This window comes from Paenibacillus sp. NPDC101420, from assembly GCF_050277435.1.
Classification (GTDB): Bacteria; Bacillota; Bacilli; order Paenibacillales; family Paenibacillaceae; genus Paenibacillus_AQ.
The window spans coordinates 115,343-173,013 of the sequence record NZ_JBNNSE010000008.1; the positions used below are offsets into that span (position 1 = coordinate 115,343).

Genomic DNA, 57,671 nt, shown 5'->3' on the forward strand with positions numbered 1-57,671 from the left:
CATCCAGAGAACAATTATTAAATACGATACGCTGCGCTCTGAGGAATGAGGCTGTCATACCGGTTTCTTTACTCAAACAGCTTCGAAGAAATGATATTAAAATATCGGGCAATCGTGATAATCAGTTAATTGAAGAAGTGTCCATTAATCAAAGGGAACAGGAAATACTCCAGGAAGTAGCCAGTGGAAAAAGCAATAAGGACATAGCCAGCAAGCTCTTAATGTCACAAAGAACTGTGGAGTATAACCTGACGAGAATCTTTGAGAAGCTGAGTGTACATTCCAGATCCGAAGCAATTGTAGAGGGAAAGCGGCTCGGACTTGTTAGATCGGAGCAATTTTGATTTTCGTGTGTCATTACCTGTAATCAAAGCTTCAGAGCCATTCAGATAAGCCTATTTACATTTCCAAAACATGAAGGAGAGCACTCATTATGATAGACATGGACAAAATATATTTGATCACAGATATCCCCGGTTATTCGCCGCAAATTAGTCGCCTTTTATCCATGATGAATTATGCAAGACATACCACATTAGCGGCAGTTAAAGACTTAAGTGTAGAGCAGCTTGACTATTTATTGGATTCGGAGAGCAACTCTATAGGAGCATTATTATTACATTACGCTGCTGTAGAGTATGCGTATCAAGTTGCGACATTTGAGGGAAGAGACTTATCCGAAGAAGAGTTAGCGACATGGGGGCCGGCACTGAACTTAGGGGATGAAGGCAGGGCGATGATTAAAGGACATGATCTTAGCTATTATTTAGACCGTTTAAATGAAGTAAGGGAAAAAACATATGAATGGTTCGCAACCGTCGATGATGACTGGTTATATACAGAAGAGGAATTCTGGCATAACAAACAGGCGAATTATTACTTCATGTGGTTTCATGTATTCGAAGATGAAATTAATCACAGAGGCCAAATTAGATTGATACGAAAAAGAGCGCTAGCTTAAAGAAAGAAGGAGCATGATTGCTGTTCATGCAGAATCATATTACGCGGGACAAGACAACCTCAGTTATTGAAGGTTGTTTTTTTATATGCAAATCATGAAAGTTTTCAGTTCATTATCAGTTCACATAAATTTGTTAGGATAGGAAACATCAAAGGAAGAGATAAAGATCGTGACCCAGGAGAGGAAGAGATCGGAATGAACATATTAGAGGTTAAGAATGTTAAAAAATCGTATACTTTGTATGGTAAGGAAAAGGTTCCAGTACTCCATGATGTGAATTTAAGCTTTGAGACAGGTGAATTTGTCTCCATACTCGGTGAGTCTGGTTGCGGTAAGTCCACACTAATGAATATCATTGGTGGAATGGACGCTGATTATGAGGGCGATGTCCTTGTTCGCGGGAAGAATCTAAGCAAGATGACCGAAAAGGAAATGGATGATTATCGCAAGAACAACATCGGCTTCGTATTTCAAAACTTCAATCTGATTCCACACTTATCAGTCTTGGAAAATGTTACGGTTGCGATGCAGATGACGAATACAAGCGAGAAGGAACGTAATAAGCGTGCTATAGAGATTTTGACGGAGGTAGGATTAAAGGATCATCTGAAAAAACGTCCGAATCAACTGTCCGGTGGACAGAAGCAACGGGTATCCATCGCACGCGCATTGTCGAACAATCCAGATATTATACTGGCAGATGAACCTACGGGTGCGCTGGATAAAGATACAGGTGATCAAATCTTAGTTTTGTTGGACAGCATAGCGAAAAGAGGAATCTTGGTCATTACCGTGACCCACTCGCAGAAAGTAGCTGATTACGGTAGCCGTATCGTTAAGCTTGAAGAGGGATTGGTGAAAGACGATATTCATTTGAAGGAACGTTCCATGGCTACCTACGATGGGGGAGATGGTTCGGCCAGAAACCTCAGCTTAATGGCTTCTTTCAAAATGGCCCTTCAAAATATGAAGCTTAATGCCAAACGTAATGTATTGGTAGCTTTGGGTGGATCGATAGGTATTTTAAGTGTACTCTTGATGCTTTCCTTAGGAAATGGGATCACTAGCTATATTAATAATGAAATTAATTCAAGTATGGACCCTTTGCTGGTAGATATCACTAAGCCAAATCCAGAAGCCAAAGACATGAAGGGCCCAGAAGCGATGATGTTACCCGGCGTTACGTTTACAAAGGCCGATGTTGAGACGATTCGTAACCTTCCAAATGTAGATCATGTAGAGACCATAACAACCATTACAGGCAAATCTACCACGGTTTTTGGGGATCAAACGGGTAGTCTCACACAATTAACCACCTTAAACGATACATTTGATAAAGCGACGATTAAAGCAGGGGCTTTACCGAAAGAAAATGAAGTGTTATTACCAACGAAAATAGCGAGTCAATTAAGCGGAAATGAGCAACCGAATGCTATGGTAGGGAAGTCTATTCATCTGTATATTAATGAAATGGATGCTCAACATAAACCGATAACGTTGGAAAAAGAAATCACGGTCTCTGGTGTTTATGAAGCCACTGATCCAAGAGCGCAAATGTCACCAACAGGATATATTCCAACACAGACACTGGAGCAAATGTATACTGATAAAGGGATTACCATTGGCCCGATTCAGGTTAATGCTTTTGCAACGGATATGAAATATGTGAATGATATTAATAAAGCGGCTGTTGATGCGGGCTTCTCGGGCTCCCAAACGGCAAAAATCATGGAGCGTATCACGACTTATGTGGATATGGCTACGATCGTTCTATCTGGTATTGCAGGGATTTCGCTCATCGTATCAGGGATTATGATATTGGTTGTACTTTACATTAGTGTAGTGGAACGGACGAAAGAAATTGGGATCCTTCGTGCGATTGGAGCAAGAAAGAAAGATATCAAGCGAATATTCTTTTCCGAATCCGCATTATTGGGTATATTTAGTGGTGTCTTCGCAATAATCTTTGCAGCTATCATTAGCTTTGGTTTAAATATACTTTTGGAAAATGCTTTTGGCGTAAAGCTTATTAACTTATCTGGATCTTATATCGTATTCGGATTAGTTGTAAGTACAGGGATTAGTATTGTTGCTGGTTTGATGCCTTCATCGAAGGCTGCCAAGCTCGATCCAATGGAATCTCTGCGATACGAATAAATACAATGATGGAAAGGAAATTGATGTATGAGCACAATTCTAGTGGTTGATGATGATTCCCATATCCGCAAATTAATACGATTATATCTTGAAAAAGATCAGTTTTCCGTAGTGGAAGCGGAAGATGGTCAAATAGCATTAGACATTCTAGCTCATACAAAAATAGATTTAGCTATTGTGGATGTGATGATGCCTCATATCGATGGTATTGAACTGACAGAAGATATTCGATCTTATATTGATATGCCGATCCTAATGGTTACAGCCAAAGGAGAGTCTAAGGATAAAGTCAGAGGATTTAATGCGGGGTCAGACGATTATTTAGTAAAGCCGTTTGATCCCATTGAATTGGTACTGCGTGTGAAATCTTTATTAAAGAGATATCATGTAACCCCTTCGAATGTTATTCAATTAGGGGGAGTAACGATTGATCTAGGGAATTTAACAGTCGCTAATGCCGATCAAATGGTTGAATTGAAAAAGAAGGAATGTGAATTGCTATTTGCTTTGGCGGGTTCGCCAAGGCAAATATTCACCCGCACTCAGCTAATAGAGAATATATGGGGAATGGATTATGAAGGCGATGAGCGGACGGTTGATGTGCATATCAAACGCTTGAGAGAACGTCTTGAACCCATCCCTCAGTTCATCATTTCTACAGTAAGAGGACTTGGTTATCGTCTGGAGCTAGCCTAGATGGTGAGAAAAAGCCTGCGTCTTCGAATCGTCGTTACGTTCATTGGTATTGTTTTAGTCAGTTTAATTATTTCCTTTTTTCTTTTTATGCAGTTTTCAGAAAAAAATAATACCCCAAACCATATGTTTATTAATATTGCTAAAGATATAGCAAAGGTGACAAATCTAATAGATGATCCGGAAAAAGTAAACGCATTTGCAGATCTGCTTAATCGATTTGGTATAGATATAGCGGTTGTTAATGAGCCAAGTGAATCTGTTTTTTCTGTAGACAAGGAGAAAGTTGCTATCTTATTCAATTCCAACACAACCGATGCGGTCTTTCTATCGGGTAGGGGTGGACTTGCTATCGTAGGGGTTCCTAAGATAGATGATGGAAAAGGTGCTTTCATTATTAAGATTGATTTTTCATCGACTGTAAGAGGCTTGAGAATTACGCTTCTGTTTACACTATTAGCTGTACTAATCATCGGAAGCTTGCTTATCTTGTTCATGTCCAGGTATATTGTGAAGCCTATTAAGAAGCTAACTGTTGCAGCGAAGGAAATGGCGTCAGGCAATTTATCTGTCCGATTGACTTATCGTAATAAAGATGAATTTGGTGAACTGATGGAGAGCTTTAATCGTATGGCAAGTGAGCTGCAGAAAATGGACTCAGTTCGTGATGATTTTGTAAGCAATGTTTCTCATGAAATGCAGTCACCACTTACATCGATTAGAGGATTTACAAGAGCGCTGCAAGACGGTGTCATTCCATTAGAAGAGCAAAAAGAGCATCTGGATATTATCTATGAGGAAACCTTACGCCTATCTAGGCTTAGTGATAATCTGCTCCGATTAGCCTCACTCGATTCGGAGCACCATCCGGTTAATCCCACCACATTCCAATTAGACGAACAATTAAGAAGAACGATCGTATTAGCGGAACCACAGTGGGCACGGAAAGATATTATGATTGAATTGGATTTATTGCCTTGCGAGATCACGGTGGATAAAGATTTATTTGATCAGGTCTGGCAGAACTTAATAAATAATGCTATAAAATATACGGGGCAAGACGGTACCATTCATGTTGAAATTGAGATGAACGCGCAATTTGTGAAGGTATATATCAAAGATTCTGGTAAAGGCATTCCTGAGGAAGCACTTCCGCTTATCTTTGATCGATTTTATATGGTGGAGAAAGCGCGTAGCAGCGCTCTTAAAGGGAATGGACTTGGACTTTCCATTGTGATGAAGATTCTGAAAATACATGATTGTAATATTGATGTGGAGAGTAAAGTTGGAGAAGGAACCCAGTTTGTTGTAACGATTCCTAGAACCTGAACCGCATACTAAACAAGTCCATAGAAATAGATAAGGCTGATAGTTCTCGCGAGAGAGCTGTCGGTCTTTTTTTATAAATATGATCTGACAGATTTAAACGTAATATTAAGTCATATGAATAGTTAACGGACTGAATCAAAATATAAACTCTGAGAACAATTAAGAGAAGCGAGTACATAAAAGTCTTGCTTCTAAATGTCTAGTTCATTACAATATAAGTATTCGCTTATATAAGTGTTGGAAGGAGGAGAAGTAGGGATGCAGTCACTGACGGATATTGCAGATGATTTGAAGCTCTTAGGAGATAAGACGCGACTGGCCATGCTTTCACTTTTGAAAGAACGGGAATGGTGCGTGTGTGAATTCCTTGATATTTTTGATATATCCCAGCCGGCGATTAGTCAGCATTTACGGAAATTGAAGAATCGAGGGATCGTGAAAGAAAGCAAACGAGGGCAGTGGGTGCATTATTCATTAAATGTCGAGGATAAACCACATCTTAAGGCTGTTCTTCAACAAATGCCTAGCTCAGCCGCGATATTGGCTAGTTTGAATAAAGAAGCTAAAGCACCGTGCTGCGACTAAAATATAGTTGTAGTTTTTTAGATTGTATATAACTATATAGTTATATGGTGATATAGGATTTATTAGGATTTATTCGTAGATTATAGGAGTGTTGAGAAAGTGGTCATTCTAGCCATACTTATTTTTATGGTAACTTTAATTTTTGTAATCTGGCAGCCTCGAAATTTATCGATTGGATGGTCAGCCTGCGGCGGAGCGATCATTGCTTTACTAGCTGGGGTAGTTAGCTTTAATGATGTTCTGGATGTAACACAAATGGTGTGGAATGCGACGTTGGCGTTTGTTGCAATCATCTTAATTTCCTTAATTTTAGACAGTATTGGATTTTTTGAATGGGCTGCGTTACATATGGCGCGAGCAGCACGGGGGAACGGAACACGAATGTTTGTCTATGTCATTGTTCTTGGTGCGTTGGTTTCTGCCTTTTTTGCAAATGATGGAGCGGCGCTAATACTTACCCCTATTGTACTTGCTATGGTTAGAGCGCTGAATTTTGATGAGAAAAAAGTATTTCCATTCATTATTGCTAGCGGCTTTATTGCGGACACCACCTCATTACCGCTTGTGGTTAGCAATCTTGTGAATATCGTATCGGCTGACTTTTTTGGAATTACCTTTATGGAGTATGCGGGAAAAATGATTGTACCTACGCTATTCTCATTGATAGCGAGTATCGTGGTGCTTTATTTCTTTTTTCGCAAAAGTATTCCGAAGCGATTTAATGATTCCGAACTAAAAGATCCGCAAGAGGCTATTAAAGATAAGAAGATGTTCCGTCTATCATGGATTGTACTGGCTATTCTTTTAATAGGGTATTTCGTTAGTGGATTCTTGAAGATTCCGGTATCAGTGGTTGTGGGAATCATTGCAATTTTGTTCATGCTCCTCGCGAGAAGAAGCCCTTCCGTCAAGGTGAAAGAAGTGCTTACTGGAGCACCTTGGGCGATTGTGTTCTTCTCCATTGGAATGTATGTCGTAGTATATGGACTTCGGAATGCGGGTCTAACTGATCTACTCGCTAAGGCGATAGGAATGATTGCTGATCAGGGTCTATTCGCTGCAACTATGGGTATGGGGTTCATTGCTGCATTGATCTCATCATTGATGAATAATCTGCCTACTGTAATGATTGACGCACTCGCAATTGATGCAACGCATACAACCGGAGTTATTAAAGAGGCATTAATATATGCGAATGTTATAGGTTCAGACTTAGGCCCTAAAATTACCCCAATTGGCTCACTAGCAACGCTGCTGTGGCTCCATGTGCTTTCGGCCAAAGGTGTGAAGATATCCTGGGGAACGTATTTTAAGACGGGGATTATATTAACTATCCCAACGTTGTTTATTACACTTTTAGGTCTCTATCTGTGGTTGTTGATTATTTAATTTGAAAAGGGGAAGATCAGGATGAACAAGAAAACGATTTATTTTTTATGTACAGGAAACTCTTGCCGGAGTCAGATGGCTGAGGGCTGGGCGAAGCAATATTTAGGGGGAGAATGGAACGTGTACAGCGCTGGAATTGAAGCCCATGGTCTAAATCCAAAAGCTGTACAAGCTATGAACGAAGTAGGCATAGATATCACTGGACAAACCTCGGATATGATTGATTCTAATCTGCTGAATAATGCGGATCTAGTCGTTACGTTATGTGGGGACGCTGCGGATAAATGTCCAATGACGCCTCCGAAGGTCAAACGGGAACACTGGGGCTTCGATGATCCGGCAAAGGCGCAAGGGACCGATGAAGAGAAGTGGGCAGTGTTCCAGCGTGTGCGTGACCAGATTGAGGTAAGAATCAAACGATTTGCGGAGACCGGCGAATAGTTACCAGGTGAAGCATCCTATTCTTTTAAAAATATAAGAAGGTATAAGTTTCACACTACACCATATCCTTATATTTCTCGCAAAACGCTTACCGTCCTTTAGCCTTTAGGGACGCCGGAGGCGTTTTTGCTTGTCTTAGGATATTTCACAACGGGCCATTTCACTTTCCTTAAGGCGTTCATTACCTCTGGTCCAACGTTCAGGTTACTTTGAACCAATTCATGGGGAGTGAGAGCCATCCATTGATTCAGAGAAACGTCGGCAAAACGATCGCTTTTGAACATTTCAAGGAACCATAAGGAGTCGTCGCCTGTATTCTGAATATAATGTCCAAACGCAAAAGGAACATATCCTACATCGCCTGCTCTGTAGTTGAAGGTACGTGCTACACCATTTCCAGCGAATACGGTCATGCGTCCTTTTCCGGTAAGATAATACTGCCATTCATCGTTATTTGGATGCCAGTGCAGCTCTCTCATCCCTCCGGGTTCAATTTCTACCAATGCGGCAGCTACGGTTTTGGAGATGGGAAAGTTACTGGAATCGACAATTCTGACACTCCCGCCGGGAGTCCTCAGCGGAGGTTGAGCCAATAAGGAATGTTTAAAGGTTTGTGGGATCTCTCCGTATGGAGATTCTACCCTTTGACTTTGCAATGAACCCGGAACCTGATCCTGATAAATATAGACCTGTTCGGTGGGAATGGAGTCAAATGCAGCGGCAGGCACCCCAAAGTTAGCCGAAAGCACTTCTTTCGGAGTATGAGCAAACCAATCGGAAATGGACAAGGTGTTTAGATCAGAGAAACTTCCATCGTCGAATACAAGCAGAAACTCACAGCCTTCTTCAAGACCTTGTATAGAGTGGGGAATACCTGGCGGAAAATACCATAGATCACCTGGCCCCACATCTGCTATGAAGTTTCGACCATTTTGATCTACGGCAGTAATTCGAGCTCGGCCTAGCAGCATATAAGACCATTCCGCTTGCTGATGCCAATGGAGTTCACGTACTCCACCGGGGGTTAGGCTCATGTTGACGCCAGCTAGTGTAGTGGCGATGGGGAGGTCTCTGACTGTCACCTCTCTCGACCAGCCACCATGATTAAGCTGCATATGTGCATCGGAGAAAGAAAATTTTAAATTGGGGACGAGACCGGCATCGGTCACGGGAGGGACAAACATGTCGGGATTCTCCAAATCCCGCATTATATCACGTGGTCCTTTATCTAATCCCCCTGCGCCATCGCTTCGAATGGGCTGTGGGATATTTGTCTTTCTTGGCGAATCCTGTCCATCTGCAGTCATCCATCGCACTCCTTTCATGATTCTAAATAACTCAATGAAAATATATGCGGAATCCTGTCTTTTATGATGAATAACAAAAGTGGAACAAGTTGACATGCGCAAGGGGATCATTGATTATTACTAATAGAGGCTTTGTTCTAGACGGAGTAGAGAGGGAGAGGGGTTTGAGATGAATCACATTAAGGAGTCCTTACAACGATTAGGGAGAATAAGAGCTTATGTCATAGGTCTGTTGGTAATTATGTTCGCCGCGGGTTCCGCGGTTACACCTACATCGGTGTCGGCGGCTGTTCAGTTAGGGACTCAGGTAATGCCACTGTCATATGGGGGGTATTACGTCCTTTTTCCAGGTAAACTCGCTCCTTATTTTAAATCAGGTAAATTAATGGTGCCGATTCGGGCTTTCTCGAGTGCGATTGGTGCGGATTTGCTCTATGACGCATTAACGAACAGCGTTACGGTTTCACTACTGGATCGCTCTGTAGGGAAGATTAAAGCAGGGCAGCTAGAGGCAGAATTTAATGGGGAGAATGAAGATTCATTAGGGATCGCTCCAGAGATCAAGGATGGAATCCTGTTTGTTCCAGCATCCCCTATTCTAGAGGGGTTAAAGACATTTCGCTGGGAAACTCAGTTCAATAACGTGAATAAATTAACCCTTGGCATTGGCGCCAGAAAAGGGGAGGAATGGGCAAAGCCTGAGGCGGATCGAGCGCTTACCCCTTACCCAGTGGAAACAACAGCACATCCATATCCGTTATATCCGTTTAAGCTAACACAGACTCAATCTGGGAAAGAATACAGACTAACCTTAGGCGTGCAAAATACCTCTGGTTTTGTCATCCCTAAAGGGAATGCGGAACTGGAGCTGGTGAGTGTGGACAGTAAAGGGAACTCTTACTACCAAACGTTAAAAGGACCTGACTCTTTAACCTCCAAGGCGGCATTATTATCATTTTCCGTTTCCATTCCTACAGAGGCTGAATACGTCATTTTCAGATCACGTACATTGAGAGCGGAATAAGTATCATAGGTGTTCTAACAAGATATACAGAGAGCAGGTTAAGAAATAGATGACAGGTAACGAAGGGCAGCACTATCGCTTCAGTGAAGCACCCATTTGGGAGTTGCAGCGGGCTTATTATGAAGAACAGGGATTAAAGGCTTGGAATAATGATCAGGTTCCGCAGTATATTACGAGTAATCCTATGATTGCGACAGCATATGCGGAAATGATCTTCGGATTCCTGCAAGATCGGGCTGGACAAGGACATCTCTCTGAAACAGTCACTATACTGGAATTGGGAGCTGGGGCGGGTCGGTTAGCGTTCCATATCCTTAAGAAGCTATGCGAAATCATAGATTATGCGGGGACCCCACTTCCTCCTTTTCGTTATGTGATGAGTGATTTACCCGTTAAAAATATAACCAGCTGGCAGCAGCACCCTAGCTTACTTCCATTCGTAGAGCAGGGTATACTGGATTTCGCACGATTTGATGCTGTACAGGATACTGAACTGTATTTAGTGCGCGCTAAGCTCAGCATCAAACCTGGTGATTTACAGCAGCCGCTGCTGCTTGTGGCAAATTATTTTTTTGACAGTATCCCGCAGGAATTAATTTATGTGGATGAAGGTAAAATATTTGAATGTGAGGTGTCGATTCAGTATTCAGAGGCTGCAGGATCGGACAACCCCTCTGATGTACTCGGTACAATCATCCCACAATATCATTATGTTCGAGCGGCTAATTACGAAGTGGAAACCTACCCCTATCACGATGTTATAAAGCTCTACCAGCAGAAGCTGGAGGATTCCCATATTCTGTTTCCTGTTGTGGGGCTTACTTGTTTGGAGCGGCTAGCTAAGTTGTCTATAGAAGGGTTCGTACTCCTTACAGCGGATAAGGGAGATCACCGAATAGAGAATTGGGAATTTGCGGAACCCCCTTTGCTGATTCATCACGGTAGCTTCTCCTTAACAGCGAATTATCATGCAATTCAGTATATGTTGGAGCAAAAAGGAGCACACTCCTTATTTACCACTCATCATTACAAAAACTTGAATATCGGATGCATTCTTATGCTGGACGCGCCTATGAGCTATACGAACACTCGGTTAGGTTACAAGCGGTTTATAGAGCGTTTTGGCCCGGATGATTTCTTCAGTATGAAGGAATGGATGGATCAGCAATTAGATACAATGGGTCTCCAGCAGATTTTGGCTTTTTGGCGCTTAGGTGGGTATGATGCAGAATGGTTTATCCATAGTGCAGAACAGATTTCAGAGCTGCTGCCGGATGCCAGTGATGAAGAAATACTGGATCTTCAGCAGGGAATACGATTAATGTGGACAGGTTACTATCCGATGGAACAGAGCTATGACCTATCACTGGATGCTGGGTTACTGCTGTATGAAATGGATAAGTTCGAGGAGGCGTTAGCCTACTTAGCACGGTCTATGCATGCCAATTCGGAAGAACCATTAGCCTCGGTGCTTTATAGTATGGCGATTTGTAATTATGAGCTTGGAGCTGAAGGGGCTGCACTGGATTACGCGCGTAGAGCTTTGGCTGTAGAGCCTGATAATGAAGTAGTGTTGGAACTGATAACGGCTCTGAGCGAGGATTAAATTGTAAGAAGACAGAAGTACAGCACCATTTACACAGGACCCTCAATTTGGTATCCTATACAAAATAATTAAACGCGATGACGAGAAGAGTAAATAAAATCATTCCTTCACAGAGAGCCCTGAATGATGAGAACAGGGTAAGGGAGATTTTATCGAAACAAGCCTCTGAGCGGCATATCGGAACCGATCGACGGGGATGGTATGACGGGAGCTCCTGTTATAGAGCTAGAGTATAACCAATGCGTAAGATGCATTGCCGTACTTGATGAGATTAATATGGCGACATATTAATGAACCTGGGGTGGTACCGCGAGAATTTCGTCCCCAAGACCATAAGTCTTGGAGGTGAGGTTCTTTTTTATTTAAATATAAGAAAGTATAAGTTTCACACTATACTTTATCCTTATATTTCTCGCTTAAACACTTACCGTCCTTATAGGACGCCGAAGGCGTTTATGCTTGTGCAGAATAATCAGGCGGATATCACTTATAAACAGGAGGTAATACCAATGAACAAGGAACCGGAAGTATTAGCAGAGAGTTACATCGACAGATTGATTCAAGAAGAGCTGGAAGCTGGAACTTACAGTAGAGATATTTGCACGAGATTCCCACCGGAGCCTAATGGGTATTTGCATATTGGCAGTGCGTATGCGATTCACACGAACTATACGACTGCGAAAAAGTATGGCGGGAAGTTCCATTTGCGGTTCGATGACACCAATCCTTTAAAAGAGGATCTGGAGTATGTAAATGCTATTTGCGAAGATATGTTTTGGATGGGCTACCCGCCAGACCATACTTTCTACGGATCAGACTATTCGGAAAAAATATATAATAGCGCGGTAAAGTTAATCCAAAAAGGAAAAGCCTACGTCTGCGATTTATCACCTGAAGAGGTGTCAGCTTATAGAGGAACGCTTACTGAGCCGGGAAAGAACAGCCCTTATCGGGAGCGTTCTGTGGAAGAGAATTTGAAGTTATTCACGGAGATGAGGAATGGAGCCTATCCGACGGGAGCCAGAGTATTACGGGCCAAAATAGATATGAGCTCACCTAATATCAACTTGCGTGATCCAGTGATTTACAGAATCATTCATGCGGAGCATTATAGAACCGGCAACGATTGGTGCATCTATCCGATGTATGATTTTGCCCATCCTATACAAGATGCAATCGAAGGGATTACGCATTCCCTATGTTCCATTGAGTTTAAGGATCATCGACCACTGTATGAGTGGGTGCTGAATGAACTGGATACCCCTGAGGCTCCAAAGCAAAGGGAATTCGGACGCGTAAATATCACCGGCGTCGTTACTAGCAAACGGTATATTAGACAACTGGTTACAGGACATTATGTGGATGGCTGGGATGATCCAAGACTTCCAACGCTTCGCGGACTGCGGAGAAGAGGTTTTACGCCGGAGAGTATTCGGAATTTTGTGAAGGAAATTGGATTTGTTAGGAATAGCACCATTGTAGATATTGCCATGTTAGAGCATTCGCTTAGACAAGATTTGAAGGCGAAGGCAACTAGCGTGATGGCTGTTCTAAAGCCTCTAAAGGTGGTTATTACTAACTACCCTGAGAATCAAAGCGAATGGCTGAAGATTGAGAATAACAGTGAGGATAAGACGCTTGGGGAAAGGGAAGTTCCTTTTTCACGGACGCTTTATATTGAACAAGAGGATTTCATGGAGGAGCCACCCAAAGGTTATCACAGGCTGACTATAGGGAATGAGGTTAGGTTAAAGGGCGCCTATTTCATTAAGTGCAATGAGGTGCTCAAGGACGAAGCAACTGGAGAAGTTATAGAGCTTCGCTGCACCTATGATCCGAGAACGAAGAGTGGAAGTGGATTTAATGAACGGAAGGTTAAAGCGACCATCCACTGGGTATCGGCAGAGCACGCGATCAAGGCGGAAGTTCATCTATATGAGCGGTTGCTAAAAGATAACGACGGTCCTAAAGAAGAGGATGAGCGCTGGGACGCGTATCTTAATCCAGATTCCCTAACCATTCTGAAGGATTGTTTGTTGGAGCCTTCCATGGCGAGTGCACTTCCAGAAGATAAATTTCAATTCATCCGGCATGGATTCTTCTGTGTAGATAAGAAATATACCACAGCAGATAAGCTGGTACTGAACCGAATTGTGCCGCTTAAGGATACATGGAAGAAAAATTCGTAATTCACAGCACATCCTTTCTCCACAACTTTTCTTTATGATATAGAGGTCATAATGAAATTGTAGGAGGTAATGCTATGAATTGGTCTTGGTTAATCACATTGATCTGTCCTTTGATGATGTTATTTATGATGTTCGGACTGGGTGGGAAACATGGACACGGGCACGGGCATGGGTCGAGAAAGCACGCGTCGCCTGATTATCAGGAGCTTCAGAAAGAATTGAATGAGCTGAAAATGCAGAATGAACAAATGAGAAGAGATATTCAAAGTCTCACACCATAAGCATTTCGGATTAATTGGCTTAAGCTGGGCGAAGATCGGGTAATTTCTGATCATCGTCCAGCTTTTTTTGGTCTTGGTCGTAGGTGGACAAGCATATGAAAATTTCTAATGAAACATATTTACATTTTTCAGAAATGAGCATATACTTTAAATATAAGTTGCATAGAGGAAACTTTCGTGTATATAGACAACTTTTTTTAGCAAGAGGAGGAATGGACATGTTGGAACAAACTTTAATAGAAAAACCACATATAGAACAACCGCATATGAGACAACATAAAAACTCCATTTCGGCGCAAGCCGTACTTAATGGGGAGACAAAAGGAATTAAAAGATTACTTCCTTTCTTAGGTCCAGCGTTTATCGCTGCGGTTGCTTATCTGGATCCGGGTAATTTTGCCACCAACATTACGGCAGGTTCAAAATACGGCTATCTTTTATTATGGGTGATTGTAGCCTCGAATTTAATGGCCGTTCTTATTCAGGCGTTATCCGCCAAGCTTGGTATTGCTACAGGAAAGAATCTGCCGGAGATCGCTCATGATCGTTTTCCGAAGAGTGTATCGATCTTCTTATGGATTCAAAGTGAACTGGTGATTATAGCTACGGATCTGGCGGAGTTTATCGGGGCGGCATTGGGGCTTTATCTATTATTTGATATTCCCATGCTGCCGGCAGCACTCATTACTGCGGTCGGTTCATTTGCTATCCTAGAGCTTCAGCGCCGGGGTTACCGTTCCCTTGAGGCCGGAATTGCTGCAATGATTCTTATAGTTGTATTAGCTTTTGCTTTTCAAGTTATTGTAGCTAAACCGGATATGGGTGCTGTTGCTGTAGGCATGTTCACACCTAAGTTTGAAGGGGTGGATAGCATTCTTTTGGCCGCAGGAATTCTAGGCGCAACCGTGATGCCACATGCCATTTATCTACATTCATCACTTACACAGAACCGTATTGTCGGAGTAAATGAAGCGGAGAAGAAACAAATCTTTAAACTGGAATTCATAGATATTATTATTGCGATGATTATTGCAGGGGCAGTGAATCTGGCGATGGTTATTGTCTCAGCCGCATTATTTTTTAAAAATGGTATCGTGGTTGAGGATTTGGATGTTGCGTTTCAGCAATTTAGTCACTTAGCTGGACCCGTAACGGCCATCTCCTTTGGCTTAGGACTACTCATCGCAGGACTATCGAGCTCTTCTGTAGGAACTATGGCTGGCGATGTGGTAATGCAAGGCTTCATCAACAAAAGAATTAACCTGTACTTACGCCGTGCGATTACGATTATTCCACCTTTGGCTATCATTGGTTTTGGTGTAAATCCAACGAAAGCACTCGTTATCAGCCAGGTGATCTTGTCCTTTGGGATTGCCTTTGCTCTGGTACCACTGGTTATGTTTACAAGCAATCGTCAGATTATGGGCGGGTTAGTGAATCGTAAGATGACAGCTGCTCTCGGCTGGCTTATCTCTGGTCTGGTTGTATCGTTAAATCTATTTTTGGTATATCAAATATTTGGATAAGGCAGGACATCTTTATTTGGTGAGTGAAAAAAGGTATACTTGAGCATGTTTATAATTCACGCCAGAGTAAGGAGATCGACAATGTCCATGCAAGAAATATCCGGTTATAAGTCTATAGCCCTTGATATTGCACAAAGAATTGTAAGCGGGGAATTTCCCGTACAGAGTAAGCTATCCGGGCGTTCTCTATTGGCAGGGCAATATCATGTTTCTCCAGAAACGATTCGTAAGGCTATGGGATTATTGAAGGATGAGAATATAGTGTTTGTTTCGCAGGGAAAAGAGATTATTGTCATCTCTGATCAAAAGGCGTATGAGTATATTACCAGGAATAACTATCTGAAATCAGCTTATTCGTTGAAACAGGATCTAGAGCAATTGTTGCTTGAAAAGAAGAAGCTCGACGGCAAGTTCGAGAGGGTACTAACTGGAATTATCGAGGCATCAGACCGGATGAAGAATTTAAAGCCGTACCACCCGGAAGAAATTACAATCCATGAACAATCACATGTGGTTGGCAAAACCATTGGAGCATTACAATTTTGGCAGAATACAGGTGCTACGATTATAGCGCTTCGCCGGGGTGCGAACGTAACAATCTCCCCAGGTCCACATGTCATACTCAGAGAAAATGATGTACTTGTAGCAGTTGGTGATGAGAAAATGTACCAAAGAACAGAGCAATTTATTAATAAAAATGCAGAGAATCATTTATAATAATAGATCAAAAAAAGGCTATCCAGCGGGGTTTATCACTGGATAGCTTTTTTTATAATTACAATATTACATTTATTTACAAACAACTTATTATAATAATGTAGGTTGTCAGTTGTAGAGTTGTTTGTTATAGTTTAACTTACAGAGTCGCCCGGTGAGATGATCTGACGATAGAAATAAGAAGGAGAGACCCTATGCTGAAATTTGAAAAAGTAGGTAAGAAATACCCGAATGGTTATGAAGCAGTTAAGAATATTAGCTTTGAAATTGAAGCTGGAGAAATACTAGTATTGATCGGTCCGAGCGGTTGCGGAAAGACAACAACGATGAAAATGATAAATCGTCTTGTTCCGCATACTTCAGGCCATATTTATATCCACGGCAAAGATATCACCAAGGAGAACCCCGTAACCCTCCGCAAGAACATCGGTTATGTTATTCAACAAGCTGGTTTGTTCCCGCACTACACCATAGAAGATAATGTAGGCTTGATTCCCGACCTAAAGGGCTGGGATGTGAAGAAGAAAAAAGAACGGGTGCTCGAAATGCTCCGCCTAGTCGGACTTGATCCGGCCATATTTGCCAAGCGTTATCCGAAACAATTATCAGGTGGGCAGCAGCAGCGTGTAGGTGTAGCCCGTGCATTGGCTGCTGATCCCGAGATTATATTGATGGATGAACCGTTTGGTGCTTTGGACCCTATTACCCGTGAGCAGCTGCAGGATGAACTGCTGCGCATGCAACAAGAAGTGAAGAAGACAATAGTATTTGTAACACATGATATGGATGAAGCACTGAAGCTTGGAGATAAAATCGCTATTCTAAAAGATGGTGAAATCGTTCAACTAGATACACCTTATGAGCTGCTCAGCCGGCCTGCTAATGATTTCGTAGAATCATTTATCGGCAAAAACCGTATTTACCAAAACCCTGAGTATATCCCCGTAACAGAAGTTATGCGCGACAATCCATCTACATCTCTTCCCGGGCGCACGCTGGGTAAAGCTCTTACCTTTATGCGTCAACGCAAAATGGATACATTACTGGTTGGAAACGAGAAAGGTAAGCTGCTTGGCATAGTCTCCGCTTATGATGTTACCGCCAAAATGGAACAAAGCCTTACTATCGAGGAAATTATGACACCACCTCAAGTGGTGCTGCAGGATACAGCAACAGCAAGAGACGCATTATCATTGATTACGGAAGCTCCATACGGCATTATTCCGATTGTAACCGCTGAGGGGAACATTGCCGGGATTGTTACAAGAGGTAGTCTTCTGACGGCGTTTGCAGCACAATGGGGAGGCACGAAAGAGGAGGAAGTGTCTGTATGAGAGATCAATCGTTATGGCAACAACTCATATATCAATTAGATTTACGTAGGGATGATTTGATTCATTCTATGGGAGTGCATATGCAACTTGTGCTCTTGTCCATGTTATTTGCAATTATTGTTGGCATTGCGCTTGGAATCATGATTACACGGGTTAAACCACTGAAAGGGATTACGCTTGGTGCTGCGGGGATTCTTCAGACAATACCTAGTCTGGCGATGCTCGGATTTATGATTCCTCTATTTGGCATAGGGATGAAGACGGCAGTTGTAGCTTTGTTTCTGTATTCACTGCTGCCAATCATCCGCAACACCTACACGGGAATTACTGATGTGGATCCGTCTATAGTGGAAGCGGCCCGGGGAATGGGAATGAAGAGCTGGCAGATTCTATTCAGGGTTCAACTCCCTTTAGCTTTAAGTGTAATTATGGCGGGGATCCGTACTGCTGCAGTTATTAATGTCGGGACAGCAACACTGGCAGCCTTTATCGGTGCTGGCGGATTGGGTGAATTTATTTTCTTAGGTATTCAACGGAACATCGAAGCTCTAACCTTACTTGGCGCTATTCCGGCCGCGATTCTTGCACTCGTGCTGGATTATCTACTCGGATTGCTTGAAAGATTAACGACTCCAAAGGGATTGAAAGTATAACTAAAACTCTAGTCTTGAAAGAATATAAAAGGGGAGATTATATATGAAAATTCCAAAATTGATGACAGGCGTTCTAACTACAGTATTAATGGGGACGTTACTTGCTGGGTGTGGTGGCGGGAATAATAACGCTGCTGCGGGTAACAGTGGAGAAATCACGATTGGCTCCAAAAACTTCACGGAGAATGTTCTACTCGCTCATATGATGGCAGATCTGATAGAAGATAAAACAGATATTAAAGTGAAGCGTCAGATGAACTTGGGAGGCTCTAATGTAGCTTGGAGTGCGCTTGAGAATAATAATATCCAGCTATATCCGGATTACACCGGAACCATTGTAGCCAATTACTATCAAGAGGAGACGGGAAACTCTGAGGAATCGTTGGCAAAAACCAGAGAACTGCTTGAAAAAGATGGAATGGCCTTTCTGGATCCATTCGGCATAAATAATACCTATACTTTAGCTGTTAGTCGTGAAACGGCTGAGAAGTACAATCTAAAGACTTTCAGCGATTTGGCCAAAGTATCTGGAAATATGGTTCTTGGCGTAGAGTTCGAGTTCTTGGATCGTGAGGACGGATACCCCGGTATCCAAAAACTCTACGGAATGGATTTCAAGCAGAGCAAAGGAATGGACCATGGTATCATGTACCGTTCGATTGACGATGGGGAAACAGATGTAACCAATGCATACGCGACGGATGCACAAATTAAAGTACATGATCTGGTGATTCTGCAGGATGATAAGGAATTCTTCCCACCTTATGATGCAGGACCGATTATTCGTCAGGAAACGTTAGATAAATACCCTGAATTGAAAGGCGTCTTAAATCAATTGAACGGACAAATCAGTGACGAAGAAATGCAGCAATTGAACGCAGAAGTTGATGTGGATGCGCTCAAGGAAGAGGATGTAGCTCGTAATTTCCTGATCAAAAAGGGATTAATAGAAAGCTAAATATGAAATATAAACTAAAGCAGGCTAGGGAATTTCCTAGCCTGCTTCTTTGCTGATTATTTATAGGTCTGTCTAGTTTCTGAAGTAGTCTGCCAATCCTTCGGCGATAGCCTTGGCTGCTTTTTTCTGATAGGAGGATTTACGGACAATTGACTCATCTGTAGGGTTGGTAAGAAATCCGAGTTCAACTAAGGTAGCTGGAATTCGATTCTCCCTTAGGATGTGATAATCACCAAAGGATAACCCATTGCTCTTTAGACCGATGCCTTGTCCCAGCCGGGTTTCAATCGCCCGTGCCAGCTTTAGATCATCGGACTCGGAGTAAAAGAAGGTTAGTGTCCCAGATACTTTTTTCGGAGAGGAATTATAATGAATGCTTACAAATGCATTTGCACGCAGGTCCTCACTCATCTGAACACGCCGTGCGAGCGTAGGCTTCTGATCCTCCCGGGTACGTGTCATCTCAACCCGTGCACCTTTAGCTAAAAGGGCATCGCGGAGATAAAGTGCGGTTTGCAGATTCAAATCCTTCTCCATGGTGTTATATGTAGTGCCGAGCATTCCCGGATCACTGCCGCCATGACCGGGATCTACGACGATTAATTTTCCTCGTAAATTTCCTGTGTGCGAAATGCTGCTTGTAGTGCTTGTGCTTCTTGGCGTGGTTCCAGATCGGATGTATTCTGCTGCGACCCAACCGATGTCACCGCTAGCTGTTCGAATTCGTGCCCAATCGTCCTGACGAAGGAGGAGGATAACTGTATCCTTAGCTTTTAAAGAACCGAGTACCTTATATTGTGTGCCTGGACCGCTTCGAACGCGTAGTGAATCTGCCGTAACTGTAACCTTTGTGGTACTACTCAAGGTGCTGGTTGAGGTGGAAGAAGTAGTGCTGGGTTTGGAGGCTACCGATGATCCAGAAGCGCCAGATTGCTTGGAGCTATTGTTCACCTTTTTAAGGTAATAGCCGGCTACCCAGCCAGAGGTGTTCCCCGTCTTAACCTTCAACCACCCGTGTTGTTCATCGGTCACAGTTACTTTTGCTCCGTTCTTAATAGATCCTACAACAGTTGCATTCTTTGCCGGCTCACTGCGTACATTTAAAGAGTTCGCGTATACCTGAGCGGTATAACTAACTGCTGCCGTTTTAGCTTCAGCAGGGTGTGACGCTGTTATACCCATAAGGCTTGCTGCAAGCAATGTGACACCTATCATTTTTTTCATAGTATCCTCGCTTTTTCAAAGTAGTCGTAATTTTTTACCCACTTTACGAGGTTTAGAATAATATTTTTTGAGATATTTATGAGAACTTGGCCTCTTTTCCGGTGGTCTAAAGACTTGTATAATTATTACATATTGGGAAGGATGAAGGAGCACTGCCGTGACTAAACCAAAGCTATTCATTGGATCTTCCAGGGAATCCATACGTTATGCAAGAGCAATTCATGAGCAGCTGAAGAGGGATGCTGAAGTACATCCTTGGTATGCCAATGCCTTTCGAGCGAATGAATACACGATGGAGGCACTGGAGAGAAATTTGGATGAGAGCGATTTTGCCGTATTTGTGTTCTCGCCAGATGATGTCGCCAAAATTCGCGGTAAATTTTATTATGTGACTCGTGATAATACGGGGTTTGAAATGGGATTGTTTTGGGCCAGATTACGGCGTAATCGCGTTTTTTGCTTAGTGCCGGATCAGGTGACTGCCCGCGACGATTTAATCCCTGGACAGAATGTTGAAGAATATCATCTGTTGTCCGATTTGTCTGGAATTACAGCTTTAGAGTATGAGATGCACCATGATAATCCTACGGCTGCTGTGGATGTGAGCTGTGGTAAGATTATTGATAGTGTCCAGGGGTTTGGAAAATTCCGTGACCCGGTGAAAGATTTAGAGCAGCTAAAGATGGAATTAAGGCGCAAAGAAAGTATCCTTCATTTTTTTTGGCAATATAATAGTAATGTGACCATCTATGAGGATGGAGAGAAGTATCACGCACTCAGTGAGGCGATCCGCAATTCTTTCTTACCTCCGAAGCATTGTCGTGTGATCGGTGCTGCGATCTGGCAGGCTCAAGAGAAAGAACAGCTTGTTCAGGTGGGAGGAAATGTCGGACGTGGGCACTCCTATTCCTTGACTGTTACGAAAGGGAATGAGAAGCAGCCTAGTGTGGTAGATGCATTTTTATCGAGCAAATGGACTTTTTTTCAACGCACGGAAGTTGCGGAGGTATATATCCTATGCTATCCTCTAGGTAAGAAGTATGTTCTTTCCGTACACTTTTCAGGGAGTGATGGATTATCTGCGGATGATCTTAAGGCGGTAGTTGCGAATAATCAGGATTTATTCCGTACCATCAATCATTTAGTAGGGGAGGATTCAGCATGAAGCGAATAAAGGGTATTAACAACTTATCGGGTGCTGTTCTCCGCTCTGCAAGTGGTGGAAGCAGGAGTGCAGAAGATAATAAGAATACCACAAGCAAAACAGGGTCGAGCCATTCCGCTCAGCAACCAGCTTCAGCTCAAATTTATACTGCGCCTTCTTTAGATGGTGGAGACGATGAATATAAGAAGCTTATTAGCGGGAAGGTAGACAACAATAAACCATCCTTTGCGTGATGAGCATAAGTGCTGTCTCAAAAGTAGTGAATCTACTTAGGGGGCAGCTTCTTTTTTTTGAGAGTAATTAGGGAAAAACTCCCTGAAAATAGCTGATAATTACTCTAAATGAGTGAAATCAGGGAATTCCTCCCTAAAAATCGGGGGAATATCTATATTTACCGCCGAATCAGGTTAATTATAGGGAGATATTCCCTAATTCTTGAGCAGAGCATCCGGTTCACTTCTTACAGCAAGACACAATGTTGCAACAGCACAAAAAGCACTTCTCCACGAGCGGGAGAAGTGCTTTTTTATTAACTGGTACAGCCCCTCAGTTCTATCGGCTATTCTTCTTGGCAATCTCACGTCGTACGACAGGGGCGACCTCAGTTGCCAATAGTTCAATAGCTTTGGCTACCTTGGCGTAAGGAAGGCCGCCGATGTCGAGCTGAGTCATAAAGCGGCTATGGCCGAACAGCTCATGCTGATAGAGGATTTTTTCAATAATTTGCTGCGGGCTACCTACAGCCATCGTGTTATCAGCAGATACATATTGCCCAAAGTCGTCACGAGATACATTGTATTCTTGACCAGGTTTTGGGCTGATGGAATTACGATAACTATAGTAGTATGGGTAATATTCATCGAGCGCTTGCTGTGAAGTTTCGGCAATGTAGCCGTGGCTAGTAATCGCAATCTTTAAAGATTCAGGGGCATGACCCGCCTGAATTCCAGCGCGTCGATAAGTTGCAGCAAGCTCTTGGAAAGGTTCTGGACTACCGCTAAGAATGGCGATGGCCATTCCAGTCCCGAGTACCCCAGCTTTTTCCGCGCTTTCAGGAGAACCACCTACACCTATCCATACAGGAAGGCTTTGCTGAAGAGGGCGTGGTGCAATCTCAGAATCCTTCAAGGATGAGCGGAAGGAACCCTCCCAGTTCATAATTTCATGCTTATTAAGCTCGAGAAGCAGATTAATATTCTCGGCGAATAGTCGATGATAGTCTTCAAGTTCGTACCCAAAGAGCGGAAAAGATTCCACAAAAGCACCACGTCCAGCAATAATCTCTGCACGGCCATCTGATAGTAAATCAAGTGTGGCGAAATCCTCGAATACGCGCACGGGATCAATGGTGCTTAATACAGTAGTGGCGCTCGTCAACTTGATTCTGCGGGTAACCTGGGAGATGGCTGCCAGCACGACTGGAACCGAAGAAATCGCAAAATCAAGACGATGATGCTCACCTACACCGAATACATCAAGCCCCGCCTCATCCGCCAGCTTGGCCGCAGCTACAACTTCGTCGAGTCGTTGTTTCGGGCTGATCTTATTCCCGGTATGACAATCAGCTACAATGTCTCCTAAGGTGTAGATACCGAATTCAAAATCGGATGCTGGTGCTGTGGTTACCTCGTTACTCATGATTACAAACCCCTTGTTATTCATATATTTGATAAAGCTTGTTCGTTTATAGAAGAATGTGATTATTATAACACAATAACTTACAAATTGTAAGTTTATGAGTAAATGTTTTGATTTCTGCTCTTTAGGATGTCAAAATGAGGAATAATAATCCATGTTCTTACATCCTGCTCGTCATTAGTATTATATTTTATTTTGAGAATCTATCCAATTGAAGCATTTATATGAGGAGGCGTGTGGTGGTGAGAGGAACATTATTGAAGTCATATCTTCGTACTGTGATTATTGGTTTAGGGGTATTGCTTATGGTAAACCCGGTACAAGCTGCTGCGGTTGATTCGCACACTTCCTTTATAGGCTCGAATTTAGATGATTATTATGTAAATTTGTCTGCTGCGAAGGTTGAGTGGTCCACTACGATGGATTTGCCAACGCTAGGAGATATAGCGACGGACTACATTATGGGCAAGGGCGTAGTTGCAGTCGGTGCGGGCAAAGCTTTTATCCTACAAAAGGGTCAGCTTTTAGCCATTAACGCTCAGACGGGAAAAGTAATGTGGAAATATGGCTCCAAATTAAAGACACCGTTACTTTACCAAGATGGAGTGGCCTATGTGACTTCAGAAGCAGGCACAATCTATGCAGTTAACGCGGCTACCGGAAAAAATAAATGGAGTTCATCGGCAAACAGCAAAGGCATCAGCCAATTAGTTATTGATAAAGATCAGCTTTTTGCTGCCAATGGTGATATTCAAGCCTACAATCTGAAGGATGGGAAACTGCAGTGGCGTGATAATTTCGGTGAAAAGCTGTATGAACCGTTCATGGTTGAGGGAAACCTGATATTAGCTCAAAACTCAGAATCCGGAGCGTATACGTATGACATTCTACATGCCTTTGATCGAACAACGGGTAAGGAGCTTTGGAATAACAAGGATCATTATTTTCCGATTACTGAGATTAATGGAACGCTTATAACACAACGTAAGGCTACCTTATTCGACGCTCTTCCTCTTACTACACTCGACAGTTTGGATGTTAAGACAGGTAAAGTAGTGAAGACGGTAGTTTATAACCCTGCTAATATTGACCCAAATGATCCCGAAGCACCAAAGGGGGGCATTGCTTGGAGTGACGGTGACAGAATTTTTATAACAGGACAAAAAGGTGTCTACAGCTATCCAGTCAATGCTGATCCTGCTACCGTAACACGCGATAATTATTCTTACGAATCCATCGGAGCTAAGTTATCCTACGCCGCTGGTCCTTATGATGGAAGAATTCTTTTTAGTAACGAACAGAGCATTTATGGTGTTAAAATGGCGAATAAATCAGCGGTTCAGTACAGTGGAATCAGCAATCCGATTGCCCGCTTCGATCTGCTCGGACATGGCATGTATGTAGCCCAGACTGACGGCAAATTAATCGCGATAGATTTGATTTCCGCAAAACCGGTTGTGCAGCTCAAAACATCAGGTAGAGTGTTCGGCCCAACCTTGCTGGAAAGCGGTATGATTATTGTGCAGAGCAAAGGTATTTTGACCGCTTTTAAGGAGCCTCAGGTTTTGAAAATGAAATAATCGGCTCCATAAAAAAACGGCTCTCCGATAAATACTCGGCAGAGTCGTTTTTTATGGAGTAATCCACAATTCCAGTGCGAAAAATACAAATCTATTTTATGATAAATAGGTTATATAATGAGTAGGTTGTACCATTAATGAAATTAGATAGAAGGACCGGGGGATATCATGGAACAGCAAGCGATTTGGGCAATAGGTATTTTTCTACTGATTTATGGACTGATTATTTCTGAGAAAATTCACCGTACGATCTTAGCGATGTTAGGCGCTATTGTTATGGTAGCGATGGGCATTGTGGATCAGGAGACGGCACTACATCACATTGATTTTAATACCATCGGATTACTTGTAGGCATGATGATGATTGTAGGGATTACTGCTGAGACAGGACTTTTTAAATATGCGGCAGTGAAATCAGCAAAGCTGGCGAAAGGGAAGCCGAGAAGAATCCTGATTGCTTTGTTTGTTGTTACTGCTGTGGCATCTGCTTTCTTGGATAATGTTACAACAGTGCTACTTATGGTGCCTGTTACCTTCAGTATTACAAGGCAACTGCGTATAAATCCGCTGCCTTTTTTGATGTCACAAATTATTGCATCAAATGTCGGTGGGACGGCAACATTGATCGGAGATCCACCGAATATTATGATCGGCAGCGCTGTGAAAGAGCTGACGTTTATGTCCTTTATCAGCAATCTAACACCTGTGATTGTCATCATTATGTTAGCGTATATCCCGCTTTTACTACTGATGTTTAGTAAGCAAATTAAATCCACTCCGGAATTGCAGCAAAGTATCATGAACATGGACGAGAAGGCAATGATTACGGATCATAAGCTGCTGCGAAAATGCCTTACCGTACTTGGATTTACGATTATAGGCTTCTTTTTACATCAGGCGCTACATTTGGAGTCCGCTACGGTTGCCTTAGCGGGGGCTTTTTTACTGCTCTTATTAACTGGAGGAGAACACATGCTGGAAAAAGCTTTTCACAGCGTGGAATGGATTACGATCTTCTTTTTTATCGGACTGTTTGTTTTGGTATCAGGACTCGTCGAGACAGGTGTCATCGCGGAGCTGGCTGCCAAAGCGATTGATTTAACGGGTGGGGATGTGCTCATGAGCTCGATGATGATCTTATGGGTCAGTGCAATTGCTTCTGCGTTTCTTGATAATATTCCTTTTGTAGCAACGATGATTCCTTTGATACAGGAGATGGGGCAGATGGGGATTACCAATCTGGAGCCCCTCTGGTGGAGTCTAGCCTTGGGTGCCTGCTTGGGTGGCAATGGTACATTGATCGGTGCCAGTGCTAATCTGATTGTTGCTGGTCTAGCTGGAAAAGAGGGTTATCCGATTACATTCATGAAGTATTTGAAGGTGGGTTTCCCTTTAATGCTGCTGTCCATTGTGATCTCAAGCATATATTTATATTTAAGATATTTGATGTAAACAAGTGTGTCTGAAAAAAGTTTTATTGTTGACAGCTTTTCAAATGGATGATATTTTAAATATTATAATTCCAATTGATTTACTTTGAATAAAAATTACCGACTGTTCCTACAGAGGTATTGCGAATGTAAAAGCGCAATACCTCTGTTTTTTTGTATACAGAATTTAAGGAGGGGTCACGATGGGAGAAGCGTTGCTGTCGATTTCAAATCTAAATAAACGTTTTGAGACTACCGGAGGGCATGTTCAGGCACTGTATAATGTTGATCTCCATGTGCAAGAGGGTGAATTCATTACGGTCATCGGGCCCAGTGGCTGTGGCAAAAGCACGCTGCTGCGCATCGTGGCCGGTTTGGACAGTGGATATACGGGGAGTGTTACCTTAGGAGGGACGGAGATTGGGGGTCCCGGAATCGATAAGGGATTTATTTTTCAAGAGCATCGTCTCTTTCCTTGGCTCACCGTAGAGAAGAATATTGCTTCTGATTTGCCGCTAGGCAACAAAGAAATTAGACGCAAGGTCGATGAGTTGATTGATCTCGTCAAGTTAAATGGGTTTGAGAAATCCTATCCCCGGGAGTTATCGGGAGGGATGGCCCAGAGGGTGGCGATAGCCCGTGCGCTACTGCGAAATCCCAAAATCCTGCTGCTGGATGAACCGTTTGGTGCACTGGATGCGTTCACTAGAGCGCATATGCAGACGGTGTTACTGGACATTTGGCGGGCCAACAAAACAACCATGATTTTTGTAACGCATGATATTGATGAGGCTGTATTTCTAGGTAATCGGGTAGTGATTTTAGAACCTCGCCCCGGGAAAATACGTAAGATTGTCCCGGTTGATTTGCCGTATCCACGTAAAAAAACAACGTCTTCCTTTCAAGAGCTACGCCTGAAGGTGCTGAATTATTTTGAAAAAGTCGATGAGCTTGAGCTTATTGACGGGGCAGGAATATAAATATGTCGACCATACCAATGGAGACCTCCGAAAGTGTTCAATATTCGAGGGTCTCTTTTTGTTATTTAAAGAGATTGTAAAGCTAAAAAAGGTGGGTGCAGAGCATGACAAACCGGGCTATAGCCGTAAGAACTTCCGGACGCCCCGGAAAGGTAACAACATTTGGACTGGGCCTTCTGCTGCCGGGCACTGTGCTAATTCTGTGGCAGACCCTTGGACACTATGGAATGATCTCAGAGATGCTGTTCCCGACGCCGTATACCATTGCAGAATCATTTGTAACTTTGGCTGCTTCAGGGGATTTATGGCCGAACTTTAGGATCAGCTTGGTCAGAGCCCTTGCCGGATTCCTGCTCGGTGGTGGACTTGGTCTGCTATTAGGCATTCTCGTAGGTCTGTTCCGCAGATCAGAGAAATTGCTAGATCCATCCCTGCAAATGATTCGCATGATACCAAGCTTGGCGGTAGTGCCGCTATTCATTTTATGGTTCGGGATCGGTGAGGAGTCTAAAGTGCTGTTGATTGCTAAAGGAGCATTTTTTCCGCTTTATATTAATACGTTCATGGGCATTCGCGGCGTGGATAACAAGCTGTTCGAGGTATCTCGAGTGCTTGGATTCAGCCGGTTAAAACAGGTTGTAAGACTAGTACTTCCAGCGGCATTGCCGAATATTATTCTCGGAGTGCGCCTTTCCTTGGGGCTCTCTTGGTTAGGTCTGGTAGTCGCAGAGCTGATTGCTTCCACTTCAGGCATCGGGTATATGATGTCGGACGCGCGTCAATTCGCGGATACACCTGTGGTGTTCGTGGGAATTATTATTTTTGCCATTGCAGGACTGGTGAGTGATTCTGTTGTTCGCTACATTGAACGCCGGCTGCTGAGATGGCAGGACAGCTATCGCGGATAAACAGAAAACGCGCAAGAAACGAAAGGGGGATGCGCCATGAGCGATGGAGCAGAAGCTATTTTGAATAACACTACAAGAGCAAGAGAATCGCTAGATAGCAGTGATATTGCTCCTTTATCGACTAAGAAATTGGAGAAATCCGCGGTACCTATAGTATGGAAATCTCTACTGTCAGATTGGGGAACGGGCGCTATCATTCCGGTGGTGACAATAGTACTTTGGCAGCTGGCAGGAAGCACCGGATTGATCTCCGCGCAGTTTCTGCCGACTCCATTGTCGATCGCCAGAGCTTTTACAGGCCTATTGGTGACTGGAGAGTTAACTCATCACCTAGGTGTCAGTATGGGGAGGGCGGGAGTTGGATTTCTTATCGGAGGCGTTCTAGGCCTTCTATTCGGAGTACTGACTGGCTTGTTTCGCAGTGTGGAATATGTGCTCGATCCTAGTGTACAGGTTCTTAGGCTTGTTCCTCATCTAGCTATAGCACCGCTAATTATTTTGTGGTTCGGCTTTGGGGAGATGTCCAAAGTAGTGATCATTCTGACAGGGTCATTCTTTCCGCTCTATATTAATACGTTTATGGGCATCCGCAATGTGGACAATAAGCTGTTTGAGGTGTCCCGGGTGTTAGGATTTAGCCCTTATCAGAGGCTGCGCAGGCTGATATTACCGGCAGCATTACCCGGGATTTTGTTAGGATTGCGGCTGTCATTGGCTGTAGCATGGATCGGTCTTGTTGTAGCTGAACTCATTGGATCACAATCCGGCATTGGATTCCTGATCAATGAGGCGAAGCAGAACTCTAATACAGAGGTTGTGTTTGTAGGCATTATTATCTTTGCTATTGTCGGCAAGCTAATCGATTCTTTGTTCCGAATCATTGAACGCAAGTGCCTGTTCTGGCGCGATAGTTACGAAGGGTAAATCATTTGAGGAGGTCTTGAGCTATGAGTGGATCGATACAAAAAGGGTTGTTGAATTTGGTGGCGGATGTGCTTGTTATAGGCGGAGGCCCTGCAGGAACATGGGCAGCCCTTACGGCCTCAGCGAAGGGGGCGAAAGTTGTCCTTGCAGATAAAGGCTACTGCGGTTCGAGCGGTGCAACGGCCCCCTCAGGAACAGGAGTCTGGTATGTGAAGCCGGATGAGAAGCTCCGGGAGGAGGCCAAAGCAAGTCGTTATACATTGGGCGGTCAGTTGGCTGAATCCCGCTGGATGGACCGAGTGCTAGACCGTACCTATGCCAATATGAACAAACTTGGCGTTTCAGGATATCCATTCCCTGTAGATGAGCAGGGTAACCAGTATCGTAAGAGTCTTCAGGGACCGGAATATATGAAATTAATGCGTAAGCTTGTGAAAAAAGCGGGCGTTAAAATTCTAGATCATAGTCCAGCCATGGAGCTCCTAGCGGATGAGCATGGCGTAGCTGGAGCGGCTGGAGTCCATACGCAGAGTGGTGACACCTGGACTGTTCAGGCAGGAGCGGTTGTCATTGCAACTGGTGGGTGTGCTTTTCTAAGTAAGGCTCTCGGCTGTAACGTGTTGACCGGAGATGGCTATCTATTTGCAGCTGAAGCTGGGGCGAACTTGTCCGGCATGGAATTCTCCAATGCCTATGCTATCTGCCCTACGTTCTCCTCTGTAACCAAGACAGCATATTACAACTATGCCAGCTTTTATTATGAGGATGGAAGCATTGTGGAAGGGGCGGGTTCCAAGAAAGGGCGTTCAGTTATCGCTCGGAATCTGCTAGCAGGCAATCAGGTGTATGCCAAGCTGGATGGAGCGCCCGAGGATTTAAGACCGCTGCTGCGGGTGGCGCAGACGAATTTTTTCTTGCCCTTTGATCGACAAGGGATCGATCCTTTCAAGGATGCTTTTCCGGTTACGCTTCGTCTCGAAGGAACGGTTCGTGGGACGGGTGGTATTCATATCACGGACGAAAGCTGTGGCACAGGTGTTCCCGGACTTTATGCGGCAGGAGATGCAGCTACCCGTGAGCTAATTTGCGGGGGATTTACTGGTGGTGGCAGCCATAATGCGGCTTGGGCTATGTCATCCGGCAGTTTTGCAGGAGAAGGTGCAGCTGTCTATGCGCAGAGCCTTGGCTCGAATGCAGCGTACCGTAATCCAGTCGGCTTATCATCTTCTCCACTGGTTCATCAAGAAGTGAAGCCTGGAGTATCAGCTCATACGTCAGAGGTTGTGTCTGCTGTGCAGGCTGAAGTGAAGCCGTATGACATTAATTTATTCCGTACGGATAAAGGGCTGACCTCTTCATTAGGTCGTCTGGATGAATTGTGGAAAGATCAGCGTAGCCGTGAGATTCAGCGAACACCTGAAGGGGTTAAAGCGCGTGAAGCTGAAGCCATGACTGCAACCGCCCGCTGGATGTACAATTCCGCGCTTGCCCGTACGGAGACGAGGGGCATGCATAAGCGTGAAGATTTTAAGGGAACGGATCAAGAACAGCATCATCGCTTGATTAGCGGTGGATTGGATCAGGTATGGGTGAAGACAGAAGCCGTGGCCAAGGAGGGTGTTCTATCATGATTGAGGTGATCAGCGCTGCCAGATGTGTAGAGTGCAACCAATGTGTATCGGTCTGCCCGACCAATGTCTTCGAACGGGTAGAGGATGGCATTCCTGTTATTGCCCGGCAGAGCGATTGCCAGACTTGCTTTATGTGTGAGCTGTATTGTCCTGTGGATGCTCTCTACGTTGCGCCAGATTCAGAGAAAGTGATTGGGGTGACAGAGGCAGGGCTAGAGAAGCAGGGATTACTTGGTGGTTATCGTGAAAAGGTAGGCTGGGGCAAAGGCAGACAACCGGTAGCAAGTCATGACTTTATGTACAAATTGGCGTCGAGGGCAGGGTTCTGACCTTGATTAAGATTAAGATAAATAACATAAATCTAGGGGGAGAAAGAAATGAAACCAGCGTACAGAGAGATTCAAGGGAAACGTTCTAAAAGGATACGATTTGCACTTTTAACTACGATTATGATGGTTATGCTGGTTCTTCAGGCTTGCGGAAATAACGCTGGAGGAAATGGAGCATCTGCATCCGGCGGCTCTAGTACAGAGAAATCTGGAGGCAAAGCCGAAAGTAACGTTCCAGCGGTACTGAACTTTGGTTTTATAGGCTCTAATAAGCTGAATGTGCCAGGTGGCGCGGAGGGCTGGGGCTTTTATAAAGGGATCATTCAAGAAGAGTTGAAGAAATATGGCATTACTGAAGTGAAGCTTACGGGCTTTCCAAACGGTCCTGATCAGACAGAATCCTTAATTAGTGGTCGATTAGATATCGGCAGCCTTGGGGATACACCTGCTATTATTGCTTATGCTTCTGGGGCCAAGACACGTCTGATTTCACAATCCTCAGCCAACACTATCGGTTATCTAATCGGTAAGAAGGATGGACCAAAGACGGTGAAGGAACTGCAAGGGAAGACTATAGCCATTCAAAAAGGCTCTTTCATGCACCGCTATGTGGTTGGGTTACTTCAGGAGGAAGGCGTAACTGACTATAAACTCGTGCATATGCTCATTCCGGATGCTACCGCAGCTTTGGCCCGTGGAGATGTAGATGCTACGACTAATTTGGGTGTACCTGCGCTGAAGTTAATTGACCAAGGTTACACTCACTTAGACGATGCCTCGAAGCATCCGAACTTGCTCGGCACTAGTGCAACTGTCGTGTCCGAGGATTATCTGGCGAAATTCCCTGACTTTCCGAAGGCGTGGAACGAAGCCCGTGAGAAAGCCTTGGCGGATTTGAAACAACACGAGGATGAATATTATCAATTTTTGGCTGAAATCGGAGATACAACGCCAGAGCTGGCGAAGCAAGTAAATCCAATTAGTGATATCAAAGATACCGCGTTCACTGACGAAGGAACCAAGCTACTGGAGGGTACCAAGAACTTCCTTGTCGAAGAAAAATTAGCGAAAAAAGACTTCAATATTAGCGATTGGCAGCTGAAATAACAATTGCTTGGAAAGCGCAAATGCTTGGGAGGAAAAGATATGTCGCAGCTTAAGAAGGAAATGACAGTGGATGTGCTCGTGCTTGGCGGAGGTCCCGCAGGAGCTTGGGCGGCATGGAGTGCAGCGTCGCAAGGTGCAAAGGTAGTCTTGGCCGATAAGGGCTACTTGGGCACAAGCGGCGCCACTGCTCCGGGCGGTACAACGCTGCTCGTTATCCCTCCAATTGCCGAGCTGCGTGAGCAGGCGGTTCAATCCAGACTAAAATCTGGTGGATATCTGTCGGAGAACGCTTGGATTCACCGCGTGCTGGATCAGGTAGAGCAGAATCTGGCTCTAGTTGAGAAGTGGGGGTATCCTTTTCCGAAGGATGAAGAAGGTAACTCGCTGCGTATACATCTGCATGGACCAGAGTACATGAGGATTATGCGAAGAGTTGTCCGCAAAGCGGGAGTCACGATCCTCGATCAGTCGCCAGCGCTAGAGCTTCTTCATGATGAACATGGGGTTGGCGGGGCGCGTGGGATCAACCGTCTGACAGGGGAGTCTTGGGAAGTAAAGGCCAATGCCGTTGTGATGGCAACCGGAGGCTGTGCTTTTCTCAGCAAAGGTCTTGGCTGCAACGTATTGACAGGCGAAGGGCTGTTGATGTCCGCTGAGGTGGGAGCTGATTTGTCAGGCATGGAATTCAGCCGTCAGTACGCTCCGAGCTTTGCAGATGGAACGGTAACACGTGGCCGTATGCTAGCGTGGGCTACGCTTTATGATGCGGACGGTCATCCGTTGCATAAAGGGGATCGAACTTTTGGCAGCATCCCTGAAATGATGCTCAAGGGGCCGGTTTATGCTTCGCTCGATCTGGCAGATACAGCGGAGAAACAGGATTTTCTGCGAAAAGCGCATCCGATTTTCTTTATGCCGCTGGAGCGGGCGGGAATTGATGCGTTTAAGCAGAAATTCCCGCTCACCCTGCGCTATGAGGGCACGATGCGCGGCACTGGGGGTCTGCGCCTTACGGGCACGGACTGCCGGACGACCGTGCCCGGACTCTATGCGGCCGGAGATGCCGCATCTCGCGAGAAAGTGACCGGCGCCATCTCCGGCGGCGGGGCTTATAACGCTTCCTGGGCCATATGCAGCGGAAGCTGGGCAGGTCAGGGAGCCGCGCAGCATGCGCGGTCCTGCCGAGGGCAGGCGAACAGCCGCAACCTGACCGCAGCGGGACGCTACGGTTTGGCGGCTGGCACCGACACCTCGGAAACGCTGGAGGTGAAGCCGCTAGTCGCGGCGATCCAGCGTGAAATCTTACCGCTGCAGATTAATTATTTCCGCAGCGAGCCGGGCATTTCTTCAGCCTTGAAGCGGCTGAATGCCTTGATGCCCTTGTTGAACGGGCGCGTTCCCGCCACCGTACAGGGCATCGTGCAAGCACGCGAAGCCGCGGCTATGCTCGCGGTCGGCAGATGGATGTACACCGCCGCGCTGGCCCGGAAGGAGACGCGCGGCCTGCAAAAGCTCGCGGAATATCCGGAGCTTGATCCGCGTCAAACCCACCGGCTGATTGTATCCGGTATAGAGCAAATAAGCATCAGTACCGAGGCTGTGCCCCATGCTCATGAACTGAATCAACTAAAGGAGGGGCAGGCGATATGATCGAACTAATCAGCGTGGAACGCTGCGTGGGTTGTAAACTGTGTACGAAAGTATGTCCGACAAACGTATTCGAAATGCAGGGGAAGATTCCGGTTATTGCGCGTCAGGAAGATTGCCAGACTTGTTTTATGTGTGAAGCTTATTGCCCTGTAGATGCACTTTATGTAGCGCCACAGGCAGATCAGCTGATCGGTGTAAATGAGGAGGCGCTAATCCAGACAGGGTTGCTAGGGAGCTGGCGGGCTGAGATCGGCTGGGGACCGGGCGCTAATGGCTCAATGGCTGAAAGGGATACCACCCCTTATTTTGAAGTGTTTACCGAGCAGTACCGTACGTGAAAAAGCCGCCCAGAGTTGGAGTCTGGGCGGCTTATTGTTGTATAGAAATTCAATCTATGTAGGCCTTTGTCCCGGGATTTCCACCGCGAAGAGCGGTTTCAATCAAGAAATCTGGGGACAACAGCGGCCGGAAGTCCAATTATTCACCGCAGTGACTACTATGCTTTAAGTTGATATCATTAGTTCGGTATATATCTAAAAAAACTATAGCAGTGCTTCGATCGCTGGCTCAATATCCAGCGGATCCACAGTAGATTCGAATCTTGTAATTACATTGCCTTCGCGATCAATTAGAAATTTAGTAAAGTTCCATTTGATTTCGTCATTGTTCAGTGCTTCCGGATCTTTGCTCTCAAGCATGCTTTGAAGCAGCTTTCCTGAAGAATGGTTCATGTCGAAGCCTTCAAATCCAGCCTGCTCAGTAAGGTGAGTGAAGAGGGGATGTTTATTTTCGCCCTTTACTTCAACCTTCTCAAAGAGAGGGAACGTAACGCCGTAATTGATTTGGCAAAATACATTCACTTCTTCATTGCTGCCAGGCTCCTGTTCCCCAAACTGATTGGAAGGGAAACCGAGAATTTGGAAGCCGCGATCTTCGTATCGCTCATAGAGCTTTTGCAGGTCGGAGTATTGGTGGGTAAACCCACACTTACTTGCTGTATTCACAATCAAAAGTACTTTACCTTTGTATTCCTCTAGTTCGATCTCTTTTCCTCGAATACTGCGTGCTGTATATGGATAAATGCTCATGCTGCTACATCCCTTCAGTTATGTATTGTCAACGCTAAAGCTGCCAGTGAATAAGAACAGGAAATATTTTCAATGATTTAATTGTAAACAATCAAAATATCGCTGTCAACTTCATACATAGAAAGGGATTGGAACCTTTTAATCAGTGGCAGAATAGTATGGGTATGGGTTATTTCATACTTCAAAGCCTATTCTAGTGAGTTGTTATAAGAATAATTGTATCTCATGTGATTTTATTGCGTTAAAGCTACTCAGCGTTCCATTATTATCTTGCATCGGAAACATTTTTTGATTAAGATAGCAGAAACCAGCGCAAAGACACGCTGACATAAATAAGACTATGACGAAGAGAGTAAGCATTATAGCGGATCTTAACAGGGAAGGCGTGCCGGAGACTGAGAGCACCCTCATGAGACGATTAATGCCGAAGTTCACTTCCGAGTCGGCCCCTGAAGTAGTTTGTCACAGGTCGTGACAGGTATGAGTAGGGAGGCCCGCGCCCCGCGTTACCGGGTTTAAGATAGAGTTAATCTTTAGTCGAGGGAATCCGATTTTCTATTCCTTTGTGCTAGTTTAAGGGTTAATTCTAAATAAGGGTGGTACCACGGCTCCTCGTCCCTTGCGACGGGGGGCCTTTTTGCGTTTCAAATTATAAATAAGAAGAGGGAGTGGAAGGGTAATGAGTAACGTGGAATTGGATGTTCTTAGAGGTCGTCTGGATGAAATTAATGGGCAATTGCTGGAGCTGATCTCCGAGCGGGCTAAAATTGTACAGGAGATTGGAGTAGTTAAAGAAAAGCAAGGTGTGCCTAAATTCGATCCAGAACGTGAAAAGAAAATGCTGGATCAGCTCGTAGCGAGCAACAAAGGACCTTTCACTAACGGAACCATCCGCAGCCTCTTCAAACAAATTTTTTCAGCATCTCTGGACTTACAATCCGATGAACATAAAAAAACTTTACTAGTAGCGCGTAAGAGTCACAAAGAAGACACTGTGATTGTTCTGCCGGGAGATGTTACTGTTGGCGGTCCTTCTTCACTGATGGTAGCTGGACCTTGCTCTGTGGAAAGTGAACTACAGACCCGCACCGTAGCTGCAGCACTGCAAAAAGCTGGTGTACGTGTTATGCGTGGAGGTGCCTTCAAGCCGCGGACTTCTCCTTATGATTTCCAAGGTCTAGGTATGGACGGCCTAAGAATATTACGTGAAGCAGCAAATGATTATGGTCTGCTGACCATCAGTGAAATTGTAGATCCAAGACATATTGAAGAGTCCTTAGATTATGTAGATATTATCCAGATCGGTGCACGGAACATGCATAATTTTGAGCTGCTTAAAGCGGTCGGAGAAGTCAATAAGCCTGTGCTGCTGAAACGCGGATTGGCTGCTACGCTCGATGAATTCATACATGCAGCGGAATACATCATGTCTCGTGGTAATACACAAATCATGTTGATTGAACGCGGAATTCGTACGTATGAAAAAGCGACCCGCAACACGCTCGATATCTCAGCAGTGCCTATTCTTAAGCAGGAATGCCATCTGCCAGTATTGGTCGATGTTACTCACTCCACAGGACGCAAAGATATTCTTATCCCTTGTGCAAAAGCCGCACTCGCAGCCGGAGCCGATGGTATTATGGTCGAGGTTCATCCTGATCCTGCAACTGCGTTGTCCGATGCTGCGCAGCAGCTGAATATTGATGAGTTCAACAACTTCTTTAATGAAGTGAAAGCTTCCGGACTATACCGGTAATCTAGAAATATAGAATTTGAATGATATTTCAAGGATTGGCTAGAAAATGAGGTGAATAAGCGCTTACAAGTCTATCTAATCTTTTTGTGAAGGTGAAGGCGGGTCGAGTACAATAAGGAACATTAGCGTTGCACCGGCCCCGGGTCTTTTTGAAAAGGCCTATATACCTTATTAGTCACAGGAGGAAATTAGATTTTGGAGCAGCTTACCTTAAATAATGGGTGGTTTTCTAACACTCGAACCGATATTTTATCGGGGATGACCGTAGCCGTTGCACTGATTCCTGAAGCGATCGCTTTTTCGATCTTGGCGGGAGTAAGTCCGATGGTTGGTTTATATGCCTCTTTTTGTATTGCAATTGTAACCGCACTTGCCGGAGGCAGACCCGGAATGATCTCGGCGGCTACAGGGGCTATGGCCCTATTAGTCGGAAGTCTCGTACTAGAGCATGGAATAGAGTATCTGTTCGCGGCAACTGTACTGGCTGGTGTGTTTCAGATATTGATGGGGATGCTAAAGCTGGGCCGATTCATCACTTTTTTGCCACAGCCGGTCATGACGGGGTTTGTCAACGCGCTGGCGATACTGATTTTCATGGCGCAGCTTACCCATTTTAAGGGACAAGGCTGGGTGATGTATGGACTGGTAGCTCTGACATTGCTTATTATCTATACGGTTCCTCGGTTTACCAAAGCCGTACCCTCAGCGCTTGTAGCGATTGTTATCGTTTCTATTCTTAGCATCGCTCTTCATCTGGACGTAAGAACCGTAGGGGATATGGGGAATATTACAGCAACTTTGCCACTATTCCATTTACCGCAGATCCCGTTCACGCTGGATACGCTGCTTATTATTTTGCCATATTCACTCTCGCTGGCCGTAGTTGGGTTATTGGAATCACTGATGACTGCCACCTTAATAGACGATATTACGGGCACAGGTAGTGATAAGAACAGAGAGGCGAAGGGACAGGGGCTGGCGAATGTAGTCACTGGTTTTTTCGGAGGGATGGCAGGCTGTGCGATGATTGGCCAGTCAATGGTTAACATGAAGTCAGGAGGACGCACGCGTCTGTCCACGTTTGTATCAGGGATCTTTTTATTGTTCCTAATTATCGTACTTGGCGATGTGGTTAAGCAGATTCCGATGGGCGCGCTCGTTGGCGTAATGATAATGGTCTGTATCAGCACCTTTGAATGGGGCTCGCTTAAATCTCTAACCCGTGTTCCGCTTAGCGATGCGTTGGTTATGATTGTGACGGTGGTCACCGTGGTGGCTACAGACAATCTTTCTATTGGCGTTTTGTTTGGGGTTCTGCTAAGTGCTTTAACGTTTGCTTGGAAAATAGCTTCGATCCGCCTAACAGTTCAGGAAGCTGCCTCTTCCAAAACATATGCGGTTACCGGCCAGCTGTTCTTCGGTACGACAAGCCACTTCATTCATGAATTCGCCTACGATAGCGATCCCGATCATATTATTATCGATTTTTCACATTCCCATGTGTGGGACCAATCCGCAGTTCATGCCATAGCGAAGACGATGAGCAAATACGCCGAGCGTGGCAAAAAAGTCACCATTACCGGACTTAATGATCAGAGCTCACAGCTGGTTCAGCGGGTGGGACTATCCATATAAAAAAAGATTGCGCTATATGCGCGATCTTTTTTTTATAGCAGATATTAACTGTAAGAGAAGACGGGCAGGGTTTTACTTTTGGTGCAAACTGATATAAAGTATAAAGTGGATAATGTTTATCCGCTTTATACGCGGTGGTATAGTCTACAGTTTATATTAAGCAATTTATGTAGATCGAGGTGCTGTACATGCATATGAAAACAGGGGTGGAACAGTCAGTGTATGCACTGGTTCTGCTTAACATGCTGCCGGACAAAGCGGTGTTGTCTGGAGAAGCGATTAGCCAGCAGCTCGGAGCATCGGCGACCTATTTTCAGAAACTGTTAAGAAAGCTGGTAACCGCAGACATCATCACGTCTGTTCCCGGCATTAAAGGTGGCTTTAAATTAAAGAAGAGACCTGAGGATATTCGTGTATATGACGTTTACCTTGCGGTGGAAGGCCAGCAGTCGCTGTATTCATCCAATGGTATTCTGGTAGACATGTTGGATTTAGAGAAAGAAGATAGCTGCTGCCTGTTAACCAATCTGATGGAAGAAGCTGAATCCTCTTGGAAAGCTGTATTAAAGCGGGAGACTATTGCTTCGTTGTCGGAGGAAATGTGTGGTGAACGCTTTAAAGATAAGATTGCAGCCTTAGAGGAATGGATCAGCAATAAGATGGTCATCTAACCAAAGAAGGGATGTATTCGCATGAGATTAAGCATATTGGATCAGGCACCCGTGACAAGTGGTAACACAGCGGAAGGTGCTCTGAATAAAGCAGAAGAACTAGCTATTTTAGCAGATGAGTTGGGATATAGCAGAATGTGGATGGCAGAGCACCATGGCGGAAATACATTTGCTAGCTCAGCTCCAGAAGTAACGGCAGCCCGTTTAGCCGCTAAGACCAACCGTATTCGAATCGGCACCGGCGGTGTTATGATGATGCATTATTCTCCGCTTAAGCTGGCGGAAGTATTTAAAACGTTAAGTGCTTTTACCCCGGGGAGAATAGATTTCGGTGTGGGACGAGCTCCTGGTGGCGATACAAGTGCTATGTACGCTCTGTCTGAAGGCCGCGAGTTAATGCTGCATAACATGTATGATAAGCTTGGCATTACTATGCAGCTGCTTAGTGATCAGATTCCGGAAAGCGAGTTGTATACCAAAAATCTTGCCGCTCCAATGAAGGTGGCGCTCCCCGAGGTGTGGTTGTTAGGCTCGAGCGGCAACAGTGCGCGAAAAGCAGCACAGATGGGAGTCGGATACTCCTTTGCGCAATTTTTTAATGGTGCCATGAGTAATGAGATCTTGGATCAATATCGGAATAACTACCAGCCTTCTATCTTCATGGACAAACCTGAGATTAGTGTATCCTATATGGTGACCACCGCAGAAACGAAGGAAGAAGCTGAGTATGAGGCATTACCGCAGGATATTTTTCGGTTGATGATGAGCAAGGGCAGAATTACTCAGGTGCTGACACCAGAAGAAGCTCAGAACATATCGTTATCGGAAATAGACCGGATGTCAATCAAGGAAAGCCGTAAGATTCATTTGGTTGGTGCGGTCAAAGACATCGCCGTACGCTTGCAAGAAGAACAAGCTCAATATGGTTTCCAGGAAGCGATGATATGCAGCATTCCGCATTCGCAGGAGAAACGTCTAGAGGTTTACCGACTACTGGCGCGTGAACTGCTAGGTTCTTGATTCTTTCTTCTCAAACCCGCATTTGATGCGGGTTTTTTGTATGCCCAATTTAGCTTTTTGATCGATGCATACCCTCAAAAGACAATAAATTAACCCTCCCGCCCCCTAAAAGTAACATTTGAAATTCTAACTTCATCTATGATTACTGAAAGATTTAATTTTAAAAAGAGGATAGGAAGTGAATAAGAGATGTTTCCTTTACATAAATCCGTTACGCTGACAGCTTTGCTTCTAATGAATCTGCTGGCAGGTTGCCAACATCAGGTTGACCCACCCCCCCTTCAATCGGCTAACGACTACCACACATCAAGACCGAAGCCAACAGACACCTCTGCTAACCTCATTAAGCTGGAGTGGATGCTGGTGGATACAATCCCCGTAGTCTCTCAACTAAGTGCTCCACCTACAGGCGCTACTTTGATTACAGAGAAGAAGCTGAATAATTTCGGAGGAGTCAAAGTGAAAGTGTATACGATGGTTAGTGACGAAGACTACGTGTATGCCAAAATTTCTACTTCCAAAGGACAATACAGTCTAGGGGCGATAGGAACTTATAATTATCGTCAGCCGGAGGATATCAAGGTAGAAGTGGTGGGGATTTTTAGCGAAAAGGTGCTGAAAATCACCGGTGGACTAGGAGCAAATAATTCGCTCACTAACTATTATTTAATCGACGAGAGTGGTAACCCCTCGGGATTGCTGCAAATAGATACCGGACATTCCAATGAGCTGGATGTTGATGGGGATGGATCTATTGAGGGTGTAGCCGCGCATGGAAATCCGATGAGTGCCTACATTTACCGCTGGAATGTTGATCACGCCGAGGTAACTTACGTTAATGATGCTTTGAAGGCGGACTCCGTGGTGCTAACGGATGAAGGAATATATGAAGCTTTTAATATCGGGGACAAGCAGAGCAAAAGATTCCGATTGACCCTAGAAGGACTGATCCCAGAGCGGTAATGCCATGACTACTGCTGCTGAAATATTTCCTGCGACCAATTCCCTCGAACCTCCGTATAGACGATTAAGCTTAAATGATTATCCATAATCTAGGAGGGGTATTGGATGAATATGCAAATGAATCCGAAATTGAAACAGCTGCGACCGGGGAAAATAGTTAGCGGTGTTGCAGCGGTGCTCATTGTATTGTTGATTGGCGCGAACTCTTTTGTATCTGTGGAATATGGGCATGTAGGTTTGTACAAAACCTTTGGTAAATTAAATGACAATACGTTGTTACCTGGCATTCATTTTAAAGTTCCGTTTATTCAGACGGTGATTCAAGTCAATACGCAGGTAACGAAAGCGGAGACCGATACTTCAGCCTCTTCAAAAGATCTTCAGCCCGTATCCACACATGTGGCGGTGAACTATTCCGTAAATAAGGCTTCCGCCTTTAATCTGATGAACAATATCGGAGGTAATTTTGATAATGTAATTATCAATCCGGCCATTCAAGAAATCGTTAAAGAAGTGACAGCCAAATATCCAGCAGAGGATTTGATTACACGCCGAGATGTAGTGTCGAGTGAGATCAGTGAGCATTTAACCGCTAGGCTGGCAAAATATGATCTGATCGTCAACGACATTAACATTGTTAACTTTAAATTCTCGGAGGCGTTCAATCAGTCGATTGAAGCGAAGCAGGTCGCGCAGCAGCAGGCGCTGAAGGCTGAAAATGATCTCCGGCGGATTGAGATTGAAGCGAAGCAAAAGATCGCACAAGCTCAAGCCGAAGCCGAATCTTTAAGACTTAAGAAGCAAGAGGTTACACCTGAGCTGGTGCAGCTGAAGCAAATAGAGGTTCAGGAGAAAGCGCTGGAAAAATGGAACGGCGTACTGCCATCTGTAACAGGGGGAGCCACTCCATTTGTGGATGTTCAATCCCTGACTAAATAATTCATTATTAGATTTCTGATTTATTTCACAAATTGCTAACATCTGCTCCTCTGATGGGAAAGCCCTACTTCTATAGAAGTAGGGCTTTTTATGCTATTAATATTGATAAAGCATTGTAGGAATTTGCCAACCAGCACCAACCGACCAGAAGAAGACATAATCGCCACGTTTGATTCGTCCGTCTTCGACTCCGCGTTGAAAGGCGATAAAAGGACTGCTTGTAGCCGTATACCCGAACTCGTCGCCTACATAGATGAATTTCTCATCAGTAAGTCCAAGACCCTCTTGGATGAGTTCGATATTTTTGAGAGAGAATTGTGAAAGGCAGAAGGCAGATATATCATCTGTAGTCAGGCCGTTTCTTGAGAGAAGCTCTTTCATGTCTGCAACCGCCGCATTTACACAAACAGTACCGTCAAAGGGTGTCCAGCGTATCCGAATTTGCTCAGGTGTAATGTCCTCGTGATAAATATTCGATAAACCGCAAGCAGGGAACATAATATTCTCAGATCCCTCAGAATCAGTGTAATAAAGGGAGTCAATGAAGCCTGATTGCTCGCTACTTCGTTCCAGAATGACAGCTGCTGCGGCATCCCCGAAGTTAGGGTAAGTAATTTCATCATCCGTATTGCAGTGCACTGAGCTATAGTCGCTTCCCACGACGAGTGCGTACCGGATACTAGGATTAGCTTGCATATAACGACTTGTCTGCTCTACAGCAGACACCATTCCTGCACAGTTGGCATTGGAATCTTGCGTAATGGTCCGATGTTTACCTTGTAGCATGCGGTGCAGCAGGAGTGCGTTGGTAGGATAGGTATATTCCGGTGTCTGTGAAGCGAACATGATCATATCCATATCTTCACCTTGTAAATTGGCTTCTTGTAGCGCTTTTTGGGCGGCCTTGAGTCCCATCGTTAGGGCATTTTCATCCTTATCGTTTACGATGTATCTCCGGTCACGACCCATGACTTCTAGGAATCGCTTAATGTCCTTGCCCATACTCTGGAAATGCTCCAGATAATAATCATTAGATACGACATGTTGCGGATGGTAATAAGCGGCTTGGCGGATGGTTATATGTCCCAAATGAAACCTCCTATGCTTCAATAATTTCGTAATTTTCTAATTTTGTTGCCCGGGCTACTCGGCTTAGCTGCATTTTTAGGACAGGGCTTTTGGCAATAATGAAGGTTACTTTTTTAAATCCTGATTCTTTATACAGTATGTAGCATTGCTCAAGCATAGGAAGAGTGTCGGGCGAGGATACGTTTAATGTCTTGCAATCTAAAATGATCTCATATTGTGCTGGGTCAAATGTACTTACGATTTGGTTGTACTCCTGAATGAAGCGCCCGGCGTCCTCCGGTGACATAGAACCTTCTACTTGTACATTCAGTTTTTGGGCTGCAGCGTTTGAGGTGAAATTAAAGTTTCCCATTTTAAATCGATCTCCTCCTAAATATGATGAAAGAAAAATTTAAATAAATAGGCTAAAAAACCCATTTATATAGATATTATCGTATTTTTTAATGGGAAAGTTTAGGGGGATTATCCTTTATATTTTAAAAAATACAAGAAGGTATAAAATTAACTTGAAAAGATAATTTAGTAAATAATGACCTTCTCTAAGTATATTTATATGAGTTAATCGAGGTTAGGGTGGGTCTGATCGTCCAGTCGACTTTGCAAAGCAGAGTTCTATTGGTATGATTACAGAGATGAAAAAAATTCACTATCCAAATCATGGAGGAATGACAAAAATGAGCGAAATTACACTATCGCGGATCATTGATCATACACTGCTTAAAGCTGATGCACGGAAAGAAGATATCGTTAAATTGGCAGAGGAAGCAAAAGCATATAAGTTTGCTTCAGTCTGCGTAAACCCTGCTTGGGTAGCTACTGCCCATGAAGTGTTGAAGGATACGCCTGAAGTTAAAGTCTGCACAGTTATCGGCTTCCCGCTCGGATCCTCGACAACAGAGACCAAAGCATTTGAGACTACCAATGCTATCGCTAATGGTGCAGGTGAAGTGGATATGGTCATCAACATCGGAGCGCTGAAAGATGGTAACAATGAGTTGGTTAAACGTGATATTGCAGCAGTTGTAGACGCAGCTCGCGGCAAAGCACTGACTAAGGTCATTATCGAGACCTGTTTATTAACGGAAGAAGAAAAGGTTCGTGCCTGCAAGCTTTCTGTTGAAGCTGGAGCAGACTTCGTAAAAACATCCACAGGATTCTCTACAGGTGGGGCAACGAAGGAAGATATCGCACTGATGCGTGCAACGGTTGGACCTAATGTGGGTGTGAAGGCTTCCGGTGGTGTTCGTAGTGCAGAAGATGCACATGTAATGGTACAAGCTGGTGCAAGCCGTATTGGTACCAGCGGCGGTGTAGCTATTGCTAAGGGTGAAACAAGCCAAAGCAATTACTAAAAGAAGATAAGTAAAATGGTAGCGGTGAGATGAGGTGGATAAGCTTTATCCGCCGCTATTCTATTTTTTATTGCGTAGATGTTCTGTGTCAGGTACATATTGTTATACATGTTTCTTCGGCTTAAAAATTTTTATTGAAAGCGTTATCTGATGTTCATCGGACATGCTTTCCTTCGAATAAATCAAAATATAATAATTCGCACCGGAATAATAAGATTTTTTTCTTTTCAAATGATGTCGTTTATGAGAGAATGGGTACAATTATTATTTGTTAAAGATTTCTATTCTTATTTATAAAGGGAGGAAATACCTATGTCAGAAGACCGTAAGCTGTCATTTGAAACTTTGACTGTTCATGCAGGCCAGGAAATTGATCCAACTACTTTCGCACGTGCTGTACCGCTTTATCAGACCACGTCTTATGGATTCCGTGATGCTGATCATGCAGCGGATCTGTTTGCGCTCAAAGAATTCGGTAATATTTACACTCGGCTGATGAATCCGACTACAGATGTATTTGAACAGCGTTTGGCAGCACTAGAAGGTGGAGCAGGTGCACTTGCTACAGCTTCCGGGGCAGCGGCTATTTCTTTCTCCATTCTAAATATTGCGGGCGCTGGGGATGAAATTGTATCTGCGGCAAGCCTATACGGTGGAACTTATAATCTTTTTTCTACAACGCTGCCTAAGCTTGGCATTAAGGTGCATTTTGTGGATTCGGATAATCCAGAGAACTTCCGTGCTGCGATTAATGATAAAACCAAAGCTTTGTATGCAGAAACTATTGGTAACCCACAGGGGAATGTACTAGATATTGAAGCCGTTGCAGCGATCGCACACGAACATGGAATTCCTCTTATTGTGGATAATACGTTCCCAAGCCCATATTTACTGCGTCCGATTGAGCATGGAGCTGACATCGTTGTTCATTCGGCAACTAAATTCATCGGCGGGCATGGTACATCTATCGGTGGAATTATTGTAGACGGTGGTAAGTTCGATTGGAAGGCAAGCGGTAAGTTCCCAGGACTTACAGAGCCTGATCCAAGTTATCATGGCGTTGTTTATACGGAAGCTGTTGGACCGATTGCTTATATTATCAAAGCCCGCGTTCAATTACTTCGCGATTTAGGTGCTTCTATTTCACCATTTAACTCTTGGATGCTGTTGCAAGGGCTCGAGACACTCCATTTGCGGATGGAACGTCACAGCCAGAATGCACTAAAGGTTGCGCAATATTTGGAGGCACACGCAGATGTAGAATGGGTAAGTTATTCTGGACTTCCTACTCATCCATCTCATGAATTAGCGCAAAAGTATTTACCTAAAGGTCAAGGCGCGATCCTTACCTTCGGTATTAAAGGTGGAAGTGCTGCGGGACGCAAGCTGATTGAAAATGTGAAGCTGTTCTCGCATTTGGCGAATGTCGGTGACTCCAAGTCATTGATTATCCACCCTGCAAGCACAACACATGCACAGCTGTCGGATGAAGAGCAAACCACAGCGGGAGTAACTCCGGAATTGCTCCGCTTATCGATTGGTACGGAATCTATTGATGATATTATTTATGATCTGGAACAGGCCATTGCCGCCAGTCAACAATAGAACAATGAAGTTCAAGGAAGGCATCTGCTGCTATGTGGCGATGCCTTTTTTGTGATTTAATAAGGCAAATTATTCATATGATTTGGCAACGCTTGCATATTTCATGGGAGGTTCCCGTATTTATAAGTGTGGTAATAAGATGTCGGTGGCATGATGTTTATTTACTAGGCGTACCGGCAGCAATCCAAAGATAAAGGGTGGGTGCGAAGATGAAGGGTGAACGTCAGCAGGATGGTTTTCGGAGTAGTGAAGAGCGCCCGTTCAAGTTCATGTATAAGGCCGGTGATCGGGCTGTTGGGATGGAAATGAGCCAAGCCGGATCCGTTGCCTCCGCTGCCGCAGAATTTATCACCGGAGTAGAGCAGAAGGATGTCGTAGAACCTTTGAACCGTTCTTATTTTAAGCGCCCTGGAGAACAGTCGGCTTTCTTAGTGCTGCGTGAAGGACGAGAAGAACGTGAAGAGCGCCCTACTACAAGAGAAGGAACAAGATCCGTTCAAGCTGGACCTTGTCTGATACGAAGTGAGGAATGGCTGCTTGAACCTGAATTGTTCTGTCTTTATGAGAACTGGTTATCCAGTGAAGATGAGCTGCAGGCTAATCGAATGCTGCAGCGGATTTATTATCGATTGCAGGCAGCGACCACAGCGCTGCTGGAATCGCCGGATGGTGAATGGGCAGCGCTCACCCTGCTGCATCCAGAGGAGCTTGCGGCGCAGCCCGCAAAGCTCACCGCGCTTCAGGACGCGCAGCTCGAAGCGCTTTTTACTGCGGTGGCGGAGAGCCAGCGGCAAGGCGGCGATTGCCGCCTTGACCTGCTGGTCGCCTACACCGCAAGCGGAGCCGAATTCGCCGCAAAGCGCGAATTCATCGAGGTCGTGGCCGATCAGACACTCGGCCACGCTTATGCGGCGGCGTGCCGCATCGGGGCGCTGATCGCGCCCGATGTGGAGCCCTCCGCCGCCGCGGAAATCGCGCGCATCGCCGATTTCCTAGTGCTCGACGGCGCGGCGAGCGAGCTCGCGCCGGAAGGGGCCGCCGCAGAGGGCTTCACCTTGGCGGCGGGGGAGATCCTTGCCGCCGTGCGGAGCGTGAAGCCGGCTGCGGTAGTTCTCGCCGCGGGGACTCCGGCGGCGTCGGCTTTGGCCGATCTGTATCAGATCGGCCTCAGCGGGATCTTTTGCAGCGCCGGTCAGCGGACCGAAGCGCTGCTTAGAGCAGCCTGTCTGATCTGGATCGCCAGGCAGCAGGAAACATTGGATACTGCCGCCGGTGGAAGGCAGTAACACAGCGACGAAGTGGCTGTCCCATATGCCACTTGCGATTCTAAATGAGACGACAGAGCAGTGATTCTCCCGTTATCGGAGGATTACTGCTCTTCATTTTGTGCGTTTTGACTGCTTGCTTCAAAAGAATATTCATCATCGCTTTGGGCACACGGACTCGGAGGACCCTATTTGTATGATTTATGCTTTTGGAGCACAGATTCGGACTCCAGAGAGATTATTCAATAGAAGCTGTGTTCGTATCGGCTAGCTCACAACCTTCCTGCTTTATCAACAATGTAGCTATTACGTCCACCAGGGGCACGTGGATTGATGAGCGCACAATTTCTTTCAGCACTCTCATTCATTCTACATAAAAAGGATAATTATATTAGCGGATCGAATCTATTAGCATCCTACTGAAAAGAGGCGCTGTACATGTCCGCAAATTTTAGAGTTGCCCTGAAGAAGGTTGTTGACCACTCCTACGACATTGAGATCGGAGAAACTTTATTTAGCACATTAATAGAGGACTTAAAACGAGGTATCGTAGAAAATGTAAGCAAATTTGCGATAATTACGGATTCCAAAGTTGAAGCACTTTATGGACAAGCCTTGCTGGAACAGTTGATTCAGAATGATTTTCATGCGGAGCTTTTTTCTTTCCCCGCCGGAGAGAAATCCAAAACCCGTGAAACGAAGGCGTTGCTGGAGGATCAGCTATTAAGCCGTTCTTATGGACGAGATTGCTGTATTATTGCGATTGGAGGCGGGGCGGTAACAGATTTGGCAGGTTTTCTGGCAGGGACATTTGGCCGGGGAGTGCCGAGTTTGAACTATGCGACCACCTTATTAGCAGCAGCAGATGCATCCATTGGCGGAAAAACAGGCGTAAATACACCGGTCGCTACCAATCTAATCGGTGTATTTCATCAACCCAGAAAGGTCTACATCGACTTAGCGACATGGAGAACACTTCCGGTTCGTGAGTTGCGTAGCGGCTTAGCTGAAACGATCAAACATGCCTGCATGGCGGATGCGGGTTTTTTTGAGTATTTGGAGCAGAATTTGGAACAAGTTGTTTCTTTAGAGGGAGAGCTTATATTAAACCGAGAGGTCTGCGAACGGATTGCACTTTATAATTGTGAGATCAAATACGGTGTGGTAGAGAAGGACGAATTGGAGAGCAATCTGCGGCAAATTCTTAATCTAGGGCATACTGCGGGTCGAGCACTGGAGGCTTTAAGCGGTTATGAATTGTTACATGGTGAAGCTATTGCGATAGGTCTTGCTATTCAGGTGCAGTTAGCAGAGCGCTTGGGATATGTAACTCCGAACCAAACTCAGCGGGTGATTGCATTACTACAGAAGGCGGGTCTGCCGACTGAAATTCCAGCAACCATTACAGATCGAATACTAATCGATAAAATGTATACAGATAAAAAAGTACGCAAAGGGCGCATACGGTTTGTATTCCAAGAGGGGATCGGTTCGATGAAACGTTTTGAGGATGGATCTTATTCGACTCCAGTCGAGGAACATGTCCTAACAGAACTGTTAGATAAAATCCGCCATTAAGCGAGCAGCTGACATATACTCTGAAATTTAGGGCGGTTAGCTGAACAGATAGGCTTTACTTTTTCATTCCTGGTGGTATGATTAAAATATAAGTTGCACTAAGGAAATATAGTTGTACTATTGCAACAATGATTATCATTCTCACTACCTATAGTTATCAATCATGCTGTCCCGGCTAAGCCGGGGCAGCATGTGTCATTTTAGGGGTCTTAATAATGGCTCTCATTCTCACTTGGCTGAAGTTAGGCTCCACAAAACAAAGCGTATGCTTACGAAGCAAGTTTTGTTGCGAAGAAGAGTCAATGAAGTAAAACTCCACAAAACTTTAAAGGACGGCGATTATTATGCAAGCAACATCAAAACATTTACCCAAGCAGTCATCTATCTCTGGCAGCATGAAGAAGCCAGGCGCTCCAAAGCGCCGGTTCGATCCGCGTGCCATGCTCAGCAATTCTGAAATGCAGGCTGCTCTGGGCAGCGGACTGCTTATGCTTTTTGCTTGGTCAGTTAGTGGATGGTCAGAAATTCTTTCCATAGCGCTCTATGTCATTTCTTATACGATTGGTGGCTGGAACAAGGCAAAGGAAGGCGTAGAAACGCTCGTCAAAGAACGGGATCTCGATGTGAACCTATTAATGATTGCAGCCGCACTAGGCGCAGCTTCCATTGGATACTGGAATGAAGGTGCTATGCTTATTTTCATTTTTGCACTCAGTGGAGCATTAGAGAGTTATACGATGGAACGTAGTAAAAAGGATATTTCCTCGCTGATGGCACTCAAACCGGCTACGGCTATGCGCATTGAAAAAGGAAGTATGAATGAGGTTAATATTGACCAGTTGGTGATCGGAGATCTGCTGCTTGTGCGCCCGGGAGATTTAATTCCGGCAGACGGCAAGGTATATCGGGGGGAATCGGCAGTAGATCAGGCTTCCATTACGGGAGAATCGGTTCCTGTAGAGAAATGTGCCGGTAGCGAGGTTTTTGCAGGCACTGTGAATGGAGAAGGCCCCCTTTATATTGAGGTAACGAAAGCAGCTGAGAACACCCTTTTTGCTAAAATCATCAAAATGGTAGAAGAGGCAGAGACGGAAGTTCCTAACTCCCAGCGTTTTATTAAAAGACTAGAAGCCATCTATGCACGGGTTGTCGTAGCCTCGACAGTGGCACTGATTATCCTTCCACCGTTTTTGCTGGACTGGAGCTGGAGCGCAACCTTCTATAAAGCGATGGTCTTTCTAGTAGTAGCATCACCTTGCGCTTTGGTCTCTTCGATTATGCCAGCGATGCTGTCAGCCATCTCCAAAAGTGCGCGAAAAGGGGTTCTGTTTAAAGGCGGGGTCCATCTGGAAAATATGGCACGCACAACGGTTGTGGCATTCGATAAGACAGGGACGCTTACAGAGGGAACTCCTCAGGTAACTGATTTTATTGCAGGTGAAGGCTACAGCCGGCAAGAGTTGCTAACGGTTAGCGCATCCATTGAGCACATGTCCCGTCATCCACTGGCGGAAGCGATTGTGCGTAAAGCAGAAGAGGAAGGTTTAGCACTACAGGGAGTAGAAGACAGTAAAACCATCACAGGTTGGGGAATTGAAGGTCAAATCGACGGACATCTCTGGAGAATCGGAAAGTCTAATTTGCTCGATGAGCTGACTCCATCTGCTATGAATCCTGAACTAGAGCATTGGAAACTTAAGCGGCAGCAGTTGGCTGAAGAAGGGAAGACCGTCTCCATCATTCTGGACGGTGAGCAAATTGCCGGAATGATTGCTTTACAGGATACGGTTCGTCCACAAGCAGAAGCCGCAGTGCGTAAGCTGCAGGAGCTTGGGATTAAAGTAGCAATGCTTACCGGTGACCGTGACGCTACAGCTCAGGTTATTGCAGGTACAACTGGAGTGGATATGGTATTTGCCGATCTATTACCGGAGGATAAAGTGAAGCATATCAAAGCACTACGTGAAAAGTATGGTCACGTTGTTATGGTAGGTGACGGTGTGAATGATGCACCTGCTTTGGCGACAGCAACCGTAGGCATGGGGATGGGCATGAAAGGGAGCGGCGCAGCACTTGAAATAGCCGATGTAGTGCTTATGAATGATAATATAGAAGAGATCGCTTCAACGATATCATTGGCGCGTCGTTCGCAGCGTATTGTGAAGCAAAATATGATTTTTGCTGTGACTGTGATTGCAGTGCTTATGATCAGCAACTTTGTGCAAGGGATCGCACTTCCTTTTGGCGTGATAGGGCATGAAGGCAGTACGATATTAGTGATTCTAAATGGACTAAGATTATTGAGATAATATTTTTTGAAATTAAATTGTTCACAAAATAGTTTCGGAACTTGGGAGTCTGGCATATTGACATATTTGCTTTCAGTTATCATAATTAACACTACATTATAATTATTTTAAATAAGAAGCGACGTCAATGCCGTTTAGCTCAAGGAGGACATAGATATGTATAAATCAATAATTGTTGGTACTGGACCGGCAGGATTAACCGCCGCTATCTATTTGGCTCGTGCCAATTTGAACCCACTAGTCATCGAAGGACCTCAACCCGGTGGACAATTAACCACAACTACAGAAGTGGAGAATTTCCCTGGATTTCCTGAAGGAATCATGGGCCCTGACTTGATGGATAATATGCGTAAACAAGCTGAACGTTTTGGTGCAGAATTCCGTACGGGCTGGGTGAACAGTGTAGAACTTGGAGAGCGCCCTTTTAAGCTGAATGTTGAAGGAATGGGTGTTCTTACTACAGATACATTGATCATTTCCACAGGCGCTACAGCGAAATACCTCGGTATCCCAGGGGAGCAAGATAACGTAGGACGCGGTGTGAGCACCTGCGCTACCTGTGACGGATTTTTCTTCCGTAATAAAGAGATCGTGGTTGTTGGTGGCGGAGATTCCGCACTTGAGGAAGCGGGTTTCTTGACTCGTTTTGCTTCCAAAGTGACTTTGGTGCACCGTCGTGGAGAATTGCGTGCTTCGAAGATCATGCAGGATCGTGTACGCGCTAATGTTAAAGTAGATTGGAACTTGAACCGTACTCCTCTGGAAGTGACTTCGAGCGAAAGAGGCGTCAATGGACTAAAAGTGCTTAACAATGAGACTGGTGAAGAAGAAATCATCGAAGCAAGCGGCGTGTTTGTTGCGATTGGCCACCACCCTAATACCTCTTTCTTAGGTGGACAGATCACAACCAATGCGGATGGCTATATCATGACGAACCCAGGCACTTCCGAAACTAATATCCCAGGTGTGTTCGCATGTGGTGATGTACAGGATACTCGTTACAGACAAGCGATTACTGCAGCAGGTAGTGGGTGTATGGCAGCTATGGATGCTGAGAAATATATCGAAAGCTTGGAGCACAGTGCAGTTATTCTATAATTTGGTTTGAAAAACCCTCAATGCTACAATTGATATCATCACTGTATATCTTTTATAGGAGGTCATACCATGGAGAATGTAATTGTATATACCTCAACAAATTGCCCGCATTGCCGTCAGGTGAAGAGCTTTTTAAGCGAAAAAGGCGTATCCTACGAAGAACGCAATGTCGAGCAGAACGATGATTTTGCTCAGCAAGTATGGGACATGGGAGTGAGGGCTATTCCTGTAACTGTAATCGGTGAGCATAAAATTGTTGGCATGAACAAAACTCAGTTCGACAAAGCACTCGCGACTGTTTGAAAATATAACAATTTATATGCTGCACAACTATAATATTCTTATATTTCTACGAAGAGCCGATGTCGTCTTAATAGGACGATAAAGTCGTTTCTTCTTGTTAAATAAGATTTCCATAAGGAAATTGTAATGGGCCGTTTCCGATTAGGAGGCGGTCTTTTTTGAAATATAAGAAAGTATAAAATACCTGCGAGCTTTAGCATACAAAAAATAGTCTGACGCATCTGTGCGCAGACTATTTTTATGAAAGTAGATCTAGAAGTAGAGTTTAGGTTTGAGTGAAAGATGTAATGAGCTGAAATAGTACGTATACAGCAGCGCCGCTGCCAATAAGAATAAATCCTGATTTCTTTTTAGCTTGAAAAAAACGGAGCACGCCGAGGCTGATCAAAGGGGCAATAATGAGCAGAAAAAGCAACACAGTGATGAACATCTGTGCCGAGATATCAGACGTATCAACATAGGTCATGGACTCGCTCTCCATTTCAAAAAAGGGGTTGTAGTGATAAATGTCACACTAGCTTGACCTTTATTATATAGGATTTCTGTTCTTTTTACTGCACTTTTGATTCACTCAAATGCGTCAATTTTACGTCAATTATTTCAAAATATAAGAATGTATATGTTCCACGCTATAAATTATTCTTATATTTCTCACATAAACGCTTCGCTTACCGTTATGGATTATAGGGTCACCCGAATATCGCCCAGGAAATGCATAACAGCAGAGAAACCTGCGCCGATCATCGTTCCACGGCTGCCGAGCTTAGAGAATGTAATTTCGAGTTGCTGCTTATGGTAAGGAAGAGTACGCTCAGCTACAACCCGGCGCAGCGGTTCGCCTAGCCATTCTTCAGCCTCAGACAATGCCCCACCGATCACAATAAGCTCTGGATTGAAGCTATTGATTAGATTGGTCACCCCTATACCGAGATATTCACCCATCGTTGAGAAGTGATGCAGGGCGTCTTCTTGCCCGCTGGCTGCATAGCGAACCAGCTCTGGCGTAGTATGGGCAGGGAGGGAGAGATCGGGATTATCATAAGTTTTCTCAGAGGCATATAACTCCCAACAGCCACGACTCCCGCAACTGCAAGGCTTGCCTTGGGCTTCAATCGTCATATGTCCGGTTTCGCCGGCATATCCTCTAGCACCCTTGTATAGTTCTCCACCAATAATAATTCCAGATCCGATCCCTGATCCCGCACTGATGTAAAGGAGATGCCTTACCTCTCGTGCCGCTCCAAAGTTGAGTTCACCCTGTGCACCCGCGTTCGCTTCGTTATCAATGGTGACAGGAACGGAAAATTCAGCTTCGAGTATCGCTCGCAGCTCGACCATTTCCCAGCCAAGGTTGGGAGCGAAGAGTACAACACCATTTTCATCCACCATCCCGGGGACACCTACTCCGATGCCGACGATGCCGTAAGGGGATTCTGGAGCGTTGATAATCAAGCCTGAGATAAGTTTTTTCATTTGTTCCAGAACGTAAGGGAAATCATGGTTTTCTAAAGAAAAATCGCTTTCGTAAAGAATGCCCCCGCTCAGATCACATAAGACCGCTGTTAGCTGCTTTACCCGTAATTCTATGCCGATTACACTACCAGCCATCGTGTTAAAATGCAGCATTAACGGTTTGCGGCCACCGCTTGATTCCCCAGGTCCGACTTCAGTTACCAATTCTTGCGTGCACAGCTCGGCTACCAAATTGGACACAGTAGCTTTATTCAGTCCGGTCATCTCTGAGACCTTCGCGCGCGAGAGTGGAGAGTGTCTTCGAATGGTATGTAGTACAATCGATTTATTTATTTTTTTGACCAGCGCTTGGTCTCCAGTAACCTTCACAAATCACACATCCTTCTTAAATTATAAGAAAGTATAAGCTTCACGGTATACTTTCTCCTTATAATTCTCGCATAAACGCTTACCGTCCTTAAAAGGACGCTAAAGGCGTTTTAGCTTGGCATAGTTCCCATTTGTTGCATGCCACTTAGTCTAGAGTGATGTGCTGCAAATTGCAATACGTAGCGTCCAGAGGAAATTTTCCAACAGGGATCTCCTATATTTGGGAAGAGGAGAGAGGAGGCTAGACAGGGTCCCAAAAAATGGTCATAAAAAACTTATCAAAACTTTGTTTAACCAATATACAAAGTCCAAAAGATGTGTTAAGATGATCCTGTAAACGCTTGCGGGCGAAGCACAAATTGAGGAGGATTACACAATGGCTTATTTTGAGACAGTGAACAAAATCTCTTACGAGGGAAGCCGTTCCACCAACCCTTTCGCATTTAAATTTTACAATCCTAAAGAAGTCGTAGCCGGCAAAACTATGGAAGAACATCTGAAATTTGCAATGGCTTATTGGCATACATTAACTGCTGGCGGTTCTGATCCGTTTGGCGCTGAAACAGCAATTCGCAGCTGGAACAAATTGAACGGTCTGGACAAAGCTAAGGCTCGCGCTGAAGCAGCATTTGAATTTATGGACAAGATGGATCTGCCTTACTTCTGCTTCCATGATGTAGATATCGCACCTGAAGGCGCATCTTTGCGTGAATTCTACAGCAACATCGACACTATCGTTGATATCCTTGAACAAGGCATGAAGACTTCCGGCAAGAAATTGTTGTGGAATACAGCTAATATGTTCACTAACCCACGTTACATGCACGGTGCAGGTTCTACACCTAACGCTGATGTTTTCGCACATGCAGCAGCACAAGTGAAGAAAGGTCTGGAAGTTGGTAAACGTCTGGGCGCTAGCAACTATGTATTCTGGGGCGGTCGTGAGGGTTACGAAGAATTGCTGAATACAGATATGGGTCTTGAACAAGACAACATTGCTCGTCTGTTCAGCATGGCTGTAGATTACGCTAAGGAAATCGGCTTTGACGGTCAATTCCTGATCGAGCCTAAACCAAAAGAGCCTACGAAACATCAATATGATTTCGATGCAGCAACAACGATCTCTTTCTTACAAAAATACAATCTCGACAAGCACTTCAAGCTGAACCTTGAAGCTAACCATGCTACGCTTGCAGGTCATACTTTTGAACATGAGCTTCGTGTAGCTCGTATCAACGGCATGCTCGGATCGCTTGATGCTAACCAAGGTGATACATTGCTCGGATGGGATACAGATGAATTCCCAGTTAACATCTACGATGCAACACTTACACTGTATGAAGTACTCAAGAATGATGGTCTTGGCAAAGGCGGAATCAACTTTGACTCTAAAGTACGTCGTCCTTCCTTTGAGCCTGAAGATCTGTTCCTAGCACATATCGCTGGTATGGATACTTATGCAAAAGGCTTGAAAGTAGCTGCTAAATTGATCGAAGATCGCGTATTCGAAGATTTCGTTGAAAAACGTTATAGCAGCTTCAATGAAGGCGTTGGTGCGGACATCGTATCCGGCAAAGCAACTTTGGCTTCCTTGGCTGAATATGCTTTGAACAATGAGAACCCACGTCCTAACCAATCCGGACGCCAAGAATACTTGAGAGCTACCCTTAACCAATACATCTTGGCTGAGTAGTCTTTACAGGGAGCTTGAAGCTTAGGCTTTAAATCCAGTTTGAACAAATGCAACGGGGGTTGCTGAAGAGAGCATTCTTCGGCAGCCCCCTTTTTGTACAAAGATATTCTAGAAACGCTCATAAAACTAAGTGGATGCTTACGAAGTAAGTTTTACTCGAAGTAATTCAATGAAGCCTATGCTCATAAAACTAAGCAGTATGCTTACGAAGTAAGTTTTATTGCGAAGAGAATCAAGTAGCTAAGCTCCATAAAACTTTTAGGAGGTCAAAAATGAAATACGTTATAGGTGTAGATTTGGGCACTAGCGCAGTGAAGACTGTTCTAGTGGACCCACAGGGCAAGGTGGCTTTTGAGCATTCCGAGTCCTACCCGCTAAGCAGACCGCAGCCGAACTGGAGCGAACAAAATCCTGAGGACTGGGTAAAAGGCACGCTGGTCAGTCTTCGTCGTCTGATTGAAGTATCGGGCATAGACCCATCACAAGTTGATGGTCTTAGCTTCTCCGGGCAAATGCACGGATTGGTACTAGTGGATAAGGAAGGGCAAGTGCTTCGTCCGGCCATTCTTTGGAATGATACTCGTACTACTGCACAGTGCAGAAGAATTGAGAAGACGCTCGGAGCAAAGCTTATTGAGGTTGCTAGAAACCGTGCGCTGGAAGGCTTCACACTTCCTAAAATTCTATGGGTACAAGAGAATGAACCTGAGGTATTATCACAAGCGCATCAGTTCCTGTTGCCAAAAGACTATGTCCGTCTCCGGTTGACCGGTGATTATGCGATGGATTATTCCGATGCTGCAGGAACGCTTCTATTAGATGTAGGTTCTAAAACGTGGAGTGCTGAAATTGCTGAAGCTTTTGAACTGCCGCTTTCCCTTTGTCCTAGACTGGTAGAGTCCTTTGAACAGACAGGAACGTTATTGCCGGATATTGCGGAAGCATCAGGTCTTTTATCATCAACAAAGGTATTTGCTGGTGGTGCGGATAATGCATGTGGAGCACTTGGAGCAGGTGTCCTTGGTGAAGGTCGGACGATGTGCAGTATTGGTACATCTGGTGTAGTTCTTTCCTATGAGAGCAACAAAGATTTAAATCTCGAAGGCAAAGTCCATTTCTTCAACCATGGTGAAAAAGATGCCTACTATATCATGGGCGTTACTCTAGCGGCTGGTCATAGCCTTACATGGTTCAAAGAAACCTTTGCGGCAGACAAAAGCTTTGATGAATTGCTAAGTGGAGTAGCTTCCATTCCAGCGGGTAGCGGCGGACTGCTCTTTACACCTTATATCGTAGGGGAACGTACACCTCATCCAGATGCGAATATTCGCGGAAGCTTTATTGGTATGGATTCAGGGCATACGTTGACTCACTTTACACGTTCTGTATTAGAAGGCATTACCTTTTCGCTACGTGAATCTATTGAGATTGTACGTGATTCAGGCAAAGAGATTACAGAAATCATTGCGATCGGTGGCGGGGCTAAAAATGAGGCATGGCTCCAGATGCAAGCAGATATTTTCAATGCATCCATCGTGAAGCTTGAAAGTGAGCAGGGTCCGGCTATGGGAGCAGCGATGTTGGCAGCTTACGGTAGCGGCTGGTTCACTTCTCTTAGTGCATGTGCAGAAGCTTTCATCCGTCCTGCGGATGTGTATAAACCAGATCCGAAGCAAGCGGCGATCTATGACGGTTTATTTAACCTCTATCAGGAAGTCTACGGTCAGACCCGTGAACTGAATAACAAGC

The 57,671-nt window shown here is 44.7% G+C and carries 52 protein-coding genes and 1 other annotated feature (2 of these 53 running past the window's edge); of the genes, 44 read left to right on the forward strand and 8 right to left on the reverse strand.

Features of this window, described 5'->3' with window-relative positions; genetic code table 11:
* From ACQKMP_RS26210 to arsC, 8 genes are all read left to right on the forward strand, one after another.
* On the forward strand, nucleotides 1-344 hold the 3' portion of the coding sequence (locus tag ACQKMP_RS26210) for a response regulator transcription factor (RefSeq protein ID WP_042191982.1). The gene continues 313 nt to the left of window position 1, outside the view; the window shows 344 of its 657 coding nt (coding positions 314-657); its start codon lies beyond the left edge, outside the window; the stop codon is at nucleotides 342-344.
* An 89-nt stretch (nucleotides 345-433) separates the two neighbouring features.
* On the forward strand, nucleotides 434-961 hold the full coding sequence (locus ACQKMP_RS26215; RefSeq protein ID WP_149644850.1) for a DinB family protein: 528 nt from the start codon (nucleotides 434-436) through the stop codon (nucleotides 959-961).
* Between the two features lie 195 nt (nucleotides 962-1,156).
* Complete coding sequence (locus ACQKMP_RS26220) at nucleotides 1,157-3,118, forward strand: ATP-binding cassette domain-containing protein (RefSeq protein ID WP_427471842.1); 1,962 nt, start codon at nucleotides 1,157-1,159, stop codon at nucleotides 3,116-3,118.
* Between the two features lie 27 nt (nucleotides 3,119-3,145).
* Nucleotides 3,146-3,814 (forward strand): response regulator transcription factor, encoded by a 669-nt coding sequence (locus ACQKMP_RS26225; RefSeq protein WP_042191977.1) that lies wholly within the window; start codon nucleotides 3,146-3,148, stop codon nucleotides 3,812-3,814.
* Entirely contained in the window at nucleotides 3,815-5,140 is a 1,326-nt protein-coding gene (locus tag ACQKMP_RS26230) for a sensor histidine kinase (protein ID WP_052404427.1), read from the forward strand.
* A 258-nt stretch (nucleotides 5,141-5,398) separates the two neighbouring features.
* Nucleotides 5,399-5,725, forward strand: a complete 327-nt coding sequence (locus tag ACQKMP_RS26235; protein WP_427471844.1) for an ArsR/SmtB family transcription factor — start codon at nucleotides 5,399-5,401, stop codon at nucleotides 5,723-5,725.
* Between the two features lie 99 nt (nucleotides 5,726-5,824).
* Nucleotides 5,825-7,114, forward strand: coding sequence for an arsenic transporter (locus ACQKMP_RS26240; protein ID WP_427471846.1), 1,290 nt, complete (start codon nucleotides 5,825-5,827; stop codon nucleotides 7,112-7,114).
* A 21-nt stretch (nucleotides 7,115-7,135) separates the two neighbouring features.
* Nucleotides 7,136-7,555 carry an arsenate reductase (thioredoxin) gene (arsC, locus tag ACQKMP_RS26245; protein ID WP_042191970.1) on the forward strand — a complete coding sequence of 140 codons (420 nt, stop codon included), beginning with the start codon at nucleotides 7,136-7,138 and terminating at the stop codon, nucleotides 7,553-7,555.
* A 98-nt stretch (nucleotides 7,556-7,653) separates the two neighbouring features.
* Here arsC and ACQKMP_RS26250 read toward each other — a convergent pair whose 3' ends face one another.
* Nucleotides 7,654-8,862 (reverse strand): oxalate decarboxylase family bicupin, encoded by a 1,209-nt coding sequence (locus tag ACQKMP_RS26250; protein WP_427471849.1) that lies wholly within the window; start codon nucleotides 8,860-8,862, stop codon nucleotides 7,654-7,656.
* Nucleotides 8,863-9,031: 169 nt separating this feature from the next.
* On the opposite strand from ACQKMP_RS26250, the gene ACQKMP_RS26255 reads away from it, so the two are divergent.
* The 9 genes from ACQKMP_RS26255 to ACQKMP_RS26295 all read left to right on the forward strand — a co-directional run bounded on the left by ACQKMP_RS26255 (nucleotide 9,032) and on the right by ACQKMP_RS26295 (nucleotide 19,150).
* Complete coding sequence (locus tag ACQKMP_RS26255) at nucleotides 9,032-9,886, forward strand: copper amine oxidase N-terminal domain-containing protein (RefSeq protein ID WP_339243532.1); 855 nt, start codon at nucleotides 9,032-9,034, stop codon at nucleotides 9,884-9,886.
* 49 nt (nucleotides 9,887-9,935) lie between these two features.
* Complete coding sequence (locus ACQKMP_RS26260; RefSeq protein ID WP_339243530.1) at nucleotides 9,936-11,492, forward strand: tetratricopeptide repeat protein; 1,557 nt, start codon at nucleotides 9,936-9,938, stop codon at nucleotides 11,490-11,492.
* A 68-nt stretch (nucleotides 11,493-11,560) separates the two neighbouring features.
* Nucleotides 11,561-11,821, forward strand: a binding site (T-box leader).
* A 180-nt stretch (nucleotides 11,822-12,001) separates the two neighbouring features.
* Nucleotides 12,002-13,681: a glutamine--tRNA ligase/YqeY domain fusion protein gene (locus tag ACQKMP_RS26265; RefSeq protein ID WP_379425511.1), complete on the forward strand. Its 1,680-nt coding sequence runs from the start codon at nucleotides 12,002-12,004 to the stop codon at nucleotides 13,679-13,681.
* Nucleotides 13,682-13,755: 74 nt separating this feature from the next.
* Nucleotides 13,756-13,962, forward strand: coding sequence for a DUF2933 domain-containing protein (locus ACQKMP_RS26270; RefSeq protein ID WP_427471851.1), 207 nt, complete (start codon nucleotides 13,756-13,758; stop codon nucleotides 13,960-13,962).
* A gap of 266 nt (nucleotides 13,963-14,228) precedes the next feature.
* On the forward strand, nucleotides 14,229-15,488 hold the full coding sequence (locus ACQKMP_RS26275) for an Nramp family divalent metal transporter (RefSeq protein ID WP_042194556.1): 1,260 nt from the start codon (nucleotides 14,229-14,231) through the stop codon (nucleotides 15,486-15,488).
* An 81-nt stretch (nucleotides 15,489-15,569) separates the two neighbouring features.
* Nucleotides 15,570-16,205, forward strand: a complete 636-nt coding sequence (locus tag ACQKMP_RS26280) for a TrkA C-terminal domain-containing protein (RefSeq protein WP_341126868.1) — start codon at nucleotides 15,570-15,572, stop codon at nucleotides 16,203-16,205.
* Nucleotides 16,206-16,399: 194 nt separating this feature from the next.
* A complete protein-coding gene (locus ACQKMP_RS26285) occupies nucleotides 16,400-17,539 on the forward strand; it encodes an ABC transporter ATP-binding protein (protein ID WP_340972900.1) in 1,140 nt (379 codons plus the stop codon).
* Nucleotides 17,536-18,192: an ABC transporter permease gene (locus ACQKMP_RS26290; protein ID WP_042191953.1), complete on the forward strand. Its 657-nt coding sequence runs from the start codon at nucleotides 17,536-17,538 to the stop codon at nucleotides 18,190-18,192. Before ACQKMP_RS26285 ends, ACQKMP_RS26290 begins: the two co-directional genes overlap by 4 nt.
* A 43-nt stretch (nucleotides 18,193-18,235) precedes the next feature.
* The gene (locus ACQKMP_RS26295; RefSeq protein ID WP_427471854.1) at nucleotides 18,236-19,150 is read left to right on the forward strand and encodes a glycine betaine ABC transporter substrate-binding protein; all 915 of its coding nucleotides are present in this window, start codon (nucleotides 18,236-18,238) and stop codon (nucleotides 19,148-19,150) included.
* A gap of 72 nt (nucleotides 19,151-19,222) precedes the next feature.
* Here ACQKMP_RS26295 and ACQKMP_RS26300 read toward each other — a convergent pair whose 3' ends face one another.
* A complete protein-coding gene (locus ACQKMP_RS26300) occupies nucleotides 19,223-20,374 on the reverse strand; it encodes an N-acetylmuramoyl-L-alanine amidase (protein ID WP_427471856.1) in 1,152 nt (383 codons plus the stop codon).
* A 157-nt stretch (nucleotides 20,375-20,531) separates the two neighbouring features.
* Between ACQKMP_RS26300 and ACQKMP_RS26305 the strand changes: the two genes are divergently transcribed.
* Together ACQKMP_RS26305 and ACQKMP_RS26310 are read left to right on the forward strand one after the other, a co-directional pair.
* Nucleotides 20,532-21,539, forward strand: coding sequence for a TIR domain-containing protein (locus ACQKMP_RS26305; protein WP_427471858.1), 1,008 nt, complete (start codon nucleotides 20,532-20,534; stop codon nucleotides 21,537-21,539).
* Nucleotides 21,536-21,772, forward strand: coding sequence for a hypothetical protein (locus ACQKMP_RS26310; RefSeq protein ID WP_076285512.1), 237 nt, complete (start codon nucleotides 21,536-21,538; stop codon nucleotides 21,770-21,772). Before ACQKMP_RS26305 ends, ACQKMP_RS26310 begins: the two co-directional genes overlap by 4 nt.
* A 319-nt stretch (nucleotides 21,773-22,091) precedes the next feature.
* Here ACQKMP_RS26310 and ACQKMP_RS26315 read toward each other — a convergent pair whose 3' ends face one another.
* A complete protein-coding gene (locus ACQKMP_RS26315) occupies nucleotides 22,092-23,177 on the reverse strand; it encodes an LLM class flavin-dependent oxidoreductase (protein ID WP_042191944.1) in 1,086 nt (361 codons plus the stop codon).
* 242 nt (nucleotides 23,178-23,419) lie between these two features.
* Here ACQKMP_RS26315 and ACQKMP_RS26320 point away from each other — a divergent pair, with 242 nt between their 5' ends.
* The 10 genes from ACQKMP_RS26320 to ACQKMP_RS26365 all read left to right on the forward strand — a co-directional run bounded on the left by ACQKMP_RS26320 (nucleotide 23,420) and on the right by ACQKMP_RS26365 (nucleotide 34,054).
* A complete protein-coding gene (locus tag ACQKMP_RS26320) occupies nucleotides 23,420-24,757 on the forward strand; it encodes a PQQ-binding-like beta-propeller repeat protein (protein ID WP_339243522.1) in 1,338 nt (445 codons plus the stop codon).
* A gap of 168 nt (nucleotides 24,758-24,925) precedes the next feature.
* Entirely contained in the window at nucleotides 24,926-26,209 is a 1,284-nt protein-coding gene (locus ACQKMP_RS26325; RefSeq protein ID WP_379425384.1) for an SLC13 family permease, read from the forward strand.
* 181 nt (nucleotides 26,210-26,390) lie between these two features.
* Nucleotides 26,391-27,167 carry an ABC transporter ATP-binding protein gene (locus ACQKMP_RS26330; RefSeq protein WP_042191938.1) on the forward strand — a complete coding sequence of 259 codons (777 nt, stop codon included), beginning with the start codon at nucleotides 26,391-26,393 and terminating at the stop codon, nucleotides 27,165-27,167.
* A 104-nt stretch (nucleotides 27,168-27,271) separates the two neighbouring features.
* Nucleotides 27,272-28,075, forward strand: a complete 804-nt coding sequence (locus ACQKMP_RS26335; protein ID WP_379425381.1) for an ABC transporter permease — start codon at nucleotides 27,272-27,274, stop codon at nucleotides 28,073-28,075.
* Nucleotides 28,076-28,111: 36 nt separating this feature from the next.
* A complete protein-coding gene (locus tag ACQKMP_RS26340) occupies nucleotides 28,112-28,999 on the forward strand; it encodes an ABC transporter permease (RefSeq protein ID WP_427471862.1) in 888 nt (295 codons plus the stop codon).
* Nucleotides 29,000-29,022: 23 nt separating this feature from the next.
* On the forward strand, nucleotides 29,023-30,630 hold the full coding sequence (locus ACQKMP_RS26345; protein WP_339243518.1) for an FAD-binding protein: 1,608 nt from the start codon (nucleotides 29,023-29,025) through the stop codon (nucleotides 30,628-30,630).
* The gene (locus ACQKMP_RS26350) at nucleotides 30,627-30,959 is read left to right on the forward strand and encodes a 4Fe-4S binding protein (RefSeq protein ID WP_427471864.1); all 333 of its coding nucleotides are present in this window, start codon (nucleotides 30,627-30,629) and stop codon (nucleotides 30,957-30,959) included. The genes ACQKMP_RS26345 and ACQKMP_RS26350 overlap by 4 nt, the downstream gene beginning before the upstream one ends.
* Nucleotides 30,960-31,007: 48 nt before the next feature.
* Nucleotides 31,008-32,066, forward strand: coding sequence for an ABC transporter substrate-binding protein (locus ACQKMP_RS26355; protein WP_042191929.1), 1,059 nt, complete (start codon nucleotides 31,008-31,010; stop codon nucleotides 32,064-32,066).
* A gap of 39 nt (nucleotides 32,067-32,105) precedes the next feature.
* Nucleotides 32,106-33,716, forward strand: a complete 1,611-nt coding sequence (locus ACQKMP_RS26360; RefSeq protein WP_379425378.1) for an FAD-binding protein — start codon at nucleotides 32,106-32,108, stop codon at nucleotides 33,714-33,716.
* A complete protein-coding gene (locus ACQKMP_RS26365; RefSeq protein ID WP_076285502.1) occupies nucleotides 33,713-34,054 on the forward strand; it encodes a 4Fe-4S binding protein in 342 nt (113 codons plus the stop codon). Before ACQKMP_RS26360 ends, ACQKMP_RS26365 begins: the two co-directional genes overlap by 4 nt.
* A gap of 204 nt (nucleotides 34,055-34,258) precedes the next feature.
* Here ACQKMP_RS26365 and ACQKMP_RS26370 read toward each other — a convergent pair whose 3' ends face one another.
* Nucleotides 34,259-34,804 (reverse strand): glutathione peroxidase, encoded by a 546-nt coding sequence (locus ACQKMP_RS26370; protein WP_042191922.1) that lies wholly within the window; start codon nucleotides 34,802-34,804, stop codon nucleotides 34,259-34,261.
* A gap of 679 nt (nucleotides 34,805-35,483) precedes the next feature.
* Here ACQKMP_RS26370 and ACQKMP_RS26375 point away from each other — a divergent pair.
* From ACQKMP_RS26375 to ACQKMP_RS26400, 6 genes are all read left to right on the forward strand, one after another.
* Nucleotides 35,484-36,560, forward strand: coding sequence for a bifunctional 3-deoxy-7-phosphoheptulonate synthase/chorismate mutase (locus tag ACQKMP_RS26375; protein WP_076285501.1), 1,077 nt, complete (start codon nucleotides 35,484-35,486; stop codon nucleotides 36,558-36,560).
* 192 nt (nucleotides 36,561-36,752) lie between these two features.
* Nucleotides 36,753-38,195 carry a SulP family inorganic anion transporter gene (locus ACQKMP_RS26380; RefSeq protein WP_427471933.1) on the forward strand — a complete coding sequence of 481 codons (1,443 nt, stop codon included), beginning with the start codon at nucleotides 36,753-36,755 and terminating at the stop codon, nucleotides 38,193-38,195.
* A 188-nt stretch (nucleotides 38,196-38,383) separates the two neighbouring features.
* On the forward strand, nucleotides 38,384-38,866 hold the full coding sequence (locus ACQKMP_RS26385) for an Rrf2 family transcriptional regulator (RefSeq protein ID WP_427471868.1): 483 nt from the start codon (nucleotides 38,384-38,386) through the stop codon (nucleotides 38,864-38,866).
* Between the two features lie 21 nt (nucleotides 38,867-38,887).
* Nucleotides 38,888-39,886, forward strand: a complete 999-nt coding sequence (locus ACQKMP_RS26390; RefSeq protein ID WP_427471870.1) for an LLM class flavin-dependent oxidoreductase — start codon at nucleotides 38,888-38,890, stop codon at nucleotides 39,884-39,886.
* Between the two features lie 189 nt (nucleotides 39,887-40,075).
* Entirely contained in the window at nucleotides 40,076-40,849 is a 774-nt protein-coding gene (locus tag ACQKMP_RS26395; protein ID WP_427471872.1) for a hypothetical protein, read from the forward strand.
* Between the two features lie 105 nt (nucleotides 40,850-40,954).
* On the forward strand, nucleotides 40,955-41,788 hold the full coding sequence (locus ACQKMP_RS26400) for a prohibitin family protein (RefSeq protein WP_427471874.1): 834 nt from the start codon (nucleotides 40,955-40,957) through the stop codon (nucleotides 41,786-41,788).
* Between the two features lie 96 nt (nucleotides 41,789-41,884).
* Here the strand turns inward: ACQKMP_RS26400 and ACQKMP_RS26405 are convergent, their stop codons facing one another.
* Nucleotides 41,885-42,877 carry a ketoacyl-ACP synthase III gene (locus ACQKMP_RS26405; RefSeq protein WP_427471876.1) on the reverse strand — a complete coding sequence of 331 codons (993 nt, stop codon included), beginning with the start codon at nucleotides 42,875-42,877 and terminating at the stop codon, nucleotides 41,885-41,887.
* A gap of 10 nt (nucleotides 42,878-42,887) precedes the next feature.
* Complete coding sequence (locus tag ACQKMP_RS26410) at nucleotides 42,888-43,229, reverse strand: hypothetical protein (protein ID WP_042191906.1); 342 nt, start codon at nucleotides 43,227-43,229, stop codon at nucleotides 42,888-42,890.
* Between the two features lie 322 nt (nucleotides 43,230-43,551).
* On the opposite strand from ACQKMP_RS26410, the gene deoC reads away from it, so the two are divergent.
* The 7 genes from deoC (at nucleotide 43,552) to ACQKMP_RS26445 (ending at nucleotide 52,387) form a co-directional block, all read left to right on the forward strand.
* Nucleotides 43,552-44,229, forward strand: coding sequence for a deoxyribose-phosphate aldolase (gene deoC / locus ACQKMP_RS26415; protein WP_143759565.1), 678 nt, complete (start codon nucleotides 43,552-43,554; stop codon nucleotides 44,227-44,229).
* A gap of 312 nt (nucleotides 44,230-44,541) precedes the next feature.
* Nucleotides 44,542-45,834: a homocysteine synthase gene (locus ACQKMP_RS26420; protein WP_042131076.1), complete on the forward strand. Its 1,293-nt coding sequence runs from the start codon at nucleotides 44,542-44,544 to the stop codon at nucleotides 45,832-45,834.
* A 209-nt stretch (nucleotides 45,835-46,043) separates the two neighbouring features.
* Nucleotides 46,044-47,120 carry a hypothetical protein gene (locus tag ACQKMP_RS26425; RefSeq protein ID WP_427471879.1) on the forward strand — a complete coding sequence of 359 codons (1,077 nt, stop codon included), beginning with the start codon at nucleotides 46,044-46,046 and terminating at the stop codon, nucleotides 47,118-47,120.
* 417 nt (nucleotides 47,121-47,537) lie between these two features.
* Nucleotides 47,538-48,677, forward strand: a complete 1,140-nt coding sequence (aroB, locus tag ACQKMP_RS26430) for a 3-dehydroquinate synthase (protein WP_427471881.1) — start codon at nucleotides 47,538-47,540, stop codon at nucleotides 48,675-48,677.
* A gap of 344 nt (nucleotides 48,678-49,021) precedes the next feature.
* Nucleotides 49,022-50,986, forward strand: a complete 1,965-nt coding sequence (locus ACQKMP_RS26435; RefSeq protein ID WP_341146463.1) for a heavy metal translocating P-type ATPase — start codon at nucleotides 49,022-49,024, stop codon at nucleotides 50,984-50,986.
* Nucleotides 50,987-51,142: 156 nt separating this feature from the next.
* Nucleotides 51,143-52,084, forward strand: a complete 942-nt coding sequence (trxB, locus tag ACQKMP_RS26440) for a thioredoxin-disulfide reductase (protein WP_042191901.1) — start codon at nucleotides 51,143-51,145, stop codon at nucleotides 52,082-52,084.
* A 69-nt stretch (nucleotides 52,085-52,153) separates the two neighbouring features.
* A complete protein-coding gene (locus ACQKMP_RS26445; protein WP_042191899.1) occupies nucleotides 52,154-52,387 on the forward strand; it encodes a glutaredoxin family protein in 234 nt (77 codons plus the stop codon).
* A gap of 265 nt (nucleotides 52,388-52,652) precedes the next feature.
* On the opposite strand, the gene ACQKMP_RS26450 is transcribed toward ACQKMP_RS26445, so the two are convergent.
* Together ACQKMP_RS26450 and ACQKMP_RS26455 are read right to left on the reverse strand one after the other, a co-directional pair.
* Complete coding sequence (locus tag ACQKMP_RS26450) at nucleotides 52,653-52,853, reverse strand: hypothetical protein (protein WP_042191897.1); 201 nt, start codon at nucleotides 52,851-52,853, stop codon at nucleotides 52,653-52,655.
* 215 nt (nucleotides 52,854-53,068) lie between these two features.
* Nucleotides 53,069-54,229: an ROK family transcriptional regulator gene (locus ACQKMP_RS26455; RefSeq protein WP_339267246.1), complete on the reverse strand. Its 1,161-nt coding sequence runs from the start codon at nucleotides 54,227-54,229 to the stop codon at nucleotides 53,069-53,071.
* A 376-nt stretch (nucleotides 54,230-54,605) separates the two neighbouring features.
* Between ACQKMP_RS26455 and xylA the strand changes: the two genes are divergently transcribed.
* Nucleotides 54,606-55,922, forward strand: coding sequence for a xylose isomerase (gene xylA, locus ACQKMP_RS26460; protein ID WP_042131068.1), 1,317 nt, complete (start codon nucleotides 54,606-54,608; stop codon nucleotides 55,920-55,922).
* Nucleotides 55,923-56,194: 272 nt separating this feature from the next.
* Nucleotides 56,195-57,671 carry the 5' portion of a xylulokinase gene (gene xylB / locus ACQKMP_RS26465; RefSeq protein WP_339798647.1) on the forward strand. Its footprint extends 20 nt past the window's final position, so the window shows 1,477 of its 1,497 coding nt (coding positions 1-1,477); its start codon is at nucleotides 56,195-56,197; its stop codon lies off the right edge, out of view.

Bases quoted from the DNA above. Each gene is read 5' to 3' on its own strand.
- ACQKMP_RS26345 (WP_339243518.1), top strand. From the start codon at position 29,023: ATGAGTGGATCGATACAAAAAGGGTTGTTGAATTTGGTGGCGGATGTG.
- ACQKMP_RS26435 (WP_341146463.1), top strand. From the start codon at position 49,022: ATGCAAGCAACATCAAAACATTTACCCAAGCAGTCATCTATCTCTGGC.
- ACQKMP_RS26355 (WP_042191929.1), top strand. From the start codon at position 31,008: ATGAAACCAGCGTACAGAGAGATTCAAGGGAAACGTTCTAAAAGGATA.
- trxB (WP_042191901.1), top strand. From the start codon at position 51,143: ATGTATAAATCAATAATTGTTGGTACTGGACCGGCAGGATTAACCGCC.
- ACQKMP_RS26250 (WP_427471849.1), bottom strand. From the start codon at position 8,862: ATGACTGCAGATGGACAGGATTCGCCAAGAAAGACAAATATCCCACAG.
- ACQKMP_RS26265 (WP_379425511.1), top strand. From the start codon at position 12,002: ATGAACAAGGAACCGGAAGTATTAGCAGAGAGTTACATCGACAGATTG.
- ACQKMP_RS26325 (WP_379425384.1), top strand. From the start codon at position 24,926: ATGGAACAGCAAGCGATTTGGGCAATAGGTATTTTTCTACTGATTTAT.
- ACQKMP_RS26340 (WP_427471862.1), top strand. From the start codon at position 28,112: ATGAGCGATGGAGCAGAAGCTATTTTGAATAACACTACAAGAGCAAGA.
- ACQKMP_RS26385 (WP_427471868.1), top strand. From the start codon at position 38,384: ATGCATATGAAAACAGGGGTGGAACAGTCAGTGTATGCACTGGTTCTG.
- ACQKMP_RS26350 (WP_427471864.1), top strand. From the start codon at position 30,627: ATGATTGAGGTGATCAGCGCTGCCAGATGTGTAGAGTGCAACCAATGT.
- ACQKMP_RS26310 (WP_076285512.1), top strand. From the start codon at position 21,536: ATGAAGCGAATAAAGGGTATTAACAACTTATCGGGTGCTGTTCTCCGC.
- ACQKMP_RS26220 (WP_427471842.1), top strand. From the start codon at position 1,157: ATGAACATATTAGAGGTTAAGAATGTTAAAAAATCGTATACTTTGTAT.
- xylA (WP_042131068.1), top strand. From the start codon at position 54,606: ATGGCTTATTTTGAGACAGTGAACAAAATCTCTTACGAGGGAAGCCGT.
- ACQKMP_RS26400 (WP_427471874.1), top strand. From the start codon at position 40,955: ATGAATATGCAAATGAATCCGAAATTGAAACAGCTGCGACCGGGGAAA.
- ACQKMP_RS26395 (WP_427471872.1), top strand. From the start codon at position 40,076: ATGTTTCCTTTACATAAATCCGTTACGCTGACAGCTTTGCTTCTAATG.
- ACQKMP_RS26365 (WP_076285502.1), top strand. From the start codon at position 33,713: ATGATCGAACTAATCAGCGTGGAACGCTGCGTGGGTTGTAAACTGTGT.
- ACQKMP_RS26230 (WP_052404427.1), top strand. From the start codon at position 3,815: ATGGTGAGAAAAAGCCTGCGTCTTCGAATCGTCGTTACGTTCATTGGT.
- ACQKMP_RS26260 (WP_339243530.1), top strand. From the start codon at position 9,936: ATGACAGGTAACGAAGGGCAGCACTATCGCTTCAGTGAAGCACCCATT.
- ACQKMP_RS26335 (WP_379425381.1), top strand. From the start codon at position 27,272: ATGACAAACCGGGCTATAGCCGTAAGAACTTCCGGACGCCCCGGAAAG.
- ACQKMP_RS26285 (WP_340972900.1), top strand. From the start codon at position 16,400: ATGCTGAAATTTGAAAAAGTAGGTAAGAAATACCCGAATGGTTATGAA.
- ACQKMP_RS26225 (WP_042191977.1), top strand. From the start codon at position 3,146: ATGAGCACAATTCTAGTGGTTGATGATGATTCCCATATCCGCAAATTA.
- ACQKMP_RS26425 (WP_427471879.1), top strand. From the start codon at position 46,044: ATGAAGGGTGAACGTCAGCAGGATGGTTTTCGGAGTAGTGAAGAGCGC.
- deoC (WP_143759565.1), top strand. From the start codon at position 43,552: ATGAGCGAAATTACACTATCGCGGATCATTGATCATACACTGCTTAAA.
- ACQKMP_RS26295 (WP_427471854.1), top strand. From the start codon at position 18,236: ATGAAAATTCCAAAATTGATGACAGGCGTTCTAACTACAGTATTAATG.
- ACQKMP_RS26450 (WP_042191897.1), bottom strand. From the start codon at position 52,853: ATGACCTATGTTGATACGTCTGATATCTCGGCACAGATGTTCATCACT.
- ACQKMP_RS26330 (WP_042191938.1), top strand. From the start codon at position 26,391: ATGGGAGAAGCGTTGCTGTCGATTTCAAATCTAAATAAACGTTTTGAG.
- ACQKMP_RS26275 (WP_042194556.1), top strand. From the start codon at position 14,229: ATGAGACAACATAAAAACTCCATTTCGGCGCAAGCCGTACTTAATGGG.
- ACQKMP_RS26215 (WP_149644850.1), top strand. From the start codon at position 434: ATGATAGACATGGACAAAATATATTTGATCACAGATATCCCCGGTTAT.
- ACQKMP_RS26270 (WP_427471851.1), top strand. From the start codon at position 13,756: ATGAATTGGTCTTGGTTAATCACATTGATCTGTCCTTTGATGATGTTA.
- ACQKMP_RS26300 (WP_427471856.1), bottom strand. From the start codon at position 20,374: ATGAAAAAAATGATAGGTGTCACATTGCTTGCAGCAAGCCTTATGGGT.
- ACQKMP_RS26390 (WP_427471870.1), top strand. From the start codon at position 38,888: ATGAGATTAAGCATATTGGATCAGGCACCCGTGACAAGTGGTAACACA.
- arsC (WP_042191970.1), top strand. From the start codon at position 7,136: ATGAACAAGAAAACGATTTATTTTTTATGTACAGGAAACTCTTGCCGG.
- ACQKMP_RS26235 (WP_427471844.1), top strand. From the start codon at position 5,399: ATGCAGTCACTGACGGATATTGCAGATGATTTGAAGCTCTTAGGAGAT.
- ACQKMP_RS26370 (WP_042191922.1), bottom strand. From the start codon at position 34,804: ATGAGCATTTATCCATATACAGCACGCAGTATTCGAGGAAAAGAGATC.
- ACQKMP_RS26445 (WP_042191899.1), top strand. From the start codon at position 52,154: ATGGAGAATGTAATTGTATATACCTCAACAAATTGCCCGCATTGCCGT.
- aroB (WP_427471881.1), top strand. From the start codon at position 47,538: ATGTCCGCAAATTTTAGAGTTGCCCTGAAGAAGGTTGTTGACCACTCC.
- ACQKMP_RS26290 (WP_042191953.1), top strand. From the start codon at position 17,536: ATGAGAGATCAATCGTTATGGCAACAACTCATATATCAATTAGATTTA.
- ACQKMP_RS26360 (WP_379425378.1), top strand. From the start codon at position 32,106: ATGTCGCAGCTTAAGAAGGAAATGACAGTGGATGTGCTCGTGCTTGGC.
- ACQKMP_RS26315 (WP_042191944.1), bottom strand. From the start codon at position 23,177: ATGAGTAACGAGGTAACCACAGCACCAGCATCCGATTTTGAATTCGGT.
- ACQKMP_RS26420 (WP_042131076.1), top strand. From the start codon at position 44,542: ATGTCAGAAGACCGTAAGCTGTCATTTGAAACTTTGACTGTTCATGCA.
- ACQKMP_RS26375 (WP_076285501.1), top strand. From the start codon at position 35,484: ATGAGTAACGTGGAATTGGATGTTCTTAGAGGTCGTCTGGATGAAATT.
- ACQKMP_RS26280 (WP_341126868.1), top strand. From the start codon at position 15,570: ATGTCCATGCAAGAAATATCCGGTTATAAGTCTATAGCCCTTGATATT.
- ACQKMP_RS26255 (WP_339243532.1), top strand. From the start codon at position 9,032: ATGAATCACATTAAGGAGTCCTTACAACGATTAGGGAGAATAAGAGCT.
- ACQKMP_RS26410 (WP_042191906.1), bottom strand. From the start codon at position 43,229: ATGGGAAACTTTAATTTCACCTCAAACGCTGCAGCCCAAAAACTGAAT.